We start from the raw sequence: 57,671 nt of genomic DNA on the forward strand, positions 1-57,671 counted from the left end.
AATCTTAAAGCCCAATTCTTTTTCCAAATCACGAACAGAAATAGACAGACTCGGCTGGCTCACATACATCTTTTCAGCAGCTTCACGGAAAGTACCACTATTGGCAATGGCAACAACATAGCGTAATTGTTGAATGTTCATCTTCTACCCCCAACTTCTTTATCTTTTCATTATACCATATTTCAGAAGTTTTCCATCGAAGAAAAATAATGTCACTCATAAAATTCATCTACACTAAGAACGAAAAAATCATGGGTATCAAAACAAAAAAACAGGCTCTCCGAAATCTCGGAAAGCCTTATTTAATGCTACTTCTAGCTTCCTCGCCTTTACAGTTCAAGGCTCGGGATAAAAAGGTTCACTGGACCTTTTTATTTAGCGATTGGGTAAACAGAAACTTGTTTTTTATCGCGTCCTTTACGTTCAAAGCGTACTACGCCTTCAACTTTAGCGAACAAAGTATCGTCTCCACCACGACCAACGTTTACACCTGGGTAGATGTGTGTACCACGTTGACGGTAAAGGATTGATCCACCTGTTACAGTTTGTCCATCAGCTGCTTTAGCTCCAAGACGTTTTGCTTGTGAATCACGTCCGTTTGATGTAGAACCTCCACCTTTTTTGTGGGCGAAAAGTTGCAAGTTGTTAAGAGTCATTTTTAACATAATGTTTTCCTCCGTGTTAGTTTTCTGTGATAACTCTGGTTTGGACGAACTCTGAAGAGTTCTCCGATAAGTTTGCCATACCTAAGAAAAATGATTCAAAGAATAACTGGGTCATTTCTCTCTGGTGTGAAGGAAGATCTTTTGGAATTTCAACCATCAGATAGCCACCTTCATCTTCGTTTAATTCTAGGATTGGTTCATAGCCTGCAAATTTCTCAATAGAATTGATAAAGTTAATGGCAAGCGTAGAAACCGATGCACACACGACATCTAAGCCGTATTCGCCACTCTCGGCGTGTCCAGTAATTTCCGCACTCCTCAGCTCGCCATCTTCGGCTCTCTCAAAGACTGCTTGTATCATGTGTTCTCCTTAAAATTAAGCGTTGATTGCGTTGATGACAACTTTAGTATATGGTTGACGGTGACCTTGTTTACGGTGGCTACCTTTTTTAGGTTTGTACTTGTAAGTAACAACTTTCTTTTGCTTTCCTTGTTTTTCAACAGTTCCAACTACAGTAGCTCCAGCAACAAGTGGAGTTCCGACAACAGTGTTTTCACCACCAACAAGAACAACTTCGTTAAAAGTAACTTCTTGACCAGCTTCAACGTTCAATTTTTCAACGTAAACTGCTTGACCAACTTCAACTTTAACTTGTTTTCCGCCAGTTTTGATAATTGCGTATGTGCTCATTATGCACCTCCTATGATTTTTATGGGTTTCCCCGAATTTTTTGTGAAGACTCGCCTAGCATCGTGGGACGAACCACTTAAAAGAAGAGCTCTAAGTATAAGAAAGAATAAACTAGGAATTGAGCCGAAGGCATAACTTATGTTAGGCAAGGCGACAATGACGAAGTTTAAATTTGTTATACGACGAGCGACGATGTTCGTGCGGTTGCACAGGAATGTGCATAGTCAACTCTTCAAGTATAGCATATCTCCTATTTTCTTACAAGTAATAACACCTAAAATGAAGCTTTTTCTTTTACTTTTTTCCGCCACGAGGCAGAAAGCATACTGAGGTAAAAAATGCTCATCATAATAGGAACACCGAGAATAGTCTTTTCATTATAGAAAATCGTCAAATAGGCTGAAAAGACAACGCCAAGTACAAAACTACTAAGCAGGCTTACAAAGATAATCCCTTCACGTAAAAAAGGAGTGTGCTTGGTTCGGAAATAATCTCCAAAAGCTAGCATTGTTCGTTTGATATTCCCTGTCATAAAGGCATTATTGTAAGCAATACCCGAAACCTCACCAAAAGCAGTTGTCACCAGTCCCATACAGAAGGCTAAGGGCGGTACTAGATAGATATTCTCTACAGTTTGTGGTACAAATCCAATAATGATTGATAGGATTGCTAAAGGAATCAAGGACAGAATCGGTTTTTTCACAATTCTCAATTTTTCCTTATAAATCGTTAATAAAAAGACCCCCATCATAAAAGCTAGCAAGGTCATTACTTTGGCACTGGCATCTGACACATTGTGTTGAATGAGTCCCACTGATAGAAAGACGACATTCCCAGTTTGTCCAGCCACAAGAGTGTTCCCTCGCACAATAAACGTATAGGCATCTACATATCCTGCACAAAAAGTCAAAAAAAGCGCTAGTCTCTTAGACTGACGTGATATTTTTCTTATAGGTAATAGCCTCATTTTTCCTCCCATTTCATTTACTCATCTCATTATTGTACCACTTTCTTTGGGAAAGTCCTAGTAGCTTATTTTAAAATTTTTACCCTCTGTTGGATAGTCTCGTCTATCTATGTTATAATGAAAGAAGGATTTAAAATCGGAAAAGGAGTATCTATGCTTAAATTAGGTATCATTGGTACTGGCGCTATCAGCCACCACTTCATAGAGGCAGCCCATGCTAGCGGAAAATACCAGCTGGTCGCAGTCTATTCTAGAAAACTAGAAACTGCCGCAACCTTTGCTTCCCGCTATCAGAATATCCAACTCTTTGATCAAGTAGAGGACTTCTTCAAGGGCTCCTTTGATGTGGTCTATATTGCTAGCCCAAACTCCTTGCATTTTGCTCAGGCAAAAGCTGCACTGTATGCAAGTAAACATGTCATTCTTGAAAAGCCAGCTGTCACTCAGCCACAAGAATGGCTAGATTTGAAACATACAGCTGAGAAAAATCACTGTTTCATATTGGAAGCAGCTCGCAATTACCATGAAAAAGCTTTCACTATCATCAAAAACTTTTTAGCAGATAAGCAAGTGTTAGGAGCAGATCTCAACTATGCCAAGTATTCTTCCAAAATGCCTGACTTGTTGGCTGGGGAGACACCAAATGTCTTTTCAGACCGTTTTGCTGGTGGAGCTCTTATGGATTTGGGGATTTATCCTCTCTACGCTGCCGTTCGTCTCTTTGGAAAAGCTAAGGATGCAACCTATCAGGCTCAACAGCTTGACAATAACATTGACCTAAATGGTGACGGAATCCTCTTCTACCCCGACTATCAAGTTCATATCAAGGCTGGGAAAAACATTACTTCCAATCTTCCTTGCGAGATTTATACGACAGATGGAACCTTGACCCTCAACACTATCGAACATGTCAGCTCGGCTATTTTTACCGACCATCAAGGCAATCAAATCCAACTCCCTATCCAACAGGCTCCTCATACAATGACTGAGGAAGTCGCTGCATTTGCACACATGATCCAGCAACCAGATCTGAATCTCTACCAAACTTGGCTGGAAGATGCAAGTTCTGTTCATGAGCTACTATATACCATGCGCCAGACTGCTGGCATTAGATTTGAGGCAGAAAAATGAAAAGCAAACTACCTACTGAATGGCAAGAACTAAGTGACCAACTCAGTTTCCAGGAATTCACCCCCATTCAAACCCAACTATTTGAACCACTTCTTGCAGGAGAAAACCTCCTAGGAGTGAGCCCAACAGGAACTGGTAAGACCCTAGCTTACCTCCTACCAAGTCTTCTCAGACTACAAAAGAAAAAAGCGCAGCAACTCTTGATTCTAGCACCAAATACAGAGCTTGCTGGACAGATTTTTGATGTATGTAAAACGTGGGCTGAAGCTATCGGCTTGACAGCTCAACTCTTCTTATCAGGTTCGAGTCAGAAACGCCAGATTGAACGCCTAAAAAAAGGACCAGAAATTCTGATTGGAACTCCTGGCCGTATCTTTGAACTAATTAAATTGAAAAAAATCAAGATGATGAATGTGGAAACCATCATCCTGGATGAATTCGACCAATTGCTAGATGATTCTCAGATACACTTTGTCGAGAAAATTACTCACTACGCACCTCGTGACCACCAACTTGTCTATATGAGTGCTACGACCAAGTTTGACCAAGAAAAGATTGTGTCGAATACACGCACTATTAATCTCTCTGATCAAAAACTGGACAACATCCAACACTTCTACATGCAGGTAGATCAACGTCACCGAGTGGATATGCTACGAAAACTGGCTCATGTAGAGGATTTCCGAGGTCTTGTCTTCTTTAACAGCCTGTCAGACCTTGGAAGTGCAGAAGAAAAATTACAGTATCGGGATATCTTGGCTGTTTCCCTCGCTAGTGATGTTAATGTCAAATTTAGAAAAGTCATCTTAGAAAAGTTTAAAGACAAGCAACTAACCCTGCTTCTTGCAACTGACCTTCTGGCTCGTGGAATTGATATCGATAGCCTAGAATGCGTCGTAAACTTTGATGTTCCTAGAGATATTGAAACCTACACTCACCGTGCTGGCCGTACAGGTCGCATGGGTAAAGAAGGCTATGTTATCACTCTCGTCACTCATCCAGAAGAAATCAAAAAACTCAAAAAGTTTGCAAGCGTACGTGAAATTGTCTTGAAAAACCAAGAACTCTATATCAAATAATCCCCATTGCTCTACGCACATCAGGTGTATAGAGCTTTTTTATAAGCAATTCAATTTTATACTCTTCGAAAATCTCTTCAAACCGCGTCAGCTTCGCCTTGCGGTATGTATGGTTACTGACTTCGTCAGTCTTATCTACAACCTCAAAAACATGTTTTGAGCTGACTTCGTCAGTTCTATCTGCAACCTCAAAACACTGTTTTGAGCAGCCTGCAGCCAGCTTCCTAGTTTGCTCTTTGATTTTCATTGAGTATTAGTTCAATATCCGAAAAAAAGAACCTTGCAATGCAAGATTCTTTTAGTGTCTGACTTAAATAATTGTTCTTCTGGGAACTAAATCGAATTAAGCTTCGATTTCTGTAACCATACCTGAACCAACAGTACGTCCACCCTCACGGATAGAGAATGTAGTACCTTGTTCTACGGCGATTGGGTGGATCAACTCAACGTCGATTGTCACGTTATCACCAGGCATTACCATTTCAGTACCTGCTGGAAGTTCGATTGAACCTGTAACGTCAGTAGTACGGAAGTAGAATTGTGGACGGTAGTTGTTGAAGAATGGAGTGTGACGTCCACCTTCTTCTTTAGTAAGGATGTAAACTTCACCTTTGAATTTAGTGTGTGGGTTGATTGAACCTGGTTTAGCGATAACTTGTCCACGTTCGATTTCATCACGTTGAACACCACGAAGAAGGACACCTACGTTATCTCCGGCAAGACCTTCGTCAAGTTGTTTACGGAACATTTCAACACCAGTAACAACTGCTTTTTGAGTTTCTTCTTTGATACCAACGATTTCGATTTCGTCGTTGACTTTAACGATACCACGGTCGATACGTCCTGAAGCAACTGTACCACGTCCAGTGATTGAGAATACGTCTTCGACTGGAAGAAGCAATGGTTTGTCAGTGTCACGTTCTGGTTCTGGGATGTACTCATCAACTGTGTTCATCAATTCCATAACGATGTCTTCGTATTTAGTGTCACCTTCAAGGGCTTTAAGAGCTGAACCTTGGATAACTGGAAGATCGTCACCTGGGAAGTCGTATTCTGACAATAGGTCACGGATTTCCATTTCAACCAATTCAAGCAATTCTTCGTCGTCAACCAAGTCAACTTTGTTCATGAAGACAATAAGGTGTTTAACACCAACCTGACGTGAAAGAAGGATGTGCTCACGAGTTTGTGGCATTGGTCCGTCAGTTGAAGCTACTACAAGGATAGCACCGTCCATTTGAGCGGCACCAGTGATCATGTTTTTAACGTAGTCCGCGTGTCCTGGAGCGTCGATGTGAGCGTAGTGACGTTTTTCAGTTTCGTACTCAACGTGCGCAGTGTTGATAGTGATACCGCGTTCGCGTTCTTCTGGAGCAGCATCGATAGACGCATAGTCTTTAGGTTGGTTAACTGATGAAGGCAAGCGACGTGCCAAAACAGTTGTGATAGCTGCAGTTAGGGTAGTTTTACCGTGGTCAACGTGTCCGATAGTACCAATGTTAACGTGTGGTTTACTACGATCGTATTTTTCTTTTGCCATTTGAGTAAAAGCCTCCAATAAAATATATTTTATAGATAGACAGTAGGCAATACAGTCTAACTTTCCTTACTATTTTATCAAATTTCAGCTAAATTGCAAGTGTTTTACAAAGTTTTTGTGAATTATTCTTAATCGGCTAATCTAAATGGTATTTTTACTCCCATCACTTCTTTAATGAAAAAGAAAAATCAGGAATTTCCTGACTTTTACTTAGCTAATTCTCTTTCTCGTTCTTTCATTGTTTTATGATTTTCATACAAACGTGATAAGAACTTAGAAATTTCTTTTAAGATAGAATAGGTTGGTACTGCGACAATCATACCAATGACACCATAGATATTACTTGATAACAAAAGTAATACTAAAATCGTAATTGGATGAACCTTCATCACACCACCAACGATTCGAGGGTAGAGGATATTTCCATCCACTTGTTGAATGATTAGCATGTAGACAACTGCAATTAGCATTCTATGAGGATCAGTAAAGACATTGGCAATAATCATCGGAATCAAGCCAATACTTGGTCCCACATAAGGAATGAGATTGGCCAATCCTGAAAAAATGGCAAAGACCAAAGCGTATTTCAAACCAATCACGCTATATCCGATAAAGGCCAAACAACCGATAATAATGGCATCAATTGCGACTCCACTAATATAGCGAGCAATTGTCGCATTCAAATTCTTTAAAAGACCTGCAATATGCAACTTATCTCTCTTTAAAACAGTGCGCTCAAGCATCGGCAAAAATTTGTTACCATCTAACAAAAAATAAACCAAAAACACAGGGGTCATAATAATAATCAAAACGGTACTAAAGAGAGCTGATAGAACACTTCCGACACTATTGGTAACGCTATTTAGGATATTTTGTAAAATATCTACATAGGATAGATTTAATTGTTGAATAGTCGCTTGAATATCCAAATTTTGAAAGGCTGGATAAGTAGATAAATCCATAATCAAATCTTGTAAACGACTGTAGATAGTCTGGCTAGTCGCAATCAAGCTGGTCAACTGATTAACCAAAATCGGTAAGAGATAGACTACCCCAATGACAAGCCCCCAAACCAAAGCACACAAGGTTAGTAGAATACCAATGATACGATTAATTTTGAAATACTTTTGTAAAAAATTTACAATAGGATTGGTCAAATAATATAAAAAACCACCTAGAAGAAATGGAATCATGATGGTGTTTGCGACGCTTACAAAAGGCGTGATAATCGCCCCCATCTCTCTCCATAAATAAAAAATGATTGTTAATAATAAAATCTCACTGGTCCAAAAAAATAATTTATTCTTACGAAACATGAGCTACCTCCATTCATCTATTTTACCATACTTTCAAAAAAGCTTCTTTCTTCTATCATGAAACTGGGAATATTTTTTTCTTTATGTTAGAATAAACTTACTATGAAAAAAATCATTTTAACTCTCTTAAGTCTATCCGTAATTGGGTCAGCATCTACTGTTGCTGCCCAAGATTTTAATATTGCTGCTAAACATACGATTGCTGTTGAGGCCAATACTGGTAAAATTCTATATGAAAAAGATGCAACGCAACCTGTCGAAATTGCTTCTATTACAAAACTACTTACAGTTTACCTGGTCTATGAAGCACTCGAAAATGGAAGTATCACACTATCCACCCCAGTAGATATTTCTGATTATCCTTATCAATTGACGACAAATTCTGAAGCCAGTAATGTTCCTATGGAGGCCCGTAATTATACTGTCGAAGAGTTACTTGAAGCAACTCTGGTATCTAGTGCCAACAGCGCCGCTATTGCCCTAGCTGAGAAAATTGCTGGCTCTGAAAAAAACTTCGTTGATATGATGCGAGCAAAACTCTTGGAATGGGGAATCAAAGATGCCACTGTTGTCAATACAACTGGTCTGAACAACGAAACTCTCGGAGATAACATTTACCCTGGGTCTAATAAAGATGATGAAAATAAGCTCAGTGCTTATGATGTCGCTATCGTTGCTCGTAACCTCATCAAAAAATACCCACAAGTCTTGGAAATAACGAAAAAACCTTCTTCTACTTTTGCTGGAATGACAATCACTTCGACCAACTACATGTTAGAAGGTATGCCTGCTTACCGTGGTGGTTTTGATGGACTGAAAACAGGAACAACAGATAAGGCTGGAGAGTCTTTTGTTGGTACTACTGTCGAAAAAGGCATGAGGGTTATCACTGTTATTTTGAATGCAGATCATCAAGATAATAATCCTTACTCTCGTTTTACAGCTACATCTTCCCTAATGGATTATATTTCTTCTACATTTACACTTCGCAAAATCGTTCAGCAAGGCGATGCCTATCAAGATAGCAAAGTCCCTGTACAAGATGGAAAAGAAGATACGGTCACTGCAGTGGCCCCAGAGGATATCTATCTAATTGAACGTGTTGGGGGTCAATCTTCCCAATCTATTCAATTCACACCTGATTCTAAAGCAATCCTCGCACCACTTGAAGCTGGAACAGTGGTTGGCCATTTGACTTACGAAGACAAGGATTTGATTGGTCAAGGTTACATTACCACAGAACGTCCTAGTTTCGAAATGGTAGCAGAAAAGAAAGTTGAAAAAGCCTTCTTCTTAAAAGTTTGGTGGAATCAGTTTATCCGATTTATCAACGAGAAATTATAAAACATACTGAGCAAAAGATTGCTCCAAAATAGAAACAGACCAAAAAGTCTTTAAAGTCAAAAACGCATAGTATCAGGTATTAAAAAAACTTGATATTATGCGTTTTATTGTGGTAATATTTACTTCGTTTTCTCCTAAAATTGAATTTTATCCCATTCTTTTTTGAGATATTTTATTCATTACTTTAGGAAGATAATTACTAATCTCCGTTGGCAAGACCACATAATGTTCTTGAGCTAGTTCTTGAGCAATAGCTGAATGAAGATGGGTCGCTACTGTCACACGTTCGTAGAGACTGGTCTGTCGGAATTGGCCTGCAAATCCTGCAATCATTCCAGCAAGAGTATCTCCCATTCCCCCAGTCGCCTGATAGGGACCGCCAACCTGTAACTGGTAATAATCAGATTGGCCAGCTTGCCAAATACGAGTAGCTGGACCTTTCTCTACCAAAATTGTTCCTTGAGGGAAGGAAGTTAGGGCACTAGCTGTTATAGCTTCGTTTTGCTTTTCAATCGTAATTCCAGACAGTTTTTCCCACTCCTTTTGGTGGGGAGTTAGGATAAGCTGGTTAGATGGAAATGACAAACTTGTTCTAGCAAGAATGGTCAGGGCACCACCATCTACAATCAAAATCTGATTTTGGCTTAAATTAACAAAGACTTGTTTTACTAGATTTTCTCCAAAAGCATCGTCTCGTAAACCAGGTCCCAGCAAGACAACTTCTGCCTTCTCCAATTGCTCTTTTAACAACTGCTGGTCTTGAAGAGCAAAGGCCATAGCCTCAGGCAAATGGCTGTGCAAAGCTGGGATATTTTCCCTATCTGTTCCAACAGTCACCAAACCAGCTCCACTTTTAACAGCTGCTAAAGTAGCCATGATGATGGCACCACCATAAGGATAAGTCCCACCCAGCAACAGCAGACGACCGTAGTCTCCTTTATGACTGGTACGAGAACGTTCAATAATGACTTTTTCTAGTAAGGTTTGATCAATCACTTTCATCTTTTTTCCTCAACTATCCTTTACCTGATCGTTTTAAAACAATCCGATATACTTTTTTAACCCACTCCTCCAAACCTTCTCCATCATGGTCAAGATAATACACCTTATCCAGTAATTGACTTGGAATAATATTTTCAAATTGGCTCTTATTATGAGTTGGAATAATGCAAATATACAACTCACTAAATAAATTCAACATGTCCTTAATTTTTGCAACATGGTAGCCATCAAAAATATAACCAGTAACTTTAATCAAATCTGTATAGATAAAATGAAAACTCACTCCAGGAATAAACTTGTCTTGTAATTCTTTCTCTGAAGGAGCTCGACCTAATAAACGCTCCATCGCTAATCGATAACCAGAACTTGTATTTGACCACCCTAACATGACATAGTCAAAATAATCTATCGGATCCGATGCAGCATTTCTACTATCCAAAACCAACTCCTCAGCATCTCGCCCAAAGGCTTTCACAGCAGATAAGAGCTGACCTGTTTTAAAGATAGAAATCGCTGCATCTATAGTCGTAGTATGACTACAGTAGTCTGAAGTCACTAACCTCTTATGTAGATCATAAGTCGAGGCTACTCTTTTATCTGTAGGGGTAAATGGTGGCAGAAAGGGATGCTGAAAGATGTAATCTAAAATCTCTTTTTTTAAACAAGAATCAGCACACTCAATACTTGTTTGACGTTTATGAAGTTTTTCGTAAGCTATAAATTTAGCAATTTTTTCTAATTCCCATTCTTGAATATTTGGATAATCAATTAGTGCTAAGTAGTATATTCCATCCCATTGTAAACTATATTCCCCATTATAAATTTTTAAAATCATCTAATCACCTCACTCCATTATACAACAAAAAGGAGGCGCAGACCTCCTTTTGTAATCTTATATCTAAAATTTAATATTCATTTCTGTCATTTTAGATATAGCTATAGAGAATACACTCTCTTCAGCGAATTTTCTCTTATTTTCTATCCAATGTCCGAAGTGCTGCTTGATAAGTTTGCTCCATCAGCATGGTAATGGTCATAGGACCGACACCTCCAGGTACTGGCGTGATGTAGCTGGCAAGTGGTGCAACTGCCTCATAATCAACATCCCCACAGAGCTTGCCATTTTCATCGCGGTTCATCCCAACGTCAATGACTACCGCACCTGGTTTCACAAAGTCAGCAGTCACAAACTTGGCACGACCGATTGCAACAACCAGAATATCTGCTTTTGCAGCCACCTTGGCAAGATTATGAGTCCGTGAGTGGGTCAAGGTCACTGTAGCATTCTTTGCCAAAAGAAGCTGGGCCATGGGTTTTCCAACGATATTGGAACGACCGATGACGACCGCATTTTTACCTTCCAAGTCAATCCCATATTCATGAAACATTTCCATAATTCCTGCAGGTGTCGAAGGAATCATGACTGGATGACCAGACCAAAGGCGTCCCATATTTAGAGGATGGAAACCATCCACATCCTTTTCTGGGTCAATGGCTAATAAAACCGCCTCTTCATCGATATGTTTTGGTAATGGCAACTGAACCAAAATCCCATGCCAAGCTGGATCCTGATTATATTTAGCAATCAGGTCTAACAATTCCTCTTGAGTAATAGTCTCTGGAACTCGCACTACTTCGCTACGGAAACCAGCCGCAAGAGCTGACCTCTCCTTGTTGCGAACGTAGACTTGGCTGGCTGGATTGTCCCCAACCAAAATCACTACCAAACCAGGCACTAGACCTGTTTCTTCCTTTAATTTTGCAGTCTTTTCAGCCAACTGCCTCTGCAATTTGGCCGCTAAAGCTTTCCCATCAATAATCTGTGTCATATCACTTCTCTTTTCTTTCAAATATCTTCCATTATACCAAAAACTGTTGGTCCCCTCTAACACTTCTTTCCTAGGCAACCTTATAGTTTCAAACTATAAGAAAAAGCTCGAGTCGAGCTTTTCATTAATCTATATTTTATATGTAAAGTTGGCTACAAATAGCTAAACAAAGCTAACTTATAAAACCTTACTCAAGAAGTCTTTAGTCCGTTGTTCTTGGGTTTGTTCAAAAATCTGTTCAGGTGTTCCATCTTCAACAACCACACCGTCTGCCATAAAGATGACACGATCTGCCACCTCACGGGCAAATCCCATCTCATGTGTTACGATAACCATAGTCATTCCTGACTTGGCTAAGTCTTGCATAACAGCCAACACCTCACCTACCATTTCAGGGTCCAGGGCTGAGGTTGGCTCGTCAAAAAGCAAAGCATCTGGTTCCATGGCCAACCCACGCGCGATGGCAATCCGTTGTTGCTGGCCACCTGATAAACTCTGTGGATAAGCATCTGCCTTATCTGGCAAACCAACTTTTTCCAAAAGCTCTTGGGCCCTCTTCTCAGCAACAGCCTTGCTCTCACCTTTGGTCTTGATAGGTGACAAGGTGATATTTTCCATCACAGTCATATTAGGAAAGAGATTGAATTGTTGGAAAACCATGCCCATCTTCTCACGCATGGCAAACAGGTCATTCTTCTTGTCCGTAATATCGACTCCCTCAAAGATAACCTTCCCTTTAGTTGCTTCTTCCAACAAATTCATAGAGCGAAGCAAGGTAGATTTCCCGCTTCCCGAAGGACCGATGATAACGACAACTTCTCCTCTTTTAATCTCGAGGTTGATGCCCTTCAATACTTCATTCTTTCCAAAGGATTTATGTAAATTTTCAATTTTTATCAAGGTTTCTGTCATTATTTCTTATCTCCTTGTCCCATACGTTTTTCAAAAGCTTTCAAGGCTACTGTCAAAATAGAGGTCATAATCAAGTAATAAAAGGCTGCAAATAAAAGTGGTGTTAAAGGTAGATAGGTTGTTGTAGAAACTGTTGTAGCCCCGTTCCACAACTCCATAACACCGATAGCTGATAAGAGGGAACTATCCTTGATAATAGTGATAAATTCGTTCCCCAATGCTGGCAAAATATTTTTGATTGCTTGTGGCAAAATCACATAGCGCATCGCATTTTTAGGACGAATCCCTAGCGAATAAGCCGCTTCTAACTGACCCTTAGGAACCGCATTAATCCCAGCACGAACAGTCTCAGAAACATAAGCACCACTGTTCATAGAGATAATCAAAATTCCTGGAATCAGACGAGAAAAATCAACACCTAAAATTCCAACCTGAATAGTCGGAGCATTGATATGCATTAGAGCAAAGGCAATCATAATCTGAACCATCATCGGTGTCCCACGGAAAATCCAAACGTACAAGTTGGCCAGCCAAACAAGCGGTTTAAACTTTGAACGTTGCCCAAAAGCCAAGACAACACCCAAAATAGTTCCCAAAAAGACAACACAGATAGAAATGAGAACCGTCACAACAGCCCCATAGTTAAAATAAGGTAAATACTTAGGTAAAAAAGAAAAATTCATAGTCACACTGCTTTCTAAAATAGAATACTGTATGATTATAACATGTATTGAATTAAAATTCAAACCTTTTATCCGATTTATTCAAAAAAACTTTAAGCTAGTAGAATTAGCGAGAAATCTTAGTTTTTTCTAGTCAAGTTGGCCTCCTTTATGGTAAAATAGTAACGATAAGAAATGAAGGAGAATCAAAATGGAATCACATTTGGTTAGAATCATCAACCGCCTTGAAGCAATGGCAAAAGACGGCGGAAATTTAAAACGTAATTTTGAACGCGAAGGAGTTGTTGTTGCAGAAGTTGCATACAGCCACGACGAAGAAAACGGATCAATCTTTACCCTTCGTGATGTAGAAGCTCGCGAAACTTATACGTTTGATAGCATTGACTTGATTGCAATGGAGATTTACGAACTCCTTTACTAATACAAAACAAGCTGGGATTGCCCCTGCATGTCTAAGCAAAATCCTTTTTGTCTCACAAATAGGATTTTTTTAGTCCAAATTCACAAAGATCTTCATTGTAACAACTTCTCAAAGCTTCAATCTTTTTACTTGCTTTACACCCCAATCCTGTTATAATGAGAGTATAGAAATTTGACTATTTTTGACCATTAAACAGGTCAGGCTAAAAAAAGAAATGAGGTAGATGTATGCTTTGTCAAAACTGTAAAATCAACGACTCAACAATTCATCTTTACACCAATCTCAATGGAAAACAAAAACAAATTGACCTCTGTCAAAACTGCTATAAGATTATCAAGACAGATCCTAACAATAGCCTCTTTAAAGGTATGACAGATCTGAACAATCGTGACTTTGATCCCTTTGGTGATTTCTTCAATGACCTAAACAATTTCAGACCTTCTAACAATACTCCTCCTACTCCCCCAACCCAATCAGGTGGAGGTTACGGTGGAAACGGCGGTTATGGTTCCCAAAATCGTGGATCTGCTCAAACTCCGCCTCCAAGCCAAGAAAAAGGCCTGCTGGAAGAATTTGGTATCAACGTAACTGAGATTGCCCGTCGTGGCGATATCGACCCCGTTATTGGGCGCGATGATGAGATTATTCGTGTCATCGAGATTCTCAATCGCAGAACCAAGAATAATCCTGTTCTTATCGGTGAACCAGGTGTCGGAAAAACGGCCGTTGTCGAAGGTCTAGCTCAGAAAATCGTTGATGGCGATGTTCCACATAAACTCCAAGGTAAACAAGTCATCCGTCTGGATGTGGTTAGCTTGGTTCAAGGAACGGGTATCCGTGGACAATTTGAAGAACGCATGCAAAAACTCATGGAAGAAATTCGCAAACGTGAGGACATCATCCTCTTTATCGATGAAATCCATGAAATTGTCGGTGCTGGTTCTGCGGGCGATGGCAATATGGATGCAGGAAATATCCTCAAGCCAGACCTTGCTCGTGGGGAACTGCAACTGGTCGGTGCCACTACCCTCAATGAATACCGTATCATTGAAAAGGATGCAGCCCTAGAGCGTCGTATGCAACCTGTTAAGGTCGATGAACCAACAGTGGAAGAAACAATCACTATCCTCAAAGGAATTCAAAAGAAATACGAAGACTACCACCACGTTCAGTATACTGATGCTGCGATTGAAGCAGCTGCAACTCTTTCCAATCGTTATATCCAAGATCGCTTCTTGCCTGACAAGGCCATTGATCTCCTAGATGAAGCTGGTTCCAAGATGAATTTGACCTTGAATTTTGTAGACCCTAAAGTAATTGATCAACGCTTGATTGAGGCTGAAAATCTCAAGTCTCAAGCTACACGAGAAGAAGATTTTGAAAAGGCCGCCTACTTCCGTGACCAGATTGCCAAGTATAAGGAAATGCAAAAGAAAAAAGTCACAGACCGGGATACTCCTATCATCAGCGAGAAAACTATTGAGCACATTATCGAGCAGAAAACCAACATCCCTGTTGGTGATTTGAAAGAGAAAGAACAATCTCAACTCATCCATCTAGCCGATGATCTCAAGTCTCATGTTATTGGGCAAGACGATGCTGTCGATAAGATTGCTAAGGCTATTCGCCGTAATCGTGTTGGACTTGGTACTCCTAACCGCCCCATTGGAAGCTTCCTCTTCGTTGGGCCAACCGGTGTCGGTAAGACAGAACTTTCCAAACAACTGGCCATCGAACTCTTTGGTTCTGCTGACAGCATGATTCGCTTTGACATGAGTGAATATATGGAAAAACACAGCGTTGCTAAGTTGGTCGGCGCCCCTCCAGGTTATGTTGGTTACGATGAGGCTGGGCAATTAACTGAAAAAGTTCGCCGCAATCCATATTCTCTTATTCTCTTGGATGAAGTAGAGAAAGCTCATCCAGATGTCATGCATATGTTCCTCCAGGTATTAGACGATGGTCGTTTGACAGATGGACAAGGACGCACCGTTAGTTTCAAAGATGCCATCATTATCATGACTTCAAATGCAGGGACAGGTAAGGCTGAAGCCAGCGTTGGTTTTGGTGCTGCTAGAGAAGGACGTACCAATTCTGTTCTCGGTGAACTCGGTAACTTCTTTAGCCCAGAGTTTATGAACCGTTTTGATGGTATTATCGAATTTAAGGCTCTCAGCAAGGATAACCTCCTTCAGATTGTCGAGCTTATGCTAGCAGACGTTAACAAGCGCCTCTCTAGCAACAACATTCATTTAGATGTAACTGACAAGGTCAAGGAAAAATTAGTTGACCTCGGCTATGATCCAAAAATGGGAGCACGCCCACTTCGTCGTACTATTCAAGACTATATTGAGGACGCAATCACTGACTACTACCTTGAAAATCCAAGCGAAAAAGACCTCAAGGCAGTTATGACTAGCAAGGGAAACATTCAGATTAAATCTGCCAAAAAAGCTGAAGTTAAAACTTCTGAAAAAGATAAATAAATCCTATAGAAAAGGAGTAGAAAATGAAATTTTTCTGCTTCTTTTTTACTAAAATAACTGTAATTTCTTGACAGCTTGCCCTTTGTCCATTATGATAATAATAACGATACTAGATAATGAGGAAAATGCAATGTCAAACCCAACTTTCGGAGAAAAGAAAGCAAATACAGACTATGTTGCACGCTATGGCGTATATGTAGTTATCCCTGATGCTGAACAAAAACAAATTGTTCTTGTTCAAGCACCCAATGGCGCTTGGTTCCTACCAGGTGGCGAAATTGAAGCAGGTGAAAATCATCAGGAAGCCCTAAAGCGTGAATTGATTGAAGAGCTTGGCTTTACAGCTGAAATTGGTGTCTATTACGGACAAGCTGACGAATATTTCTACTCTCGTCATCGTGACACCTACTACTACAATCCTGCTTATCTCTATGAAGCGACTTCTTTCAAGGAAGTTCAAAAACCACTAGAAGACTTTAATCATATTGCCTGGTTCCCTATTGATGAGGCTATTGAAAATCTCAAACGTGGTAGTCATAAATGGGCTATTGAATCTTGGAAAAAACAGCATAAGATTGACTAAATCAAGCTACTTTATTCAAAAAGTGCTATAATAGTATTAGAAAATCGGAGGAAATGTTATGAAGCTTATCAATACGACAAACTCACACTCGCAACTTGTAAAAAGCCAGCTAGAGAGTACAGATGCAACCCTTGTTGAGGTCTATTCTGCTGGAAATACAGATGTTATTTTTACCCAAGCTCCGCTTCACTATGAAATCCTCATCTCAAACAAACACCGTGCTATTCGAGAGACTGAAATCGAAGCCATCCAAGAGTTTTTCTTGAAACGTAAAATTGATAAGGACTCTATTGATGAGGGCAATATCAAAACACTCTACTCAGAAAAATTAATTGGGATTTCGATTCCAATCAAATAAAATTTTGGAGAGATTAGAAAGCTATTGAACCTTATAGACCAAACATAGGTTCTGACTTGCTTTTTAAATCGTCTCCAATTTTTTATCTTGAGATCTTATCATACAAGATTTTATAGACAAATAGTAAAAAAGATTTGATTCTGCTTCTCACACAATCAAATCTTTTTTATTATCTTAGAAACGAATTGTCTCACGTGTCTTTTCATATGAAGTAACGAAACGGTTGGTTACACCAGGCTCTGCCACTTCCAATGCTTGAGAAATCTTGTCAAACGAAGCTCGATAATCAAATTCTTTTTCAAAAATATCTAAAGCTTCGTTAAATGCTTCTTGAATACGTTCATCAAATGAGCGGTAGCGGTTAGAATATTGCAATAGTTGTTCTGTCAAGGTTGCATACTGTACAATATTATAAGTTTCCGTCTCAAGCTCTTCCATATCCTTCGTTGCAATTTCAAGAATACGGTTAACTGATTCTATATTGACTAAGTTTTGCTCTAATTCAGCCATTAGATCTTCCGTATTATTACTTGCTGTAAAGAATAACTTCAAGAAAGTTTGTGGAATACCAGGTAGGTTCCGTTTTTCCATATATCTCTTGATTGTATGGAGACGATTAACATATACATTTGCCTTTTGACGTGCATTGATATCATCTTTCTCAATTCGTGCAAGACGCTCACTAACTGAAATCTGTTCATCTTCAATCTCTTTAAGATTTTCCTGTAAAGATTCAAGATTTTCTTCAAGAATTGAATATGCTTGAGTTGGTTCATCTTGATTTGAAGTTGCCTCAACAATAGCAGTCTCAAAATTTTCTAATTCACCCTGTAAACGACGAACATGACTTGCATCTGACTCAGAAAGTAAATAGTTTTTACTCAAACGCTCAATGTCTTCTATCAATAAAGCATTATTTTCCTTCATGTGTTGCAGATAAGTAGGAAGTGTTGCTACTAAACTTTCTACTACTTTCTGTGCCGCAATTTCTCTTGTAAAGATATCATAAAGTGCATTAATCTCTTCTTGGATTTGAGTATTTTCGTACTCTGCATTATCCAATTCTAGTTTCGCAATATTCTCATGATTTTTCTTGAGAGCTTCATAAAGCAGTTGGAAACGCGCTTCAATATCCGTTTCAGCAAAATGATAATTAGCATCTAAAAGCTTACGGTAGCCATCTTCTAAATCTTCCAGTTGATCAGGTAGGTCTTTAGATAATGTTGCTACAATTGCTGGTATACGATCAACAATATGCGTTAAAGCCAAGATATGATTTTCAGCATTATCCAAAATCACAGCAGCTTCTACTGGGTCACCTGACGAATTTAAAGTTACAAACTGAGAAAACTCTGATTGGATATTTTCCAATTGTTTTTCAATTTCAGATAAACCTTGGCCATATTCTTCAGAATGATCGGCAACTCGGTGTTGCAACTCTTCAAACAAGTCCAAGGTATGAAGAACACGTCCACTATTTTTAGACTCTTGTTTCTCCAAATCTGCCAAGGCATTGCGAATTGCTGCAATATCTTCTTCAATCAAGGTAATTTGGCTCTCGATTTGATCAATTTGATGACTTGCTTTGAAAAAACGGAATGAGTTATTGTAGCCTTCTGCCTCGAAAAGATTATTTTCGATATCGGCAAAAGAATTAAGGGATAAATCAACCCATTTTTGATTCCATTCACGGAAAGTCACCTGACTTTGTCCAATCAAGTGCATATTTTTTACAGCTTCAACTTCATCATTAACTGGAAGATTGTACAGTTCTTCTTTTTTCTCTTCTAAAATTGCTAGTTTACTTTCATTGCGTTTCCTTACATAGATTGCGATAGCATAAGCAATGACCAATAAAACTGCAACTGCAATTATCAAATAAATTACTAGTCTAGCAGACATATTAAACTCCTTTTTTACTTGAAACAATCGTAATGATTATATCATATTTTTTAGACCAAGGGAACTACTTCTCCCGATTTTTTAGACATCAAGTGTACTATAGACAGCATTTTCTTCGATAAACTCACGACGAGGCTCTACTCGATCCCCCATCAACATATCAAAGATTTTATCTGCCTCAGCTGCGTCATCCACAGAAACTCTGGCCATCAAGCGATGTTCGGGATCCATGGTTGTTTCCCATAATTGGTGATCATCCATTTCACCCAGACCTTTATAACGCTGAATGGTTGGTTTGGCACGTCCTTCACTATGGCGAGCCAAGGCTTCTTGGAGTTTAATTTCTTGATCTGCTCCTGGCTGAATATATTCTTTAATCTCGCTTCCAACCTTGACACCATAGATTGGTGGTTGGGCGATATAAACATAACCAGCTTCTAGGATTGGTTTCATATAACGATAAATCAAGGTCAAAAGAAGGGTACGAATGTGGGCTCCATCGACATCGGCATCGGTCATCAAAACGAGTTTTTGGTAACGGGCTTTCGAAACATCAAATTCTGCTCCAAATCCTGTTCCCATTGCTGTGAAAAGACTACGAATTTCTTCGTTAGCAAGAATCTTATCCATACTTGCCTTTTCAACGTTCAAAATCTTACCGCGGATTGGAAGAATTGCCTGAAATTCACGGTTACGACCCGATTTGGCTGATCCACCAGCTGAGTCTCCTTCGACGATGAAGAGTTCTGTTTCAGCAGGATTGTTAGAAGAACAGTCTGCTAATTTCCCTGGAAGGTTGGAAATTTCCAAACCAGATTTTTTACGAGTGACTTCACGCGCACGCTTGGCAGCCACACGAGCCTTGGCAGCTAAAATCCCTTTTTCCACGATACGTTTGGCAATCTGTGGATTTTCCATGAGGAAATCGGAAAAGGCATCACTGAAGAGGCGATTGGTAATCTTGACCACTTCGCTATTCCCCAGTTTGGTCTTAGTTTGTCCTTCAAACTGTGGATTTGGGTGTTTAACTGAGATAACTGCAGTTAAGCCTTCGCGAACATCTTCCCCTGTTAGGTTGTCTTCATTGTCTTTCAGTAACTTATTTTTACGAGCATAATCGTTGATAACACGTGTCAAGGCTGTACGGAAACCTTGTTCATGCGTTCCACCTTCATGTGTATGAATATTATTGGCGAAACTCATGACATTTTCATGGTAACCAGTTGTGTACTGCATGGCTACCTCAACTGTGATATCATCCATCTCACCGTCTGTATAGATTGGTGTATCAAAGATTACATCCTTGTTCTCGTTGATATATTCAACATAACTAGCAATCCCACCTTCATAATGGTAATGCTTGGTTTGTTCCAAACCTTCGCGCTTATCTGTGATGGAGATTTGAAGACCGCGATTTAGAAAGGCCAACTCTTGAATGCGTTTATTTAATTTATCGAAATCAAAGGTTGTTGTTTCCGTAAAGATTTCTGGGTCCGGTGTGAAGTGAACCGTTGTTCCAGTTCTATCTGTATCCCCAACCACCTCAAGGTCTGCGACAACATGACCACGACGGTATTCTTGGTAATGAATTTTACCATTTTTGTGGACATGAACGTCTAATTGAGTTGAAAGAGCGTTAACAACTGAGGACCCCACTCCGTGAAGACCACCTGAGACCTTATATCCGCCACCGCCAAACTTTCCTCCAGCGTGAAGAACAGTAAAGACAGTCTCAACGGCAGGTCGACCTGTTTTTTCCTGAATATCGACTGGGATACCACGCCCATCATCGACAACAGTAATCGAATCATCTGGCTCAATAAAGACTTGAATATGGCTGGCAAATCCTGCCAAGGCCTCATCAATTGAGTTATCAACAATTTCCCAGACTAGATGGTGAAGACCTTCTTTTGAGGTCGATCCGATATACATCCCTGGACGCATACGAACAGCCTCTAAGCCCTCTAAAACTTGAATTTGACTGGCATCATAATCTTGTGCCTGCAGATTTTTGATTTCTTCTGTCATCTTTTTCCTTTTTCTTACATGTCTAATACTTGTCTTAAATTCACGATACTGGTAAACAAGTGGGTATCCAATCCTGCTGCTTGACCTGCTTCGATATCAATCGACCGATCACCAATAACAAGACCAGAGCTAATCTGATACTTTTCTCTTAAATAAATCATGGACTCAGGATTTGGCTTTCTCTTAAAACCCGAGCTAGAAGTCACCACTTCTGTAAAATAGGCTGCTATAGAGGTTTTTTCTAAAATGTCCAAGACCTGATCATTTCTGTGAGAAACCAAGAAATGACGGCCACCTTGATTTGAGATATCTTTCAATAAATCAGCAACTCCATCAAACAAAATCGGATGTTCAAGCTCTCTGGCTTCATTTTCCTTGTACTTTTCTAAAAAATTCTCTAAGTTGGGAGCGAATGTCTCAATCGCAAAATCAGTAGAAACCTTTAAAGCCTGATAGACACTGTCATGGTCTTGTGTGATGCCATACAATGCCAATGTTTCAACAAATGCAGCTGTTGAAGTTTCGTAATTATCCAGTAAAGTTCCACCTAAATCCCAGATATAATCGTGATATTTCATACCCTTCATTATAGCATTTTTTTATGAAAAAAGCGATGATTTCCCTGAGTTTTCCACATAAAAAAACGAGAGGTTAACTCCCGTTTTATTGATTTTTACCAAAGACATCTCGATAGAGCATTCCTGTTCGTAAAGTCTCTGCGTCTCCTCCTAGTTGGTCCACCAACTCGTAGGCAAAGGCAAGGGCTGTAGAGGGACCTCGACTGGTTGTCAAATGACCATCTACCACTACTGTTTCCTTTACATATTGACCATCAAGGATTTGCTCTTGAACACCATCATAACAAGTAAATTTCTTGTTTTTCAATACTCCTGCTTGATTGAGGGCAATTGGCGCTGCACAAATGGCCGCCAGTTTCTTCCCTTCTTGTTCGAAATTTTGCATTTCTTGAATTAAGGCCTGATTGTCACGCAAATGTGCAGAACCAGGCATCCCTCCAGGAAGGACAATCATGTCATAGTCTGATAAATCACCCTCAAAGACACGATCTGCTCTTACTTGGATTGCGTGCGAACCTGTCACTTGCTCTTCAAATCCTACCATATCACAAGTAATATTAGCACGACGCAAAACATCCACAACTGTCAAAGCTTCAATTTCTTCAAAGCCCTGAGCCAACATAACTGCTACTTTAACCATGATTTTCTCCTTATTTGATTCGTTTTAATACAACCTTTTTCCGCTTGAATCGGACTTTTCCACTCTTTTCTTCAGCTAGATTAGTCTGGTAACTCATCGATAAAAGCAAGCCAACACCGATCAAATTACTGATAATAGCCGATCCTCCTTGCGAAATAAAAGGCAAGGGAATCCCAGTCAAAGGAAGCAAGCCCGTCACAGCGCCGATATTTTCAAAAATGTGGAAGAGCAACATCATAATCAAACCTGTAGAAATATAGGTGTAGAACTGGTTATTTGATTTAAGAGTAATCTTCAACATACGGTAAATCAGCATGAGATAAAGGGCAATAACAAGGACAGAACCAATAAAGCCAAAATCTTCTGCGATAACCGTGAAAATCATATCCGACTCTCGAACTGGAATAAGCAGATTCGAAGCATTAAACCCTTGACCAAATAAGCCACCACTCCCAATGGCAATCTGCCCTTGAGCCTGTTGGTAAGTGGTTGTTTGAGCAAAGTCGAATGGATTGAGCCAAGCCAAGATACGATTGATTTGGTAGGTCGGCATCCCCAATTGATGGAGAAAAGCCCGGCCACCCTTACTGATAAAAATGGCTAAGAATCCAGCAACTCCTGTTACAGCAGTCACAAATACTGGAATAATAATTTTCCAAGAAACTCCTGATAGTAAGACGATTCCTGAGAAAATGGCTACAAAAACCAAAGCCGTCCCCAAGTCACTTTGAAGTGCCAAAAGAACTAGGACTGGAATGGTAAAGACAATCATCCAAAAAATTAATAAAAAGTCCAAAGGTACTGTACGTTGCCATTCCTTATGTTTCTTTGTAAATTGGACAATGACACGAGCCAACATGAGGATATAGGATATCTTCATAAATTCTGACGGTTGGAATAGGGTAATTCCATTTATTGATACCCAGTTTTTGGCACCCGTTGATGCAACTAGGCTTGGATTATAAAAGACAATTGGCAAGACCATGAGTCCCAATCCTAAAATATACAGAAAGGGGGTCACTTTCCAAAGAAATTCTGTATTAAAGAGCATGACGATAAAACCAATCACAAGTCCCAAGGCAATCCAGGCGACCTGCTGCCCTAAAATGGGCAAAATATTATTTGGATAATCATGACTAACAGCTATATAAATAGCCACCACGCCGATAACCAGTAGAAAAAATACTGGCAATAGCAAACTATAATCGACTCTAGAGTCGAGAGAACGTTTCATATACACTAACCTTATACTTTCATACAATACTATTTATCAAAGTTCATTTAAAAATTTATCAACAGCCTCATCAACTTCGGATTGAGAGACAGTTTTAACAGTCGCTTCTTTGGCTAAAGAAGTCACTATTTGCTTGCCGTATCGTTTTCCGACAATTCTCCTATCCAAAACAAGGGTTAAGGAACGTTGGTGTTCACGTCTCATACTTCTTCCCAAAGCCTGTTTTAAACGAATAATAGCCATTGGCAATTGATAATCATAAAAGGCATTTTTCCCTTCTTGAATTAGTTCCTGATTAATCTTTTTCGTCAAGGGCTCTTGGGGATTTTGGAAAGGAAGTCTTGGTACTACTTGAATCACAAAAGGATGGCTTGAAAAATCGACCCCTTCCCAGAAACTTGCGGCACCAAGCAGGATTTGTTGTTCACCTTTTTCAAAGCGTTTCTTCAGTTGATGAACATCCCCATTTTTATACTGGGCCAGATGGCTAACTGGAAGTAAATCCGATACTGCTAGAAGCATGTCTTTGGCAGTAAAGAGAGCCAAAATCGGTTGTTGGAAAGCTTGAATTTCCACTAGCAAATCAGCTACCTCCTTGGCATAGACTTCTAAGGAGGTTTCTGTTACCAAGGGGAAATCTTTGACCAAGACCACTTCTTGATCCTGTTTTTTACCAGCTTCAATCTTAACAAATTTGGCTTCGGGATAACCTAACAGGTCTGCCAAAGAAACTCTTTGACTAATCTCAAGAGTGGCCGACACTCCCAAGACTTGACATGAATCAGGTACTAAGGAAGATAGAAGAATACGGCCTGATTTTGTAGAAGAAATCTGAATTTTCTTTTGACTCGTTTCAGTTGCTTCAAGCCAGTAATCTCGGTCAGCTGTAAAATAGCGGACCAGTTCCCCAAAGCCTTCTGCCTCTAATTCTGAAAAATACTGGCAGAGATTGGCCAGAGAATCCAAGATATTTTTACTAGATTTGCCAGACTGAAATTGTTCCATCAAGTAAAGGCACTCAAAGCGAATACTTTCTAGTATTCGTTGCTGGACCTTATTTTGCTCCTCCAGTAAAGCCTTATCAAGCAAATTGATAATAGACTGGATATCGTAGGTCTCCTGAAGCAGATTTTCTAGGGCTAACAAAATCTTTTGAACTTCATCAATAATCAATAAACGGTCACTGACAAATTCAGGATTATCTTCAAGTCTGGTTACAAGATAGGCATGATTGGTCACTAAAAGCTTGCAGGTTTGTGCCCTTTCTTGACTACGTTTCCAAAAATCTTCCGTCACAAATAAGCTTTGAAATGATAAATTCCCATCATGACGAAGATCTGTTAGAAAATGTTGGTAACGGTAGAGTTGACCAATCTCATCCAAATCCCCGGTTTCTGTCTCTGTCAGCCAAACCAAGAGTTGCATTTTAAAGCGTATAAATAAGCGATTTTCATCATTTTCCTGTAAGGAACGATAAAAGGCATCCAACTTCAGGTAATTTTGTGGTCCCTTTAAGCTATGAATATCTATATGGAACACTTCCTTGAGACATTTACCTTCTTCTTCCATGATTTGATTTTGAAGAATCTTCGTCGGAACGCTAAGAACAATTTGACGCTCTTGTACTTGGGACAAAGCGGGTAAGAGGTAGCCATAAGTTTTCCCAATCCCTGTCGGCGCTTGAATTAATGATACAGGCTCCTCCTTCAATAGCAAGCCAACCTCTTTAGCAAAACGTTCTTGCTTCTCCCTCGCTTCAAGGTTCAACAGAGAAATATTCTTAGAAAAATCTTGAGATAATTTTCTTGGCTTATTGGGAGCTGTAGGTTTCTTGAAATATATCCCTTGAACTTCAACTAAGTCAGAAGAAGTCAGAATAGATTGGTTTCGATAAATTTCTTCAATAACCAGATAGGACTCATATAAGAGAGCGTCAGCCATCTCCAGCAAGCGTTCCAAAAGACCTTTAGGAAGCTGAGCCATCTTTTCTCGTAGAAAAAGGAGTAATTCCGCAGTCGCTTGGGCATCTGAAAGGGCTGTGTGGGCGTGTTTTAGAGGAATTCCTAATTCTCGACACAAAATCGGCAAACTATATTTTTCCAGTTCTGGGAAAAAGACTTGGGCCAATTCGACCGTGTCAACACGAGGATTTCTTAGTTCATAGCCTTCAAAAAATAAATTTTCCGCCAAGAGATTGGCATCAAACTGAACATTGTGGGCTACAAAAATCCCATCCTCCACCAAGTCAAAGATTTTTCTTGCAACTTGCGAAAAATCAGGTGCTTGCGCTAGACGTTGGTCAGTCAGTCCTGTCAGTTCTTTGATATGAGCATCCAAAGGTTCATGTGGATTGACATCCGTCGTATAGTGATCGACGATTTTTCCATCCTCAATCACAACAATTCCCACTTGGATAATTTTAGCCTTACTACCTGTGCTAGTTGCCTCTAAATCCACCACAACATAGCGATTACCAATCGTTTTCATTATAAAAAATTATACCAAAAAAAGGGCCATTTGGCACCTGCAAACATAGGATAATTTTCAAACTCAAGAAGGTTACCTTTCTTAAAAATCCCAGCAAACAGAGCATCCTAGCCTGCTAATTTTTTGAAAATATTGGAGAATAAGAAAAATTGAGAGAAGAAATATTTGCATCTTACTTCTCTCAACTATCCATTTACTTTATTTAACCATATCAGGATCGTAATCATAAAATCCTGTATCAAGGAAACGGTTTTTAGGGTGTAACTTGCGAACTTCTTCATCCAGCAAGAAGGCTTGGTCATGGCTAAAGTTGCCCTCTTGAATCAAGCTACGCGCTTGGATAAAGAGTTTGGCAATCTCAACAAAGTTCTGACCAGGTGTATAGAGACCTTCTAATTTCCAGTGAGTAAAACCATGCTCTACCAATTCTGTCAATTTGGTCATCAAATCAAGGTCATTGTTAGCAAAGATGTGAGTCCCATGATTGTCTTCAAAAATGGAATAGTGGCTTTCTGGATCACTTGGCTCTGCCAAGAAGAGGTCACGTTTACGCGTTTTTTCATCATCGATATGCGTAAAGTTATAGTAGTTTTGCAAGAGTGGACGTTTAGAATGGTGAATAACACTAGCACCGTAAACCAACACTTCAGCAGGAATTTCCAAAATCTCAGGCATCTTGAAGAGCTCAGCAGATGGAATTTCACGTGCCAAAACAGCCTCAGATGCACCAGCCTTTTGTCCCCAGAAGTTAATCTGACGACTGCTAGTTACCATAGTCGAAGCATCGTAGATGGTCTTAAAGGAATAACCATCGCGGTTGACTACGTAAAAGACACCTGCATCCCCAATCGTAATGTAGTCTGTCTTGATTTCTTCCAAGAAATCAAGGAATGGCTTGATACGATCCATCATGTCTTGGTGCATGAGGGCATTGACTGCAACAATCAATTCCTTACCAGCATCATGAACCAGATTAGCGATTTCACGCAATTGGTCATAACTAAAGGTTGTTGGCAGACGAAGGCCAAAATCTTTCTCACCGACATAGATACGGTCTACGCCAGCTTCGAGTAGTTGTTCAACTTGTTCAATACTTTCAGCAGTTGCTGTAATGATAATCTTTTCCATAAGGAAAATTATACCACATTTCTCCAAAATCAGCCAAGACTTATCAGAGTTTTACAAATAGGAATTATTTCAGGCTAATTTCTCAAAGTGACTTCCACTTGACTTACCAAAGTGGAAATTAGTCTAATACTCTTCAAACCACGTCAGCTTTATCTGCAACCCCAAAGCGGTGCTTTGAGCAACCTGAGGCTAGCTTCCTAGTTTGCTCTTTGTTTTTCATTGAGTATAAAACGGACTTTTATAAGAATAACTAGATGAAAGGCAGACCCAGAAGCATAAGAGAGCTCGCCAGTAACAATTTACTTTGTACACTATCCATAAATAGCAAACATCTCAAGCTCCATTAATCTTCAAAACATCATAGATAAAATCTAGTCCAAAATTTAAGCAATTGATGCTATAGGATTTATATGTTGTTATAATTTTCTAGTCGTTTTATTTTTATGATAAGAAAAATGGCATAGAAAAACGAGTATATCCAACCACGGAAATACTCATTTTTTGATAGTTAGAAGTGATTTTTTGCTCAGCTTTATTTCTTTTTATAAAATTTATCAAGCAAGCGACCAACTATCTCATCTTTTTTCTATTTCTGTCAATATGCGTGACAGGTAGTAATGATAGCCAAAAATAGCAAGAGCAAGCAAGAGGATAAGAACTCCTACTCCCAAGCTGATGGCAAGGACAGGGGCTAGAGACCGAACCAAGAACAAACTTGCTATGACTAAAATCATTAAGATAACACTATAAATTAAGAGTAAAACTATTGCTACTATACGATTTGAACGGTTCACCAGGTCCGTAATGTTACTCCAATTGGTTGACAAATTTTTCACGTCCTTAAGGTAATGGTGGCAAGAAAGGATGACACTGGCAAGGATCCAGACTACAAAAAGGTAAATCATCGAAAGGATGGGCAAGCCTAAATATAGAGAAAGACCAAGTAAAGTCAGAACTGGTAAAAAGGACTGGACAGCAAATATAATCCAAAATTTCACTTTCACATAGCGAGCAAAGTCAAAGGGTAAACTCTTCAGAAAATCAACATTTTCCCTCTCCAAGGATAAGGCAATTGAATGCAGGCTGGTGATATTGTTATTGACAACAGCTAGAAAGAGACCTATAAAAAACAAGGGTAACCAGTATGGAGGATGAATGTCTGGAACTATCTGAGAATCTCGAATTTTGGAAATCAGACCGATCATCATGAGATAAGGAAGAAAAGCACTTGTAAAAAGCACTGTAATCACGCCAGTTCCCTGTCCCAAGAGGGTGAGGTGGTAGCGTAAAACCATACGGAAAAAGCCCTTTTTATTAGTAGTTGAAATTCTCTCCTTATTGCGACGTTCTTTCTTGACCTTCTCCTCACTGTTAAGCAGAATCACGTCATAAAAATGAGGAAGAACCTTCTTTTTGGTCAGGTAAAGCAAGAAAACAGTTAAAGCTATCCAAGCTAACAGACCCAGTATGGCTTCTGTCGAAAAAGGCTCCACTGCTATTTTGTAAAAGATATGAAGAGGATAAAGGAGAAATGGAATGTCTCTAACTTTGTCAACAATACTTCCAAAAGTCGACTGTAGAAAGAGGACAAATATTAAAGGTATGAGAACCCCTATCCCAATCATCACATTCGAAAAAATAGACTGATACTTTCTGAAGACCCTAGTCTGAGCCAAGAAATGTACTGCCACTACCATCACTAAAGTAACAGAGACAAATAATAAGACCAAGGACAGCAACATCAAAGGCAAGCCCAGCCAAAGAGAAGGAGCTAGCCTAATATAGAGGACTAGAAAATAAGCTAGGATTGGTACAATTCCAGCTAGAGCTGGCAAGAGAACAGACAGTCCTTTAGCAATTATAATCTCTGATTCTTTAAAGGCATAGGGCCTATACGATGCCAAGTCCTTACTCTCATAAAAGACATTGTAAAATGCAGTGAAAGAAGTTGAAAAAGCAAGCACCAGTAAAATAGCAACCATGCTACTAAAAAAACTTGGCATTTCCTCAAAAGGAAAACGAAAGGCTATATTTATAAACATGAAAAGCATCAAGAGACTTGAAAAAATGTAAGAACTTAGGACTCTAGCGGAAACATTTACTTTTTTCCCAGGATTCTTAGCCTGCTTCTTTCGTAGGTTAGCCAGATTAGCTTCTTGAGATGAATAGAGGATATTGATATCAACTAATTTTTTAATGACCTTGAGACGCATCTGAAACCTCCTCTTTTCTACCAGCAAGGCTAAGGTAGATACTTTCCAAAGACTGGTCTGGGTGGTCTTTTCTCAAGTCCTCTACACTACCACAATAAATCAAATGTCCCTTTTTCAAAATGGCAATCCGATCACAGACTTGCTCAGCTACCTCTAGGACATGAGTTGAAAACAAGACCGTCTTGCCTTTTTGTGCATGTTCCTTCATCATTTGCTTCAAATCAAAGGCAGCCTGGGGATCCAAACCAGTCAAGGGTTCGTCCAAGACCCAAATATCAGGATCAGACAAGAGTGCCCCAATGACAAAGACTTTCTGACGCATTCCGTGAGAAAGGGTTTCAATAACCTGATAGCGATTTTCAGCAAAATCAAAAACACTCAATAGCCTAGCTAGACTAGCCTCCAAGTCAGAGCTAGTCAGATCATAGGATGAGGCGATCAATTCCCAAAATTCATTGGCCGTTAAGCGTAAAAATAAGTCAGGCGAGTCTGCTACGTAGCCAATCTTTCGTTTGATCGTCAAGCGATTTTCCGATAACTCCTGACCGTCTACCAAAATACGACCACTGCTGGGCGAAATAATACTGACTAAGGATTTTATGGTGGTCGATTTTCCAGCCCCATTATGGCCAATCAAGCCCATAATCTCCCCATTTTCAATCTGCAAATTGAGATTGCTCAAAGCCTCTTTATCACCATACAACTTACTAATATTTTGAAATTCAATCATGGGATGACTCCTATCTTTATCTATATTACATACTATTATACTAGCACTTTGATACAAAAAAATCAATACTTTATTTTAAGCAGTTAAAATAGTTTCCTTCTATCTTATGCAAACGTTGGCGCTAACCAATACTTTATGATAGAATAAAGAACAAGATTGACAAGTAAGAGGAAACATCATGCAAAATCAAACACTCATGCAATACTTTGAATGGTATCTGCCCCACGACGGTCAGCACTGGACGCGTCTGGCTGAAGATGCTCCACACCTAGCTCATCTGGGGATTAGCCACGTCTGGATGCCACCAGCTTTTAAGGCAACCAATGAAAAAGATGTCGGCTATGGGGTCTATGACTTATTTGACCTAGGAGAGTTTAACCAAAAAGGGACTGTCCGCACTAAGTATGGTTTTAAAGAAGACTATCTTCAAGCCATTCAAGCCCTAAAAGCACAGGGAATTCAACCTATGGCCGATGTGGTTCTCAATCACAAGGCTGCAGCCGATCACATGGAAGCCTTTCAGGTTATCGAAGTGGACCCTGTAGACCGTACGGTCGAACTTGGGGAACCTTTCACCATCAATGGCTGGACTAGTTTTACCTTCGATGGTCGCCAAGATACCTACAATGACTTCCACTGGCACTGGTACCACTTCACAGGTACTGACTATGATGCAAAACGCCGTAAGTCTGGGATTTATCTGATTCAAGGAGACAACAAGGGTTGGGCAAATGAGGAATTAGTCGATAATGAAAACGGTAACTATGACTACCTCATGTATGCCGACCTAGACTTTAAACATCCTGAAGTTATCCAAAATATCTATGACTGGGCAGACTGGTTCATGGAGACGACTGGTATTGCTGGTTTCCGTTTGGATGCCGTTAAGCACATTGACTCTTTCTTCATGAGCAATTTTATTCGCGATATGAAGGAAAAATACGGTGAGGATTTCTATGTTTTTGGTGAATTTTGGAATCCAGACAAGGAAGCCAATCTGGACTATCTTGAAAAAACGGAAGAACGCTTTGACCTTGTCGATGTTCGTCTCCACCAGAATCTCTTTGATGCTAGCCGAGCAGGTTCAAACTATGACCTTCGTGGCATTTTCACAGATAGCCTGGTTGAACTCAAGCCTGACAAGGCTGTGACTTTTGTCGACAACCACGATACACAACGAGGTCAGGCTCTTGAGTCTACCGTTGAAGAATGGTTCAAACCAGCAGCCTATGCCCTCATTCTGTTACGCCAAAATGGCCTTCCATGTGTCTTTTACGGCGACTACTATGGGATTTCAGGGCAATATGCTCAACAAGATTTCAAAGAAGTCCTTGACCGCCTCCTAATCATCCGAAAAGATTTGGCCTATGGAGATCAAACTGACTACTTTGATGATGCTAACTGTATCGGTTGGGTACGTTCAGGTGCTGAAAATCAATCCCCAATCGCAGTCCTTATCTCAAATGACCAAGAAAACAGCAAGTCTATGTTTGTCGGCCAAGAATGGGCTAACCAAACCTTCGTAGATTTACTTGGAAACCACCAAGGTCAAATTACAATTGATGAGGAAGGTTATGGACAATTCCCAGTCTCAGCTGCTTCGGTAAGTGTCTGGGCAGCCAATACTATCTAATAGCTCATAATAACCAAGCCAGATCCAAGCGGATTTGGCTTTTTTGTATTCACAAAAAGACCTACCCAAATGGATAGATCTTTGTTTGTTTACAATTTACCTGCTACTGCATCCAACAATTCTTGGATTTTAGCTTGGTTGCTTCCTCCTGCCATGGCCATGTCTGGTTTACCACCACCACGTCCATCGACGATAGGTGCCAATTCTTTGACAAGGTTTCCTGCATGAAGGTCTTTTGTCTTGCTTGCTACAAGAACATTGACTTTGTCACCGATAGCAGCAACTAGGACAAGAAGATCAGAGTAGTCTTTTTGTTTCCAGTTGTCCGCAAAGGTACGAAGGGCACCAGCATCTGATACAGAAACTTGGCTAGCAATGTAACGGTGACCGTTGACTTCCTTCACATCCTTGAAGATATCGCCTGCGGCTGCAGCTGCGGCTTTTTCCTTCAACTCAGCATTTTCTTTTTGAAGTTGACGAAGTTGTTCTTGAAGTCCTTCTACCTTGTGAGGTACTTCTTTAAGTTGAGGTGCTTTAAGAGTTGCTGCGACAGCTTTAAGAGCATCTTCTTGTTCGCGGTAGGCTTCAAAGGCTTCCTTACCAGTCACTGCTAAGATACGGCGAGTTCCTGAACCAATCCCTTCTTCTTTGACAATCTTGAAGAGGCCAATTTCAGAAGTGTTACCAACGTGGGTACCACCACAAAGCTCGATAGAGTAGTCCCCGATAGTAACAACACGGACTTCCTTACCGTATTTCTCACCAAAGAGGGCCATAGCTCCCATTTCTTTAGCAGTGTCAATATCCGTTGCAACTGTCTTAACTTCAAGAGCTTCCCAGATTTTCTCATTAACTTGCTGCTCAATGGCACGCAATTCTTCAGCAGTCACAGCTTGGAAATGGGTAAAGTCAAATCGAAGGAATTCAACTTCATTCAGAGATCCTGCTTGTGTTGCGTGGTTTCCAAGGATTTTGTGAAGAGCAGCGTGAAGCAAGTGAGTCGCAGTGTGATTTTTCATAACACGGTGACGGCGATTTGTATCAATTGCCAAGGTATATTCTTGGTTCAAAGCAAGTGGTGCATGGACTTCAACTGTATGAAGAGCTTGTCCGTTTGGTGCTTTTTGAACATTTGTCACAGTAGCCACAACCTTACCTGACTCATCCAAGATTTGTCCGTGGTCAGCGACCTGTCCACCCATTTCAGCATAGAATGGCGTTTCCGCAAAGATAAGAGAGGCAGTTCCTTCTGACACAGCTTCTACTTCTGCATTATCAGCCACGATAGCCACCAATTTAGAAGACAATTGGCTAGCATTGTAGTTGAAGACACTTTCTACAGTGATGTTTTGAAGGGTTTCATTTTGCATCCCCATTGAGCCACCCTTAACAGCTGACGCACGCGCACGTTCTTGCTGTTCTTTCATGGCTGCTTCAAATCCTTCACGGTCCACAGTCATACCAGCTTCTTCAGCGATTTCTTCAGTCAATTCAACTGGGAATCCATAAGTGTCATAAAGTTTGAATACATCTGAACCAGCGATAACAGATTGACCTTTTTCTTTCAAGTCTGCTACAATGCCTTGGGCAAAGTGTTGACCTGAGTGAAGGGTACGAGCAAATGATTCTTCCTCGCTCTTAACAATTTTTTCGATAAAGTCACGTTTTTCAAGCACTTCTGGGTAGTAGCTTTCCATGATTTTTCCAACAGTTGGAACGAGTTTATAAAGGAAAGGCTCGTTGATTCCCAATTTTTGACCGTGCATAGAGGCACGACGGAGAAGACGACGAAGGACATAACCACGACCTTCATTTCCTGGAAGGGCACCATCACCGATGGCAAATGAAAGTGAACGGATGTGGTCAGCAATAACCTTAAAGCTCATGTTGTCGCCATCTTGGTCATAAACCTTACCAGACAATTTCTCAACTTCACGGATAATCGGCATGAAGAGGTCCGTTTCAAAGTTTGTCTTAGCCCCTTGGATAACCGCTACCAAACGCTCCAAACCTGCCCCCGTATCAATGTTCTTGTGTGGCAATTCCTTGTATTCGCTACGAGGAACAGCAGGATCTGCATTAAATTGTGACAAAACGATGTTCCAGATTTCGATGTAACGGTCGTTTTCAATATCTTCTGCAAGAAGGCGAAGACCGATATTTTCTGGGTCAAAAGCCTCTCCACGGTCAAAGAAAATCTCTGTGTCCGGTCCAGAAGGTCCCGCACCAATTTCCCAGAAGTTGTCCTCGATTGGAATCAAGTGACTTGGGTCCACTCCCACTTCAATCCAACGGTTGTATGAATCTTTATCGTCTGGATAGTAGGTCATGTAAAGTTTTTCAGCTGGGAAATCAAACCATTCTGGGCTTGTCAAAAGCTCATAAGCCCAAGTGATAGCTTCGTCACGGAAGTAATCCCCGATAGAGAAGTTCCCCAACATTTCAAACATGGTATGGTGACGAGCAGTCTTCCCTACGTTCTCGATATCGTTAGTACGGATAGCCTTTTGGGCATTGGTAATACGTGGATTTTCAGGGATAATAGTCCCGTCAAAGTATTTCTTAAGGGTTGCTACCCCAGAGTTGATCCACAAAAGAGTTGGGTCATTTACAGGAACCAAGCTCACTGATGGTTCTACTGAGTGACCTTTGGTCGCCCAGAAATCAAGCCACATTTGGCGTACTTGTGCACTAGATAATTGTTTCATGTTGTCTCCTTATTTACTTGTTTAATGTGATTGGCTTTCCAGCATCTCCACATAGTCAATCGCGACACAGAGAGAAATGACTAGATCTGCATAAGCGTCCTCCAGAACCGTTACAGTATAGGTAGAGGTCAAATGGAAGAGTTCCTTCTTAATTTCTGCAATCAGCTGATCGCGATCATCCAGCAATTTAAAATTCAAATCCCAGATATTGCCCTCGATATGAAGCCCCAGATTATCAAACTCATACTTATCTCGCCAGAAGGTCAACTTCTTACGAATGACAAAACTCGAGCCATCCCTAAGCTGAATCTCAAAACGAGGTAGCAAGGTCAAGATTTCTTTACTGATCTGACTGACCTGTTCACCATTAGCATCATAGATGGTAAAAGTTTTGGGAATCTTAAAAAATGATCCCTCCACCTGATAGGCTATTTCTCCCCTGTCATCCTTGATAGCGAAGCGTTCGCCTCCAAGACGAAACTTTTGTTTTACAAGAAATGTTTTCATCAACACCTCCAAAAATCAAAAGACAAGCTCATATCACGAAGGGCGAAAAACCGCGGTACCACCTTCATTCAATGAACTTGTCATTCTCTTGTTCTTATGCAATTGTATGATTGAGTAGCATGACTTTCTAGCTTAGATGGCTCGCAGCACCGCCATTTCTCTGGACTAAGACAAGTGAAAATCAATTCTCAACTTTCTTATTATAACGTTTTTTTAAGCTTGCGTCAACTGAAAATCATCTCCGTTGAATCAGAGCAATTCCCTACATCTCAGATTACTTTTTCAGAATATACTTTTTCTTACTGCCATTTTTCTTTTTATCCCAACTTTTATCCCAAGTTTTCGAATTGCTAAAGATAGCTACACAAATATTTGCAAATATAAAGGTTCCTATCACTCAATATATGGACTCAGTTGTTAGGTATTGTCGATCCAAGCCATCTTTTAAATGGAATAGTATAACAGTTTGATTAACAATCATAAAGGTTGGCCAAAAACTTTTTTTGAAAAAAGTAGACATTTTCATAGATGATACCGCTTTCTATTAGGATAAGCTTAGTATACTACTAGGCAAGCAAATAAGCAACTATCATAGAAAAACATACAGTTACAAAAATTGCCTTTTACATAAAAAACGAACCAGCTTGACTGATTCGTTTCGTGACTGCTAACTGCTACTTCCGATACATTTTAAACTGTAGGAAGAGGTCGCTATATTTTCCTGTCCATTTATGGTCAAATTTCTCATAAACTTCTAGGTGTTTCATGGTTTCAGCATCTGGATAGAAGGCTTTGTCTTCTTTTTTCTCCTCTGGGAGTAGTTCCTTAGCTGGTAGGTTTGGTGTTGAATAGCCGACATACTCTGCATTTTTGAGAGCATTTTCAGGTTTCAACATAAAGTTGATAAAGGCATAGGCAGCATCTTGGTTTTTGACTGTTTTGGGAATGACCATATTGTCAAACCAAAGGTTGCTGGCCTCCGTCGGTACCACATAGCGTAGATTTTCGTTTTTTTCTAGCATTTGACTAGCTTCACCAGAGAAGGTCACGCCGATAGCAGCATTATTCTGAATCATGTAGCCCTTCATCTCGTCGGCAACGATGGCCTTGATATTTGGAGTCAGTTTGTAGAGTTTATCTACTGTCTCTTCTAACTGCTGGGTATCCTTGGAGTTGAGGCTGTAGCCCAGCGAGTTAAGTCCGAGTCCCAGTACCTCACGCGCCCCATCAAAGAGCATGATAGAGTTCTTATACTCTGGCTTCCAGAGATCATCCCAATGCTCAGGCGCTTCCTCGACCATGGTTTCATTATAGACAATTCCCAGTGTTCCCCAGAAGTAAGGGATGGAGAATTTATTGCCTGGGTCAAAGGACTGGTTAAGGAACTCTGGTCCGATATTTTCAAGACCTTCAAGTTTTGAATAATCAAGTGGAACTAAGAGGTCTTCGTCCTTCATCTTGTTAATCATGTATTCACTAGGAATGGCAATATCGTAGGTCGTTCCACCCTGCTTGATCTTGGTATACATGGCTTCGTTGGAGTCAAAGGTCTCGTACTGGACTTGGATGCCTGTTTCTTCTGTGAATTGCTCCAATAGTTCTGGATCAATATAGTCTCCCCAGTTGTAGATAACCAATTTTTGACTATCTCGGCTATTGATTTGACTATCTAAATGCGTCGCAATTCCCCACAAGACGAGGATAATGGCTACAATTCCTGCTAAAAATGAATAGAGTTTTTTCATGCTTGCTCCTCCTTCTCACGTGAGATAAAGTAATATCCAACAACTAGGATAATACTAAAGAGAAAGACGAGGGCAGACAGGGCATTGATCTCTAGCGAAATCCCCTTGCGAGCACGAGAGTAAATCTCGACTGATAGGGTTGAAAAGCCATTTCCCGTTACGAAGAAGGTCACAGCAAAGTCATCTAGCGAATAGGTGAAGGCCATGAAATAACCTGCAATGATAGACGGAGTCAGGTAAGGAAGCATGATTTCCTTGAACATCTGAAATTGACTGGCACCAAGGTCATAGGCAGCATGAATCATGTCACCGTTCATTTCCTTGAGTCGAGGCAAGACCATCAAGACCACGATAGGAATCGAGAAGGCCACGTGACTAGATAGAACAGTCAAAAAGCCAAGTGAAAACTTGAGTTGGGTAAAGAGAATCAAGAAGCTGGCACCAATCATAACGTCGGGTGCAACCATGAGGATATTATTGAGTGAAAGAAAGGCTTCTTGGTATTTCTTACGAGACTGGTAAATGTAAATAGCTCCAAAAGTCCCGATAATGGTCGCTATCAAGGCTGACAGAAAGGCCAAGAAAAAGGTCTGGGTCACAATCAACATAAGGCGACCATCGCCAAACATGGTTTTAAAATGGCTCAAGCTAAAGCCTGTAAAACTGTTCATGTCATTGCCTGCATTAAAGGCGTAGCCAATCAAGTAAAAAATCGGCAGGTAGAGGACAAGAAAGACCAGTCCCAGATAAAGGTTGGCAAATTTTTTCATCGTTCTCTCCTTTCCTTGGTCACCCACATAGTGATGAACATGGTCAAGATGAGAATTACACCGATGGTTGAACCCATACCGTAGTTGTCATTGGTCAGGAAGTTCTGCTCAATGGCTGTACCAAGAGTGATAACGCGGTTCCCACCAATCAAACGGGTCAGCATGAAGAGACTCAAGCTGGGGATAAAGACCGACTGAACCCCACTTCTCACTCCGTTCATAGACAGAGGGAAGATGACATGACGGAAGGTTTCCCATTTTGTCGCACCGAGATCGTAACTGGCATTGATGAGATTGTTATCCATATCGTCCAAGACATTGAAAATCGGCAAGATCATAAAGGGAAGCTCGATGTAGCTTGCGACAAAGATAAAGGAGAAATCGGTAAAGAGCAACTGTTGTGAACCGATTCCGATAAATTCCAAGAATTGGTTAATAGAGCCATTTTGACCAAAAATCCCGATAAAGGCATAAGCTTTAAGGAGCAAATTAATCCAGGTTGGCAAGATAATCAGCATGAGCCAGAGTTGACGGTGTTTGAGACGGGTCAAAAAGAGGGCTGTTGGATAGCTGATAAGGAGGGTTACAAAGGTCACAATTCCTGCATAGAGTACAGAGTTGAAACTCATTTTTAGATAGGTCAAGTTTTGTGACGCAAAGTAGGACTTATAATTTTCTAAACTGAACTGACCTTCGATATTGAAAAAGGATTGACCGAAAATCAAGACCAAGGGTGCTAAAACAAAGAGGGCAATCCAAAGCATGTAAGGCACTACAAAGAGTTTAGAGCTTGTTTTCTTCATCTCTTTCCTCCTCGATTGCATTGATCAGACCTGCTTCTTGCTCTTCGATTTCTACGTACTCCTCGATACGAGCATCGAACTCTTCTTCTGTTTCGTTGAGACGCATGATATGGATGTCTTCTGGCTCAAAGTCCAGACCGATTTCCTCACCCACGATGGCCTTACGGGTTGAATGGATCATCCATTCATTCCCAAGTTCGTCATAAGCGATAATTTCATAGTGAACTCCACGGAAGAGCTGGGTATCCACCTTAACTTGGAGCTTGCCTTCTTCAGGAAGGGTAATCCGCAAGTCCTCTGGACGAATAACAACCTCAACAGGTTCATTTGGCTTCATCCCCCCATCGACCGCTTCGAAGCGTTTGCCGTTAAACTCAACCAAGTAGTCCTCAATCATGGTACCTGGTAAGATGTTTGACTCCCCGATAAAGGTGGCAACAAAGTGGTTAATCGGCTCGTCGTAGATGTCCACAGGAGTTCCTGACTGGACAATCTCTCCATCATTCATAACGAAAATCCAGTCACTCATGGCAAGGGCTTCTTCCTGATCGTGAGTGACAAAGACAAAGGTAATCCCCAATCGTTGTTGCAGTTCCCGCAGTTCGTACTGCATGTCTGTTCGCAATTTCAAGTCCAGCGCTGATAAAGGCTCGTCCAACAAAACCACACGAGGTTGGTTGATGATGGCACGGGCAATAGCCACACGCTGACGTTGTCCTCCAGAGAGTTTACGGATGGAACGTCTTTCATAACCTTCCAACTGAACCATCTTGAGAACTTCCGCTACGCGCTTCTCGATTTCTTTCTTGTCAATTTTACGCAAGCGGAGTGGAAAGGCAACATTTTCAAACACATTCATATGTGGGAACAAGGCATAGGATTGGAAGACCGTATGAACATCTCGCTTGTTGGTTGGAATGTCATTGATACGGACACCATCTAGCATGATATCTCCTGTCGTAGCATCCAGTAGACCTGCAATGATGTTTAGGATAGTTGATTTCCCTGAACCAGATGCGCCTAGAAGGGTGTAGAATTTTCCTTCTTCCAACTCAAAGTTGATGTTTTTGAGAACCTTGGTGTTGCTGTCTTCAAAAACTTTAGAGACGTTTTTGAATTCGATAATTGGTTTTTTCAATTGGCATAAATTCCTTCTTTTTCATAGATTAACAGATCAGGGCTCTGTCAGGCCGCCACTACCTCTTGCAGGGAGTAAAACCACCTGCATACATCTTCGCTACCGATAGGCTTTCACCCCCTTTCCATGACATAGCAGCAGCTTTTCAAATACAGCTTCCTACTTGCTTTCACCTAAAATACGGACTTCTCTCTCAAGAGTAACACCTGAGTGTTCCTTGACTTTTTCGATAACAGACTCAATCAAGTCTTCGTAGTCTTTAGCCGTTCCGTCAGCAACATTGATCATAAATCCTGCGTGCTTTTCAGACACTTTAACACCACCGATACGATAGCCTTTCAAGCCAGCTTCTGAAATTAACTGACCTGCAAAATGCCCGACTGGACGCTTAAAGACCGAGCCACAAGATGGGTATTCCAAAGGTTGCTTGAGTTCACGCAGGTGCGTCAAGCGATCCATTTCTTGCTTGATGACCTGATGGGTTCCTGGGGCTAGAGCAAATTTAGCTGACAAGACAACTGCACCAGACTCCTGAATGGCTGAATGGCGGTAACCAAAAGCCAAATCTTTGGCAGATAGGGTCTCGATTTCTCCATCCTTGGTCAAGACCTTGCAAGACTGCAAGATGTGGGCGATCTCGCCACCATAGGCACCCGCATTCATAAAGACAGCACCGCCAACGCTCCCTGGAATGCCACAAGCAAATTCAAAACCAGTCAAACTATGACGGAGGGCAATGCGAGTTGTTTCAATCAAGTTAGCCCCTGCTTCAGCTTCGATGGTATAGCCATCAACGGAAACGTTATTGAGCTTGTCACACAAAATGACAAATCCACGAATTCCACCATCACGAACGATGATGTTGCTGGCATTTCCAAGGACCATCCAAGGGATATTTTCTTGATTGGCAAATTTGACAACGCGAGCCAACTCAAAATGATTTCGTGGAAAGACCAGATAATCAGCCTCTCCACCTACTTTTGTATAACTATAGCTATGCAAGGGTTCTTTAAAACGGATATCAATCCCTTCTAAGATTTCAAGCATTTTTTCTTTTACTAACATGACACTCTTCCTTTTACAAAATTCATTCCATTATACCATTTTTAATACCATTTGACGACCCTAAAAAAATCTTGGGCTTATTTTAAACAAAAAAGAGGTTTCCCCCTTTTTCTTATGATTTTTTACAAAAGATTGCCTTTGTTCCATAGGCAACCAGAACGAGCTCTAGTGCTAGGACAACTTCCACCAAGACTGGATTTGTCAACCAGCCAACTTGGACTAGAGATGGTGCTAGGTCAAAGAAGGCGTGTAGGCCATAGGCTGCTAGGAGATAAATCCATTTCTTCTGGCGAACAGCTTGGTAAACCCAAACAGTCAAGAGTAATTGGAAACCTAGGGCCAAGATTCTCTCAAAACCAAGCAAATAAATCTGCCAGACTGATAGAGACTGAATAGTTTTCAACATATTTTCAGACAGCAATTGCATGACCTGTGGATCCTGAGTTTGAACCGCCGAAAGCACGATGTAGAGATTGAGTAAACTAGCAAGGCCTAGGAAAATTAATTCCAAGCCACCATGCCCCAGTCCATAAGCCAAAGCGTCTGACTTTTCCAAACTTCTCTTTTTCTCCAACCATTTGAAGAAAACAAGACGAGCAGTTTCCTCAAAAAATGCTGCCATGGCTAGGCCATAGATGATATAGACAAGCGGATGATCTTGCAAGAGGGCAATACTACCGTCTTTTTGAGGATGCAAAACCAAGATATGCACCAGTTTTTCCAAAATCTGTGAAGAGACAAAGAAGGCTACAGCCCCCAATCCCAAAACAGCTAAATTAATCTGGTATTTCTTTTTGGCATACCAAATGCTTCCTATCAAGAAAGCCAGCAACAGCAACATGGTAATGATAATATGAATGGTCATTTTCTTCTCCTATTCTGCCTTTTCAATATCTTTTTTCATCTCGTCAACATTGAACTTAGCAAACAAGTATTGACGGTCTTGTACTGGGAAACGTTGGTCCAACTGGTCAACAGCTCCCACCTCAATAATGCCTTCCTTGATAACAAAGTCCATGACATGTCCACCGAAGGTCAAGTCATCTGAAATGAAGTGTAGATGATAGCCTGCTACACTGACCCCATGGAAAATCTCAGGCGTCCAGAAACCAACGATGGTTCCCGCCACATTGTCGCGACTATATTCAGGTTGATGGGTTGCGACCTCAGCAAACTTGGTATCTGGTGTTGACTTAGGAATCATGCGCACATGCATATGCGAAAATTCCCCCCGAATCTTGATAGAGCGGAAAAGATTTTCCCCATCATAATAAGACTCAATCCGTTCTTCCAATTCCTTGTCTGTCATCTCAAACCGCTGGCGGAAAATAACTTCTGCCTGATGTGGTACTACTGCAGCGTAAGGAATAAGGGCATCTGGTGACACTTCTACAATTTCCGGTTGCTCTCCTGAGCCTTTGGCCTGATAAGCCTTGCCATCTAAGACAATCAATTCCCCATCAATAGAATCCAAGGTTCCCAAACCAAGCTCACCATGCTCTAGCAATTCTCCCACTGTCATGGTACCACCATAAAGGCCAGCCATCAAGGCTCCAAGGGTATTGTATTGAAATAATTTCACTGGTTCCTGCACGTTCTTATCCATTCACTTTCTTGTCTGTTATTCTATAAATGTTACTCCTAAGTATACCACATTTGCCCCTAGATGTGAACGAGAGAAACACTCTAGACATTGCCAAGAAGGAAAAAAAGGGTACAATGTAACAAAATCAAGGGAGGTCTGGAATGAAGAAACAAAGCAAGTACCAAGAGGTCGTTTCCTATCTGAAAAATGGTATCGAGTCTGGATGATTTTCGACGGGTAGCCTGAGATTTTGACAGAAACAAAACTTGAACTAGCACAACAACCCCTAAGGAACACACTTCCCTAGGGGTCGCTTTTTATTTAACTAAATCATTATTTATTTTTTGTTCCTAGTAAACATAAATATTGTATTAATAATTGCAAAAATAAATGCAAACAAAAGGATTTTCCAAAGGATAAATTTTTGTAACACTAAATACGCATATACAAATCCAATCAAAAAGCTAATAATCCCATCCTTTATTAAAAAGTTTTTATCACGCATTATTCCATACCTCACTGAACTACCCAAATAGCCAATTGAGCAGCAATGATATAAATATTTGTTTTAAGTCCATTAGCTTTAACAAATCTTAGTACCACTTTAGCTAATTCTGACCAAGCCTTTTTCTACGCATACCTAACAGTTAGCGAAACATTGGTCATAGCAAAAAATTCTTCTCGTATTTTTCTCGCTATACATCCTCCCATCTCATCCCAAGGGACTCTGTCATAGAGATTATTAATATTAGTTTCTAATTCATTTTCCGCATGAGCAATATCTTTTTGAGAAAAGTTTTTATAAACATATTCAATAAATTTTTTTCATTAACTCCATTTCTAAACATTTGTTCAAGAACATTGGCTACATCATCGATTTGTTTTTGTTCTTAGGTCCTAATTTCAGAAACTTCCGTAGTAGTTACATCATCAGCAAATACTCTAACAGAAGCTATAGAAGGAGACATAATAGAAAATAGTGATAATACAACAGGAGCTGAAGTTACAATTTTTTAAAATTTCATAAAAAACACTCCTTTCAAGTCACAAATGTATATTACTGATAAAATAACTTGACTTTATGATTTAAACTCCTTTCTAACAAGTTATTAGTATACTTTTATTTTTCAATTCTGTTATACCACAACAAGAAAGCGATTTCAAGTTTTTCCTAAAAATATGTGCAAGTAATAAGGGGAAATTAGCATGAAAACTTTTTAAAACAAATCAACCCCAGATAAAAAATACACATTTTGTTTTAAAGAGAAAAAGGTTCCGAAAAACTGTCACATCTGCATTTGGTTGCTCTTTGATTTCAAAAAAGTATTAAAGATGGAAGTATACCACATTTGCCCCTAGATGTGAACGAGAGAAACACCCTAGACATTGCCAAGAAAGAAAAAAAAAGGTACAATGTAACAAAATCAAGGGAGGTCTGGAATGAAGAAACAAAGTAAGTACCAAGAGGTTGCTTCCTATCTAAAAAATGGTATCGAGTCTGGACGTTTTCCAACGGGAAGCCGCCTGCCTTCTATCCGTCAACTGAGCCTTGACTTTCACTGTAGCAAGGATACTGTCCAACGAGCCCTGCTGGAATTACGGCACGAACAATACCTCTATGCCAAGCCCCAGAGTGGTTACTACGTCCTAGAACAAGGGCAACACCAGGATCTAGAAATCGAAGTCACTGATGAACATGCCAGTGCCTATGACGATTTCCGACTCTGTGTCAATGAAACCTTGATTGGACGGGAAAACTACCTCTTCAACTACTATGACAACCAAGAAGGATTAGAAGACTTAAGACAGTCCATTCACAAACTCCTCTTTGACCAAGCTCTCTACTGCCAGGCTGAACAACTAGTACTGACTTCTGGGACCCAACAAGCCCTTTTTATCCTTTCTCAAATTTCCTTCCCTAGCCAAGCTAAGGAAATCTTGGTGGAACAGCCGACCTACCATCGGATGAATCGTCTCTTGATTGCTCAGGGATTAGACTATCAAACGATAGAACGAGGCATTGATGGGATTGACTTGGAGGAGCTGGAAGGCCACTTCAAAACAGGAAAAATTAAGTTTTTCTACACCATTCCTCGTTTTCACTATCCTTTGGGGCATTCCTATTCTGAGCAGGATAAACGGGCTATTCTTGACTTAGCAGCTAAGTATGGTGTTTATATTGTAGAGGACGACTATCTGGGGGATTTGGACTCCAAGAAGGGCCAGACCTTCCACTATCTAGATACAGAGGAGCGCGTCATTTATATCAAGTCCTTCTCAACCAGCCTCTTTCCAGCCCTGCGGATAACAGCACTCATCCTTCCAAATGCTATCAAAGAAGCCTTTGTGGCCTACAAAAATATCCTAGACTACGACAGCAACCTCATCATGCAAAAGGCCCTGTCACTCTATATTGACAGTCAATTATTTGAGAAAAATCGGCTAACTCGCTTATCCAATCAGGAAGACTACCAAAAACAAATCGAGGAAAGACTAGCTAACACTCCTTGTCCCCTTCCTCATTATCCCCTACACGATGGTGTATTGCTAGACCTACGACAGTATCCTAAAATTGCCAGTCTCAAACACAGTCAACTGGGCTTGGACTTCTTTGAAAAGGCCTATTTGAGCGCCTGCCCTTATCAATTTGCCAAGGTGTCCCTAGAAAATCTGGAAAATGTTTTAGACTATTTAAAAGCAGAATTGGAATAACTTCCAACTCTGCTTTTTCTTATTCTTCAACTTCTGTTAGACTTGCTGCTTTTTCAAGATAGCTTTGGTAGGTTCCTTCATCCTTGAGCTTTTGGATGACCTTGTCCACCACTTCTTTCAAATCAGCACTATTTTTTCTAAGGGCAACTGCGTTGGCTTCGCCGTCCTTCATCTTCAAGCTGACAGTTGCGACAGCTAGGTCGGCATTTTTAGCAGCATAGCTAAGGGCAACAGGCTCGTCCATGTGAACAGCATCTACTTTTCCAGCCTGCAATTCATTGACTGCTTCACCCATATTGGTTAGGGAAGTCAATTGAGCTTTTGGCAATTGTTCCTTGACCATTGATTCTGGAACAGTTCCTTTTTGGGCTGCAATATTAGCACTCTCAAGGCTAGTTAAATCCTTGTATTTTTCTACATCAGCCTTACGAACCAAGAAACTAATCTTGTTTTCATAGTAAGGGATTGAAAAATCAAAGACTTCTTTTCTCTCATCAGTAGCGCTAATTCCTGCAACTGCTAGATCAGCCTTACCAGTCTGAAGACTAGTCAAGACATTATCAAAACTCATGCTTGAAATTTCCAACTTAACCCCAAGTTCATCAGCGATAGCTTGAGCCATATCAATATCCGCACCGACTACTTGGTTTTTTCCATCAACCAATGATTGAAATTCAAAAGGTGCATAGTCAGGACTGGTCGCTACTACCAATTTCCCCTTTTGCTTAATGGTCTCAACAGCTGACTGAGACTCATTAGAACCCGACTGACAAGCTACTAAGAAGAAACTTGCAAGAAAACTACATAAAACAAATATCCATTTTTTTGATTTCATAAATAAACAACCTCTCTGTTAATTTTGTATAATTATAACGCTATCCAAGTTACTTGTCAAGTGTTTTTTGAATTTTTATCTTAAAAATATTTTTTTCATTCAAGAAAAGGAGCTATCAGTTGATTTCAAGCTCCTTTTTATACAGAATGAACCTGTTTTATAGTTCGACAATCTTACCTGTTTCAAAGTAAACAACCCATTCACAGATATTTTTAGCATAGTCTCCAATACGTTCTAAGAAGGCAATCACTTGGAAATAATCACGACCTGTAACAATGGCATCAGGATTTTTCTTGATTTCTTCTGTAGCCAAGTCACGAATGCTATCAAAGTAATGGTTGATTTTTTCGTCCATAGCTGCTACTTCATAGGCCTGGTCTACTGAACCATTCAGATAGAGTTCCAGGGCTGCTTCAACGAAGTTCTTGACATCGCGACCCATTCTCTTGATTTCTTCCTCAACAGCTGGGATACGTTGCTCACCCTTCATACGAATTGCCGCCTTGGCAATAGAAACAGCATGGTCACCCATACGTTCCAAGTCAGATACAGCCTTCAAGACGGTCAAAACAGTACGCAAGTCTTGAGAAACCGGTTGTTGGAGGGCAATCATTTCAAATGATTTTTTCTCCAACTTCACTTCGTATTCGTTTACTTCTGCATCATCTTCGATGACTTCCTTGGCCAAATCACGGTCATGCGTAACAAAGGCACGCACTGTCCGATTGATTTGGGATAGCACTTCTTGTCCCATAGCATAGAACTGGTTGTGCAATTTCTCTAAATCTTCTTCAAATTGAGAACGTAACATCATTTATCTCCTTATCCAAATTTTCCTGAAATATAATCTTCTGTTTCCTTGTGTTGAGGGTTGAGGAACATCTTCTTGGTATCGTTAAACTCAATCAAATCTCCATCAAGGAAAAATCCTGTCTTGTCAGAGATACGAGAGGCTTGTTGCATAGAACGTGTAACCAAGAGCATGGTGTATTTATTTTTTAGTCCATACAAGGTTTCCTCAATCTTACCAGCAGAGATAGGGTCCAAGGCAGAAGTCGGTTCATCCAAGAGAATGATTTTGGGACTGGTTGCCAAGACACGGGCAACACAGACACGTTGCTGTTGTCCACCTGAAAGCCCGATAGCTGAATCATGAAGGCGGTCCTTGACCTCATCCCAGATAGAAGCACGTTGCAAGGCTTTTTCCACTGCTTCATCCAGAACCTGCTTGTCCTTCACTCCATTGATACGAAGTCCGTAAACAACATTTTCGTAGATAGACATAGGGAAAGGGTTCGGTTGTTGAAAGACCATACCGATTTCCTTACGCAATTCAACTGTATCTGTACGCGGACTGTAGATATTGTGGCCGTTGTAAACCACTGAACCAGTTGTAGTAACCTCTGGATTGAGATCCCCCATGCGGTTGATAGCCTTGAGAAGAGTTGACTTTCCTGATCCAGATGGACCAATCAAGGCTGTAATTTCCTTAGGTTGGAAAGATAGGGAAACACTATTCAAGGCCTTCTTTTGATTGTAGTAAACGGACAGGTCTGACACCTGTAAAATCGCTTCTGTCATACTGTTTCCTTTCTATCCAAAGTGTCCTGTGACGTAGTCATTAGTTGACTGTAGTTTGGCATTTTGGAAAATATTAGATGTCTTATCATACTCGATCAAGTCACCCAAGTAGAAAAATCCTGTGTAATCACTAGCACGCGCAGCCTGCTGCATACTGTGGGTCACGATGATGATGGTAAAGTCCTTCTTCAATTCCAACATCGTTTCTTCCAACTGGGCTGTCGCAATCGGATCCAAGGCTGACGCTGGTTCATCCATCAAGAGGATATCTGGTTTAACAGAGATAGCACGAGCGATACAAAGACGTTGCTGCTGACCGCCTGATAGGGTCAAGGCTGACTTGTGCAAATCGTCTTTGACCTGATCCCAAAGGGCAGCTTGACGGAGAGAGGTTTCCACAATTTCATCCAAGACTTGCTTGTCCTTAACCCCTGCACGTTCATGGGCAAAAGTAATATTGCGGTAGATAGACTTGGCAAAGGGATTTGGTCGTTGGAAAACCATTCCGATATGCTTACGCATTTCATAAACATTGATTTCTGGACGGTTGACATCAATTCCTTGATAGAGGATTTGACCTGTGACCTTGGCAATATCAATAGTATCATTCATACGATTGAGACTGCGGAGGTAGGTTGATTTTCCTGATCCAGATGGGCCAATTAAGGCTGTGATTTTATTTTTTTCAAATTGCATATCGATGCCCTTGATAGATTCATTTTTACCGTAGTAAACATGTAAATCCTTAGTAGAGAGGGCCACTTTCTCTTCAGGAAAGGTGATGATATGCTTTTCATCCCAATTATATTTTGACATGGCTTCTCCTTTAGGCAGCGGTTAATTTCTTATGTAGGTAGCTTCCGAGTTTACGGGCTCCAAAGTTAAAGATGAGGATAAAGATGAGGAGCACTGCGGCAGAACCTGCTGATACGATGGTTCCATCAGGAATAGTACCTTCACTGTTGACTTTCCAGATGTGGACAGCCAAGGTTTCTGCTTGACGGAAGATAGAGATTGGGCTGGTCACACTGAGAATATTCCAGTTAGACCAGTCTAGGGCTGGAGCAGATTGTCCTGCTGTATAGATAAGTGCAGCCGCCTCACCAAAGATACGACCAGAGGCCAAGACGACCCCAGTCACAATACCTGGAAGGGCTTCTGGAATGACCACATGGACCACAGTCTCCCAACGAGAAATCCCTAGAGCCAAGCCAGCCTCACGTTGCGTATGGTGAACGTGTTTCAAACTGTCCTCAACATTACGAGTCATCTGAGGCAGGTTAAAGACTGTCAAGGCCAAGGCACCTGAAATGATTGAAAATCCATACTCAAACTGAACTACAAAGATCAAGTAACCAAAGAGACCGACAACCACAGATGGCAGTGAAGACAAGATTTCGATACAGGTTCTGACAAAATTGGTTACAGGACCTTTTTTGGCATATTCGGCTAGGAAAATCCCAGCCCCCATAGATAAGGGCACAGAGATAATCAAGGTAATGACCAAGAGGAAGAAGGAATTATAGAGCTGAATTCCAATCCCACCACCTGCTTGGTAAGAAGATGATTTGCCAGTCAAGAAAGACCAAGAGATATGAGGCAAACCGCGAACCAAGATATAAAGAATCAAGGATGCCAAGATGGCAACGATAATTCCTGCAATCGAGTAGAGGACAGCTGTTGCAATTTTATCTAATTTCTTAGCGTGCATAGTTTTTCTTTCCTCTTTCTTTCGTAATCAATTTAATCACACTGTTGAAGGCCAAACTCATCAAGAGCAAGACTAAGGCCAGTGACCAGAGAACGTTATTATCAACTGTTCCCATAACGGTATTTCCTATACCCATGGTCAAAACAGAGGTCAAGGTCGCAGCAGGTGTTGTTAGTGAAGTTGGGACAACGGCTGAGTTTCCGACCACCATCTGAATGGCCAAGGCTTCACCAAATGCACGCGCCATCCCAAAAACCACTGCTGTGAAAATCCCTGAACGTGCCGCCTTCAAGGTTACACGCCAGATGGTTTGCCAGCGAGTGGCTCCCATAGCTAAACTAGCTTCGCGGTAGTGACGAGGCACCGCACGCAAGCTATCCGTTGTCATAAAGGTTACCGTCGGTAAAATCATGACAAAGAGAACGAAAATCCCTGACAAAATTCCAAAACCAGTTCCACCAAAGACACTACGTACAAAGGGAACTACGACCTGCAAACCGATAAATCCATACACGACTGAAGGAATACCGACAAGCAATTCAATAGCTGGTTGCAAGATTCTAGCACCTTTTGGTGAGACCTCCGTCATAAAGACTGCCGCACCAATGGCAAAAGGAGTTGCGATAAGGGCTGATAGGATTGTGACAATAAAGGAACCCAAAATCATAGGAAGAGCACCAAATTGTTTACCTGAAGGATTCCAAGTTTGTCCAAAAAGGAAATCAAAGATATTAACCCCATTAACAAAGAAGGTCGACAAACCTTTTTGGGCTACGAAAATCAAAATCATAGCCACAATGATGACAATCAAAGACAGGCAGGCAAAGGTCAAGCCCTTTCCTAATTTCTCTAGACGAGAGTTCTTTGAGGGAGAAAGTAATTTTTTAGCTAATTCTTCTTGATTCATTAGTGACTCCCTTCTAGTGCTGTCACCGTTCCGACAGCATCTTTTTCAACCTTCATTTCCTTGACAGAAATATAGCCCATTCCCTTAACGATTCCGCTTTGCGCTTCATCTGAGAGGACAAAGTTGAGGAATTCTGCAACCAATTCATTTGGTTGGCCTAGGGTGTACATATGTTCATAAGACCACAAAGGCCAGTTATTGCTTGTAACATTTTCTGCAATCGGCTCATAGCCATTCAACTTCATACGTTTAACTGAGTCATCCACATAGGCAAAGGCTAGGTAAGAAATAGCTCCAGGTGTCTGGGAAACAATGTTTTTGACCATCCCATTTGAATCCTGTTCTTGACTCTGCACGGCAGATTGACCATCCATGATAACACTATCAAAGGTTGCACGTGAACCCGAACTTGCCGCACGGTTGATAATAGAAATGGCTAGGTCTTTCCCACCGACTTCTTTCCAGTTGGTCACTTGACCTGTGAAGATGCTACGGAGTTGTTCAGTTGTCAGATTTTCAACATCAACTTCCTTATTTACAATCACTGCCAAGCCCGCTACGGCTACCTTGTGGTCTACTAGAGCGGATGCGTTGATACCGTCTTTTTCCTCGGCAAATACGTCTGAATTTCCTACATCAACGGCTCCAGACTGAACCTGAGACAGACCTGTACCAGATCCTCCACCTTGGACGTTGACTGTTTTTCCAACGTGCAGAGAGCCAAATTCATCTGCTGCTGCTTCGACCAAGGGCTGAAGAGCCGTTGAGCCAACAGCTGTCATGGATTCTCCACGATCAATCCAGCTAGCACATCCCGCCAAAGAACCTGCTAGCAAAAGAGCCGCAAGGGATAGAGCGAGTTTTTTCCTTTTTTTCACTGTTTTTCTCCTTGAAAATAATGGTGAATGCTGTGAATTTTTTCAACTATTTGTTTATGTTTTTCTTTTGAAAATTGGGAGCCAACTGAAGTTCTTATACTCAATGAAAATCAAAGAGCAAACTAGAAAACTAGCCGCAGGCTGTACTTGAGTACGGCAAGGCGACGTTGACGCGGTTTGAATTTGATTTTCGAAGAGTATTAGCTTGGTTTAACTAGAAATTTGCTTAGTTACCTTGCCCACCAATTTTGACTTAAAATGAAAGACAATTTGAAAAAAATCCATACTTCCACTATAACATAGACAAGCTACTTTGACTAGCATTTTCACTTGAATCTGAGGCCTTTTGGAAAATAATTTTTCAAAACATTTCCAGTCACCTTAGCAAAGCCCAAGCCATTTCCTTGAACCAAAACTTGGTACCAACCATTTGGCAGACTTTCTGCCAGCTGAACGGTTTCTCCAGCGACATACTTTACAAACGCTTCTTGGTCAATTTCAACCGACTGCTTGACCTGACTCGGTTTCAAGGCTAGACCAAGAGCAAAACTGGGTTCAAAACGTTTCTTCTTAAAAGTACCCAAATGTAGACCATTGCGCGCAATCTTGAGTTTTCCTAAATCTGGCAAGAGTTCGGGCAAGAGATAGAGTTGGTCTCCAAAAGTCTGCAAAATTCCCCTTAGATTGACCTTCAAATGGTTTTGGGCAAATTCCTGCCACAAGACAACTTGTTCACGACTGAGATTGCTCTTACTTGCCTTACATTTTGGGGCTGGATTTTCACCTTTAAATTGCAAATGCGCGACAAACTGACCCTCTCCCTTAAAATGATGAGGGTACATACGAGCCGTTTCTGGCAAGTCAATCCCAGCTACCATTCCATTGATATGTTCAACTGGCAGCAAGTCGAAATCATACTCATCCAGCAACCAATTGACAATCTCTTCGTTTTCCTCAGGTGCCCAGGTACAGGTTGAATAAACCAAGCGACCACCTTCAGCTAGCATGGTTACTGCATCTTCCAGAATTTCTCTTTGCAAGCTAGCGCATTGACTCGGGTAATCTAAGCTCCAATAGTCCATAGCATCTGGTTGCTTACGGAACATCCCTTCACCAGAGCAAGGAGCATCAAGGACAATCAAGTCAAAATAGCCCTTAAAAACCTTGACCAAGCGGTCAGCAGATTCATTGGTCACCACGACATTTGTCGCTCCAAATCGCTCCATATTTTCTACTAAAATCTTAGCCCGTTTGCTTGAAATTTCATTGGAAACAAGCAGCCCCTCCCCAGCTAGATAGGCTGCTAGTTGAGTTGATTTGCCACCCGGTGCAGCGGCCAAATCCAAGACCTTCATACCAGGACTGGGCTGGGCTACCTGAGCCACCATTTGAGCAGCAGGCTCTTGCGAATATACTAAACCTGTAGCATGCTCAGGCGATTTTCCTGAAACCTTCCCATAATGTCCCCAAGGAGTTTGAGGAATGGCATCAGGAAAGGAAAGTTGCTCTTCTTTTAAAGGATTGACCCGAAAGGCCGAAACCGCTTCCTCCTCAAAAGAGGCAAGAAAATCTCTTGCCTCATCTCCTAGTATCTCTTCATATTTTTCAACAAATCCTTCTGGAAATTGCATTTAAGTTCTTTTCCTTTCGTAAATATAGGACTGAATTTCCTCCTGCATCTCAAGAGGTAGCATCATGACCGGCTGTCTGGTTTGAAAATCAGGAGCTTCACCAGAAAGGGTCACAATCCGATAGCCCAGACTTTCCCCTAAAATACTAGCTGCGGCATAATCCCATGGTTGCAGATAAGTGACATAGGTCAACAAACGCCCTGACAAAATCTTGGCAAAACTAATGGCCGCACTCCCATAGACACGAACACCGAGGACCGCTCGACTCAAATCAGCCAAGCCCCATTCATTGGTTTCCAGCATACCACTATTCCCTGCAATGAGAAAATCTCCAAGTGGTTTTGATTTAAAGGAAGCTAGGGGCTTATCATTTAGACAAACTGGAAACTTACCACCACCGTGATAACAATCCCCCTTGACCACATCATAAATCAGACCAAACTGTCCCTGACCATTTTCAAAATAAGCCATCATAACAGCAAAATCTTCCTGCTGGGCGACAAAGTTATTGGTACCATCAATAGGATCAATGACCCAAACCTTGCCCTCTTGAACCGAGGCTCGCAAACAGCCTTCTTCAGCGCAAATCTTATCCTCAGGATAACGGGATAAAATCTCACCAACCAAGAGTTCCTGAACTTCCTTGTCCAGTCTGGTCACTAAATCTGTTGGAGAGGACTTGGTTTCAACACACAAATCTTCCTGCATATGGTCAAGGATGTACTGGCCCGCCTTCTTAACAAGCTCTTTGGCAAATTCGAATTTACTTTCCAAGAGAAATCTTTCCTTCCCCTTTTTCCTTGGCAGCCTGAACTGCTCGGTAAAGCGAATAGCCACTCACCGTTTCAAATTCTCGTCCCAAACTTTTCTCTTCGCTCTTGCTTGGCACGACCGCTTTGAATCCCTTATAGGAGTCCAGTAACTTTTTAGCCTCTACCTTGCCTTCATAGGCGGCTTCAACATCATTAAAAAAAGAAAGCACTGAAGCAAGTTCTTCAGTGCTCCACGACAAATCTAGTGGGTAACTATACTGTTTGTTCATTAACTAATACCAGCTCTCATTCTTGCTTCTTTTAGCTCTTGCTTACGGTAACTACGAGGGAGAAAAGCACGAATCTCATCTTCATTAAAACCGATCTGCATACGTTTAGCATCGATAATAATTGGACGACGCAAAAGACTAGGATACTGCTCAATCAAATGAAGTAATTCCGATACCGAAATACTTTCTACATCAATATCTAATTTTTGAAAAATTTTTGAACGAGTTGAAATGATGTCATCAGTACCATTTTCGGTCAAGGAAAGGATGTGTTGCAATTCTTTTCTTGTTAAGGGACTGGTCATAATATTATGCTCCTCAAAGGGCACCTTATGTTTTTCTAGCCAGGCCTTTGCCTTACGACATGAAGTACAGCTCGGTGATAGAAATAGTGTAATCATGCTTTTCTCTTCTTATCTATACTTTGCTACTTCTATTATACAAAAAAATAAAGCGCTTGACTAGAGATTTTTAGAAAAAAAGCCTATTTTTTCAAGAAAAATAGACTGTTTGCGAACGATTGATACATTTTGGATTTGGTTAATTCATTCTTAACGATGATTTTAAATTATATACATTTATATATACAAATTAAAAACATCTTTCTTTTTACGTCCTACGACTTTTCAGATAAAGATATCCAAAGAAGCTTTCATAGAGGGTAAAAAAGAGGAGGAAGGCATGAAGGAAGAAGGTCTCTGGCAAAACCAGAATCACTGGATCCTTGGCTGGATCAAAAAGCCAGGTATCATCTCCCACAAAGAGAATTTGATGGAACAGAGTAAAGAATTGGTCAAATCCAATCAAAACTCCCCCAAGTCCAATCATCACAGGTAAGACTACTAGAGCCAAAAGCCCTTTACTAAATAGAGACAAAAAGCCCTTTTTCACAATCCCTTTGACAAAGACGTAAAAACTTGGCAGTGTCACTAAGGAGACTAGCTGAACAAAGTGAAAGAGGTTCTTGACCACTGCGAAATGGTGCAGACCAGCTGCTGACGAACGAAAATCTGGCATCTCTAGGACCTGACTAAATGGATTGGTCAGATAATTCATCAAGATATGAAAGTTGTACTGAATGGTTTCTGGATTTAGATAGACCCTATCCGTTAAACTTAACCATTGAATTTCCAGCGGATAAAAAATCCAAGCCAAATAAATGGTCAGAAGGATAGAAAGAGAGAGGAGAAAGAGCATAGAGCTCCAAAAGGTCAGTTTAGTTTTCATCAAAGTTCCACTCCGCAAGGCTAGAAACCACATGAGTCGGTGCGATTGGCAGGTCTGCCACTTCTTCTGCCTTGGTAAAACCTGTCGTCACCAAGAGCGTTGGAATGCCATTGTCAATCCCTGCTCGGATATCAGTTAGGTAGTTGTCCCCGACCATGATTAACTCTTCACGTTCTAAGCCTAAGTGCTCAACCGCCTTGTCCATAATGATAGCATTTGGTTTTCCTATATAAACAGGCTTCACTCGTGTTGCTACTTCAAGAAGTGTAATTAGTGAACCAGCACCTGGCAAAAGACCGCGCTCTGTAGGGATGTTGAGGTCAGGATTGGTTCCGATAAAATGAGCTCCCTTTTGGATAGCCAGAGTTGCTGTGGCAAATTTTTCATAATCAACTTGCCAGTCCAGACCTACTACCACATAGGCAGGATTATCCTTGTCTTCCACATAACCAGCCTCCTTGATGGCTTCCTTGAGTCCTGCTTCTCCGATAACATATACCGTCTTTTCAAGCCCCAAGTCGTTCATATAGTCGATAGTCGCCAAAGTCGCTGTGTAGACAGTCGATAGAGGCGTATCGATATTAAAATTCTGAGCCAACATCTCCTGAACACTCTCTGGAGTGCGGGTTGTATTATTGGTCACAAAGAGATAGGGGATGTCTCGCTTTTGCAATTCATGAACAAAAGCCTCTCCTGCTGGAATTCTGTCTTTCCCCTTATAAATGGTTCCGTCTAAATCAATTAAATAGCCTTTATATTTCATACTTTTCCTCTAAATCTTTTTTATTTCTTGCCAAGTGATGATAGCTTGAGCATTGGTAGCCCCGTCGCTTGTAATCTCATGCTTGCTTTCCAGTCCAGTCCGTTCAACAGCCGATGTGATCACCCCACCTGGTCGAACTTCCTTGACATACTTGAGGTTGATTTTCTTGGGAATATATTGGGTCAAAAAGTCCGCTCCCATGACCTCAAAAATCCAGTCCAAGTATTTACTGTTATTGACATGGCCATTCATATCCAAGTCGTAAAAACGGACATGGTAATCCTTGCTGATCGGCTCTTCCAAAGGCTCATACTTTGGTCCACGGATAAGCTTTTTATCAAAATCAGACTGGTAAGGAGCCACAATCTCAGGTTCAACAGTATGGACTTTTCGACTGTCTCGGTCCATCAAAACAAAGGTCGCCATCATGTGAATGAGTTCCTGTCCTGCTTCATCATAAATGGTAAAGCGACGGTAGCAAAAGAGTCGATTGTAGCTCAGAGCTTCCGTTTCGATGGTAATTTCTTCCGCAAAACGAGGCAAACGAACCACTTCAATATCGTATTCTGTGATAATCCAGACCAGATTATGCTCTTCTAAAATGGCCTTATCACTAACTCCCAGTTCAATCGACTGCATCCCTGAAACTTGTAGGGATAGTAAAATCACATCTGGAAGCTTGATATGACCGTTCATATCAGCCATATCAAAAGGAATTTTCATTTTCATTTGATAAGTTAAGCCCATCATCCTACTCCAAAATAAATCGTTCTGCTACGGTGTCTCCTAAAAAGAGACCTCTTTTTGTCATGCGAACTCGGTCACCCTCTATTTGCATGAGACCTTGTTGTACCAAGTCTCTGACAATTTCTCCATAAAGTCCATCGAAAGACCGTCCAAATTTTTCCTCAAATCGCACCATGGAGACTCCTGATTTCTTGCGGAGGCCCAAGAACATTTCTTCTTCCATTTGCTCTTTTTGACTCAGGTGTTCTTCTGTGATCCGAGCATTACCTTCCTCAACCGCACTGAGATAATGGCGAATCGGACCATGATTTTTATAGCGTACTCCATTTACATAACCAGACGCCCCAGCACCAATGCCATAGTATTCAGCATTGTCCCAGTACATGAGATTGTGGCGACTTTCAAAACCAGGCTTTGAGAAATTGGAAATCTCATAATGCTCAAAACCAGCTCGCTCTAGCTCTGCGATGATGTACTCAAACATCTCAGCTTCCAGTTCTTCCTTAGGCAGAGGTAATTTCCCTCGTCGCATACGGTTCATAAAGACCGTATGGTTTTCTAAAATCAAGCTATACAGACTCATATGAGGAATATCCAGCCCAATGGCCTTAGCCACATTGTTCTTAACTTGCTCCATAGTCTGACCTGGCAGAGCATAAATCAAATCGATAGAGATATTGTCAAAACCAGCCAGTTTCAGACGGTCGATATTTTCATAAATATCTTTCTCCAAATGACTGCGCCCAATCTTTTTCAGCATCTTGTCATCAAAGGTCTGCACGCCTAGCGAAACACGATTGACAGCCGAGTTCTTCAACACAGCTATCTTATCCGCATCCAAGTCACCTGGATTGGCTTCAATGGTCAACTCCTCCAAGACAGACAAGTCCAAGTTTTTAGTCAAGCCCTTCAATAACACTTCCAGTTGAGAAGCTGACAAAGCTGTCGGTGTGCCACCACCGATATAGAGGGTTCTCAACTTTTGAATATCATAAGAACGAAACTCTTCCAGCAAATGCTCCAAATAGCTGTCGACTGGCTGATTCTTAATAAAAACCTTTGAAAAATCACAATAATAACAAATTTGAGTACAAAACGGGATATGCACATAGGCTGACGTTGGTTTTTTCTGCATAGTAATTATTATACCACAAAAAGCGAACAATACTTAGAATTCCGTTTAACAAAATCCTAGCATTGTTCGCTTTCTTTATCTAAACATTCTTTGTATTTTATGGATAACACAACTATCAGAATCAATCTAGTTCGTTGTTAAAACACAAAAGAATGAATGTTCATCTGACTAAATTTTTAGTCTTCTTTTTTCTTGCGAGCTACAAGTCCAAATCCACTCAATAGTCCAAGAAGTCCTAGAGATGCAAGAGTCGCATTTGATTCTGTTCCTGTATTTGGCAATACATTTTGAGAATCATTTGACTTAGCTCCATTATCAACAGTAGTCTTAGTATCTACCTGATCTGCATTTGGAGTAACTGAATTTGGAGTTGGAGTAGCTGGTGTTGGTGCAGGTGTATCTTGACCAGAACCTCCATTAGTGTCAGGTGTGATTGGAGTTACTGGATCTGTGTAGGCTGGAATCTCTACAGTTGGTGGCGTAATGACATTGCCTTCTCCATCCGTACTACTTGTGCCTACTGGATTTGTATACTCTGGAACTTTCTCGTCTGGTTTCACTGGAGTGAAGTCTTGGTTCACTAAGTCTGTTCCTGGAATGT

General features: G+C 40.8%; 56 protein-coding genes and 2 pseudogenes (2 of these 58 cut by a window edge). 10 read left to right on the plus strand and 48 right to left on the minus strand.

Annotation, left to right across the window (positions count from 1 at the left end):
* A protein-coding gene (locus tag N8M09_RS02950) for a LysR family transcriptional regulator (RefSeq protein ID WP_050271080.1) crosses the window boundary here: on the minus strand, positions 1-141 show its 5' end (the start). 768 nt of this gene lie to the left of the window's left edge; the window shows 141 of its 909 coding nt (coding positions 1-141); it begins with the start codon at positions 139-141; its stop codon lies off the left edge, out of view.
* Here N8M09_RS02950 and N8M09_RS02955 point away from each other — a divergent pair.
* Positions 134-205 (plus strand): annotated as a pseudogene (locus N8M09_RS02955) (AraC family transcriptional regulator); the annotation flags it as partial. The gene N8M09_RS02950 and the pseudogene N8M09_RS02955 overlap by 8 nt on opposite strands.
* Before the next feature lie 166 nt (positions 206-371).
* Here N8M09_RS02955 and rpmA read toward each other — a convergent pair.
* The 4 genes from rpmA to N8M09_RS02975 form a co-directional block, all read right to left on the minus strand.
* Positions 372-665: a 50S ribosomal protein L27 gene (gene rpmA, locus N8M09_RS02960; protein WP_000916509.1), complete on the minus strand. Its 294-nt coding sequence runs from the start codon at positions 663-665 to the stop codon at positions 372-374.
* Positions 666-681: 16 nt separating this feature from the next.
* Positions 682-1,026: a ribosomal-processing cysteine protease Prp gene (locus tag N8M09_RS02965; protein WP_000613699.1), complete on the minus strand. Its 345-nt coding sequence runs from the start codon at positions 1,024-1,026 to the stop codon at positions 682-684.
* Between the two features lie 15 nt (positions 1,027-1,041).
* Positions 1,042-1,356: a 50S ribosomal protein L21 gene (gene rplU / locus N8M09_RS02970; protein WP_000109141.1), complete on the minus strand. Its 315-nt coding sequence runs from the start codon at positions 1,354-1,356 to the stop codon at positions 1,042-1,044.
* Between the two features lie 274 nt (positions 1,357-1,630).
* The gene (locus N8M09_RS02975) at positions 1,631-2,323 is read right to left on the minus strand and encodes a YoaK family protein (protein WP_261063688.1); all 693 of its coding nucleotides are present in this window, start codon (positions 2,321-2,323) and stop codon (positions 1,631-1,633) included.
* 153 nt (positions 2,324-2,476) lie between these two features.
* Here N8M09_RS02975 and N8M09_RS02980 point away from each other — a divergent pair, with 153 nt between their 5' ends.
* Positions 2,477-3,454, plus strand: a complete 978-nt coding sequence (locus tag N8M09_RS02980) for a Gfo/Idh/MocA family protein (protein ID WP_261063689.1) — start codon at positions 2,477-2,479, stop codon at positions 3,452-3,454.
* Positions 3,451-4,533 (plus strand): DEAD/DEAH box helicase, encoded by a 1,083-nt coding sequence (locus N8M09_RS02985; protein ID WP_261063691.1) that lies wholly within the window; start codon positions 3,451-3,453, stop codon positions 4,531-4,533. Before N8M09_RS02980 ends, N8M09_RS02985 begins: the two co-directional genes overlap by 4 nt.
* Here the strand turns inward: N8M09_RS02985 and N8M09_RS02990 are convergent.
* From N8M09_RS02990 to N8M09_RS03000, 3 genes are all read right to left on the minus strand, one after another.
* Positions 4,526-4,780, minus strand: coding sequence for a hypothetical protein (locus N8M09_RS02990; RefSeq protein ID WP_261063693.1), 255 nt, complete (start codon positions 4,778-4,780; stop codon positions 4,526-4,528). The genes N8M09_RS02985 and N8M09_RS02990 overlap by 8 nt on opposite strands.
* Before the next feature lie 96 nt (positions 4,781-4,876).
* Entirely contained in the window at positions 4,877-6,073 is a 1,197-nt protein-coding gene (tuf, locus tag N8M09_RS02995) for an elongation factor Tu (protein WP_001040726.1), read from the minus strand.
* Positions 6,074-6,279: 206 nt separating this feature from the next.
* Positions 6,280-7,389 carry an AI-2E family transporter gene (locus tag N8M09_RS03000; RefSeq protein ID WP_000488877.1) on the minus strand — a complete coding sequence of 370 codons (1,110 nt, stop codon included), beginning with the start codon at positions 7,387-7,389 and terminating at the stop codon, positions 6,280-6,282.
* A 102-nt stretch (positions 7,390-7,491) separates the two neighbouring features.
* Between N8M09_RS03000 and pbp3 the strand changes: the two genes are divergently transcribed.
* Entirely contained in the window at positions 7,492-8,733 is a 1,242-nt protein-coding gene (gene pbp3, locus N8M09_RS03005; protein WP_261063695.1) for a D-alanyl-D-alanine carboxypeptidase PBP3, read from the plus strand.
* Between the two features lie 147 nt (positions 8,734-8,880).
* Here pbp3 and N8M09_RS03010 read toward each other — a convergent pair whose 3' ends face one another.
* The 5 genes from N8M09_RS03010 to N8M09_RS03030 all read right to left on the minus strand — a co-directional run bounded on the left by N8M09_RS03010 (position 8,881) and on the right by N8M09_RS03030 (position 13,159).
* Entirely contained in the window at positions 8,881-9,735 is an 855-nt protein-coding gene (locus tag N8M09_RS03010; RefSeq protein ID WP_261063696.1) for an NAD(P)H-hydrate dehydratase, read from the minus strand.
* Between the two features lie 13 nt (positions 9,736-9,748).
* Positions 9,749-10,570, minus strand: coding sequence for a phosphate ABC transporter ATPase (locus N8M09_RS03015; protein ID WP_261063697.1), 822 nt, complete (start codon positions 10,568-10,570; stop codon positions 9,749-9,751).
* Between the two features lie 136 nt (positions 10,571-10,706).
* Positions 10,707-11,564, minus strand: coding sequence for a bifunctional methylenetetrahydrofolate dehydrogenase/methenyltetrahydrofolate cyclohydrolase (locus N8M09_RS03020; protein ID WP_261063699.1), 858 nt, complete (start codon positions 11,562-11,564; stop codon positions 10,707-10,709).
* Positions 11,565-11,741: 177 nt separating this feature from the next.
* A complete protein-coding gene (locus N8M09_RS03025) occupies positions 11,742-12,476 on the minus strand; it encodes an amino acid ABC transporter ATP-binding protein (protein ID WP_261063701.1) in 735 nt (244 codons plus the stop codon).
* Positions 12,476-13,159 carry an amino acid ABC transporter permease gene (locus N8M09_RS03030; RefSeq protein ID WP_001011641.1) on the minus strand — a complete coding sequence of 228 codons (684 nt, stop codon included), beginning with the start codon at positions 13,157-13,159 and terminating at the stop codon, positions 12,476-12,478. Before N8M09_RS03030 ends, N8M09_RS03025 begins: the two co-directional genes overlap by 1 nt.
* 190 nt (positions 13,160-13,349) lie before the next feature.
* Between N8M09_RS03030 and N8M09_RS03035 the strand changes: the two genes are divergently transcribed.
* The 4 genes from N8M09_RS03035 to N8M09_RS03050 all read left to right on the plus strand — a co-directional run bounded on the left by N8M09_RS03035 (position 13,350) and on the right by N8M09_RS03050 (position 17,007).
* Positions 13,350-13,580, plus strand: coding sequence for a DUF1797 family protein (locus N8M09_RS03035; protein ID WP_000443570.1), 231 nt, complete (start codon positions 13,350-13,352; stop codon positions 13,578-13,580).
* A gap of 227 nt (positions 13,581-13,807) precedes the next feature.
* Entirely contained in the window at positions 13,808-16,066 is a 2,259-nt protein-coding gene (locus tag N8M09_RS03040) for an ATP-dependent Clp protease ATP-binding subunit (protein ID WP_261063703.1), read from the plus strand.
* Between the two features lie 130 nt (positions 16,067-16,196).
* Positions 16,197-16,649, plus strand: a complete 453-nt coding sequence (locus N8M09_RS03045; protein WP_261063705.1) for an NUDIX hydrolase — start codon at positions 16,197-16,199, stop codon at positions 16,647-16,649.
* Between the two features lie 58 nt (positions 16,650-16,707).
* Entirely contained in the window at positions 16,708-17,007 is a 300-nt protein-coding gene (locus tag N8M09_RS03050; protein ID WP_000767199.1) for a DUF1827 family protein, read from the plus strand.
* 174 nt (positions 17,008-17,181) lie between these two features.
* Here N8M09_RS03050 and ezrA read toward each other — a convergent pair whose 3' ends face one another.
* From ezrA to N8M09_RS03095, 9 genes are all read right to left on the minus strand, one after another.
* Positions 17,182-18,909 (minus strand): septation ring formation regulator EzrA, encoded by a 1,728-nt coding sequence (ezrA, locus tag N8M09_RS03055; RefSeq protein WP_261063707.1) that lies wholly within the window; start codon positions 18,907-18,909, stop codon positions 17,182-17,184.
* Between the two features lie 81 nt (positions 18,910-18,990).
* A complete protein-coding gene (gene gyrB / locus N8M09_RS03060; protein WP_023942865.1) occupies positions 18,991-20,937 on the minus strand; it encodes a DNA topoisomerase (ATP-hydrolyzing) subunit B in 1,947 nt (648 codons plus the stop codon).
* Positions 20,938-20,951: 14 nt separating this feature from the next.
* Positions 20,952-21,515 (minus strand): HAD family hydrolase, encoded by a 564-nt coding sequence (locus tag N8M09_RS03065; RefSeq protein ID WP_261063708.1) that lies wholly within the window; start codon positions 21,513-21,515, stop codon positions 20,952-20,954.
* Between the two features lie 85 nt (positions 21,516-21,600).
* Positions 21,601-22,155 (minus strand): DJ-1 family glyoxalase III, encoded by a 555-nt coding sequence (locus tag N8M09_RS03070; protein ID WP_261063709.1) that lies wholly within the window; start codon positions 22,153-22,155, stop codon positions 21,601-21,603.
* A 10-nt stretch (positions 22,156-22,165) separates the two neighbouring features.
* The gene (locus N8M09_RS03075; RefSeq protein WP_261042691.1) at positions 22,166-23,389 is read right to left on the minus strand and encodes an FtsW/RodA/SpoVE family cell cycle protein; all 1,224 of its coding nucleotides are present in this window, start codon (positions 23,387-23,389) and stop codon (positions 22,166-22,168) included.
* A 36-nt stretch (positions 23,390-23,425) separates the two neighbouring features.
* Positions 23,426-25,876 carry a bifunctional DnaQ family exonuclease/ATP-dependent helicase gene (locus N8M09_RS03080; protein WP_261063711.1) on the minus strand — a complete coding sequence of 817 codons (2,451 nt, stop codon included), beginning with the start codon at positions 25,874-25,876 and terminating at the stop codon, positions 23,426-23,428.
* A 198-nt stretch (positions 25,877-26,074) separates the two neighbouring features.
* Positions 26,075-27,004, minus strand: a complete 930-nt coding sequence (locus tag N8M09_RS03085) for a peptidase U32 family protein (protein WP_084927453.1) — start codon at positions 27,002-27,004, stop codon at positions 26,075-26,077.
* A gap of 575 nt (positions 27,005-27,579) precedes the next feature.
* Positions 27,580-29,217: a hypothetical protein gene (locus N8M09_RS03090; RefSeq protein ID WP_261063712.1), complete on the minus strand. Its 1,638-nt coding sequence runs from the start codon at positions 29,215-29,217 to the stop codon at positions 27,580-27,582.
* Positions 29,198-29,947: an ABC transporter ATP-binding protein gene (locus N8M09_RS03095; RefSeq protein WP_261063725.1), complete on the minus strand. Its 750-nt coding sequence runs from the start codon at positions 29,945-29,947 to the stop codon at positions 29,198-29,200. Before N8M09_RS03095 ends, N8M09_RS03090 begins: the two co-directional genes overlap by 20 nt.
* Before the next feature lie 178 nt (positions 29,948-30,125).
* Here N8M09_RS03095 and N8M09_RS03100 point away from each other — a divergent pair, with 178 nt between their 5' ends.
* Positions 30,126-31,580 (plus strand): alpha-amylase, encoded by a 1,455-nt coding sequence (locus N8M09_RS03100; RefSeq protein WP_261063727.1) that lies wholly within the window; start codon positions 30,126-30,128, stop codon positions 31,578-31,580.
* An 89-nt stretch (positions 31,581-31,669) separates the two neighbouring features.
* Here N8M09_RS03100 and alaS read toward each other — a convergent pair whose 3' ends face one another.
* The 10 genes and pseudogenes from alaS to budA all read right to left on the minus strand — a co-directional run bounded on the left by alaS (position 31,670) and on the right by budA (position 41,922).
* Positions 31,670-34,288, minus strand: coding sequence for an alanine--tRNA ligase (gene alaS, locus N8M09_RS03105; RefSeq protein WP_261063729.1), 2,619 nt, complete (start codon positions 34,286-34,288; stop codon positions 31,670-31,672).
* A 21-nt stretch (positions 34,289-34,309) separates the two neighbouring features.
* Positions 34,310-34,795: an LURP-one-related/scramblase family protein gene (locus tag N8M09_RS03110; RefSeq protein ID WP_261063732.1), complete on the minus strand. Its 486-nt coding sequence runs from the start codon at positions 34,793-34,795 to the stop codon at positions 34,310-34,312.
* A 274-nt stretch (positions 34,796-35,069) separates the two neighbouring features.
* Positions 35,070-35,321, minus strand: a pseudogene (locus tag N8M09_RS03115) (hypothetical protein).
* A 148-nt stretch (positions 35,322-35,469) separates the two neighbouring features.
* Positions 35,470-36,540 carry an ABC transporter substrate-binding protein gene (locus N8M09_RS03120; RefSeq protein ID WP_261063735.1) on the minus strand — a complete coding sequence of 357 codons (1,071 nt, stop codon included), beginning with the start codon at positions 36,538-36,540 and terminating at the stop codon, positions 35,470-35,472.
* Entirely contained in the window at positions 36,537-37,310 is a 774-nt protein-coding gene (locus N8M09_RS03125; protein ID WP_000712740.1) for an ABC transporter permease, read from the minus strand. The genes N8M09_RS03120 and N8M09_RS03125 overlap by 4 nt, the downstream gene beginning before the upstream one ends.
* Positions 37,307-38,113, minus strand: a complete 807-nt coding sequence (locus N8M09_RS03130) for an ABC transporter permease (RefSeq protein WP_000753801.1) — start codon at positions 38,111-38,113, stop codon at positions 37,307-37,309. Before N8M09_RS03130 ends, N8M09_RS03125 begins: the two co-directional genes overlap by 4 nt.
* Complete coding sequence (locus N8M09_RS03135; RefSeq protein ID WP_049523527.1) at positions 38,094-39,251, minus strand: ABC transporter ATP-binding protein; 1,158 nt, start codon at positions 39,249-39,251, stop codon at positions 38,094-38,096. Before N8M09_RS03135 ends, N8M09_RS03130 begins: the two co-directional genes overlap by 20 nt.
* Positions 39,252-39,410: 159 nt before the next feature.
* Positions 39,411-40,316 carry a UDP-N-acetylmuramate dehydrogenase gene (gene murB / locus N8M09_RS03140; RefSeq protein ID WP_261063737.1) on the minus strand — a complete coding sequence of 302 codons (906 nt, stop codon included), beginning with the start codon at positions 40,314-40,316 and terminating at the stop codon, positions 39,411-39,413.
* Between the two features lie 112 nt (positions 40,317-40,428).
* Entirely contained in the window at positions 40,429-41,181 is a 753-nt protein-coding gene (locus N8M09_RS03145) for a YhfC family intramembrane metalloprotease (RefSeq protein WP_261063739.1), read from the minus strand.
* A gap of 9 nt (positions 41,182-41,190) precedes the next feature.
* The gene (gene budA / locus N8M09_RS03150; protein WP_261063740.1) at positions 41,191-41,922 is read right to left on the minus strand and encodes an acetolactate decarboxylase; all 732 of its coding nucleotides are present in this window, start codon (positions 41,920-41,922) and stop codon (positions 41,191-41,193) included.
* Between the two features lie 1,419 nt (positions 41,923-43,341).
* Between budA and N8M09_RS03155 the strand changes: the two genes are divergently transcribed.
* Complete coding sequence (locus tag N8M09_RS03155; protein ID WP_261063742.1) at positions 43,342-44,613, plus strand: aminotransferase-like domain-containing protein; 1,272 nt, start codon at positions 43,342-43,344, stop codon at positions 44,611-44,613.
* A 19-nt stretch (positions 44,614-44,632) separates the two neighbouring features.
* Here the strand turns inward: N8M09_RS03155 and N8M09_RS03160 are convergent, their stop codons facing one another.
* The 16 genes from N8M09_RS03160 to N8M09_RS03235 all read right to left on the minus strand — a co-directional run.
* Entirely contained in the window at positions 44,633-45,448 is an 816-nt protein-coding gene (locus N8M09_RS03160) for an ABC transporter substrate-binding protein (protein WP_261063744.1), read from the minus strand.
* 157 nt (positions 45,449-45,605) lie between these two features.
* Positions 45,606-46,259, minus strand: coding sequence for a phosphate signaling complex protein PhoU (gene phoU, locus N8M09_RS03165; RefSeq protein WP_000946458.1), 654 nt, complete (start codon positions 46,257-46,259; stop codon positions 45,606-45,608).
* 11 nt (positions 46,260-46,270) lie between these two features.
* Positions 46,271-47,029, minus strand: coding sequence for a phosphate ABC transporter ATP-binding protein PstB (gene pstB / locus N8M09_RS03170; protein ID WP_000133485.1), 759 nt, complete (start codon positions 47,027-47,029; stop codon positions 46,271-46,273).
* Between the two features lie 12 nt (positions 47,030-47,041).
* A complete protein-coding gene (gene pstB / locus N8M09_RS03175; protein WP_000049848.1) occupies positions 47,042-47,845 on the minus strand; it encodes a phosphate ABC transporter ATP-binding protein PstB in 804 nt (267 codons plus the stop codon).
* Positions 47,846-47,855: 10 nt separating this feature from the next.
* The gene (gene pstA, locus N8M09_RS03180; RefSeq protein ID WP_000543046.1) at positions 47,856-48,740 is read right to left on the minus strand and encodes a phosphate ABC transporter permease PstA; all 885 of its coding nucleotides are present in this window, start codon (positions 48,738-48,740) and stop codon (positions 47,856-47,858) included.
* Positions 48,730-49,647 (minus strand): phosphate ABC transporter permease subunit PstC, encoded by a 918-nt coding sequence (gene pstC, locus N8M09_RS03185; RefSeq protein ID WP_001070903.1) that lies wholly within the window; start codon positions 49,645-49,647, stop codon positions 48,730-48,732. The genes pstA and pstC overlap by 11 nt, the downstream gene beginning before the upstream one ends.
* Complete coding sequence (locus N8M09_RS03190) at positions 49,647-50,525, minus strand: phosphate ABC transporter substrate-binding protein PstS family protein (RefSeq protein WP_000746323.1); 879 nt, start codon at positions 50,523-50,525, stop codon at positions 49,647-49,649. Before N8M09_RS03190 ends, pstC begins: the two co-directional genes overlap by 1 nt.
* Positions 50,526-50,851: 326 nt before the next feature.
* On the minus strand, positions 50,852-52,156 hold the full coding sequence (locus tag N8M09_RS03195; RefSeq protein ID WP_261063746.1) for an RsmF rRNA methyltransferase first C-terminal domain-containing protein: 1,305 nt from the start codon (positions 52,154-52,156) through the stop codon (positions 50,852-50,854).
* The gene (locus N8M09_RS03200; RefSeq protein ID WP_261063748.1) at positions 52,157-52,930 is read right to left on the minus strand and encodes an inositol monophosphatase family protein; all 774 of its coding nucleotides are present in this window, start codon (positions 52,928-52,930) and stop codon (positions 52,157-52,159) included.
* Positions 52,920-53,198: a UPF0223 family protein gene (locus tag N8M09_RS03205; protein WP_261063750.1), complete on the minus strand. Its 279-nt coding sequence runs from the start codon at positions 53,196-53,198 to the stop codon at positions 52,920-52,922. The genes N8M09_RS03200 and N8M09_RS03205 overlap by 11 nt, the downstream gene beginning before the upstream one ends.
* Positions 53,198-53,599, minus strand: a complete 402-nt coding sequence (locus N8M09_RS03210; protein ID WP_000631254.1) for a Spx/MgsR family RNA polymerase-binding regulatory protein — start codon at positions 53,597-53,599, stop codon at positions 53,198-53,200. Before N8M09_RS03210 ends, N8M09_RS03205 begins: the two co-directional genes overlap by 1 nt.
* Positions 53,600-53,807: 208 nt before the next feature.
* A complete protein-coding gene (locus N8M09_RS03215) occupies positions 53,808-54,425 on the minus strand; it encodes a TIGR01906 family membrane protein (RefSeq protein WP_261063752.1) in 618 nt (205 codons plus the stop codon).
* Positions 54,415-55,188: a TIGR01457 family HAD-type hydrolase gene (locus N8M09_RS03220; protein WP_261063754.1), complete on the minus strand. Its 774-nt coding sequence runs from the start codon at positions 55,186-55,188 to the stop codon at positions 54,415-54,417. The genes N8M09_RS03215 and N8M09_RS03220 overlap by 11 nt, the downstream gene beginning before the upstream one ends.
* A 9-nt stretch (positions 55,189-55,197) precedes the next feature.
* The gene (locus N8M09_RS03225) at positions 55,198-55,935 is read right to left on the minus strand and encodes an acyl-[acyl-carrier-protein] thioesterase (RefSeq protein ID WP_261063756.1); all 738 of its coding nucleotides are present in this window, start codon (positions 55,933-55,935) and stop codon (positions 55,198-55,200) included.
* A 4-nt stretch (positions 55,936-55,939) separates the two neighbouring features.
* Positions 55,940-57,070 (minus strand): radical SAM family heme chaperone HemW, encoded by a 1,131-nt coding sequence (gene hemW, locus N8M09_RS03230; RefSeq protein ID WP_261063758.1) that lies wholly within the window; start codon positions 57,068-57,070, stop codon positions 55,940-55,942.
* Between the two features lie 176 nt (positions 57,071-57,246).
* Positions 57,247-57,671: part of an LPXTG cell wall anchor domain-containing protein coding region (locus N8M09_RS03235; protein WP_261063760.1), annotated on the minus strand (this coding region is incomplete at its 5' end). The annotated region continues 11 nt past the right edge of the window; the window shows 425 of its 436 annotated nt.

This window comes from Streptococcus mitis, assembly GCF_946190375.1.
Lineage (GTDB): Bacteria > Bacillota > Bacilli > Lactobacillales > Streptococcaceae > Streptococcus > Streptococcus mitis_CJ.

Bases quoted from the DNA above. Each gene is read 5' to 3' on its own strand.
- rpmA (WP_000916509.1), bottom strand. From the start codon at position 665: ATGTTAAAAATGACTCTTAACAACTTGCAACTTTTCGCCCACAAAAAA.
- N8M09_RS02965 (WP_000613699.1), bottom strand. From the start codon at position 1,026: ATGATACAAGCAGTCTTTGAGAGAGCCGAAGATGGCGAGCTGAGGAGT.
- rplU (WP_000109141.1), bottom strand. From the start codon at position 1,356: ATGAGCACATACGCAATTATCAAAACTGGCGGAAAACAAGTTAAAGTT.
- N8M09_RS02975 (WP_261063688.1), bottom strand. From the start codon at position 2,323: ATGAGGCTATTACCTATAAGAAAAATATCACGTCAGTCTAAGAGACTA.
- N8M09_RS02980 (WP_261063689.1), top strand. From the start codon at position 2,477: ATGCTTAAATTAGGTATCATTGGTACTGGCGCTATCAGCCACCACTTC.
- N8M09_RS02985 (WP_261063691.1), top strand. From the start codon at position 3,451: ATGAAAAGCAAACTACCTACTGAATGGCAAGAACTAAGTGACCAACTC.
- N8M09_RS02990 (WP_261063693.1), bottom strand. From the start codon at position 4,780: ATGAAAATCAAAGAGCAAACTAGGAAGCTGGCTGCAGGCTGCTCAAAA.
- tuf (WP_001040726.1), bottom strand. From the start codon at position 6,073: ATGGCAAAAGAAAAATACGATCGTAGTAAACCACACGTTAACATTGGT.
- N8M09_RS03000 (WP_000488877.1), bottom strand. From the start codon at position 7,389: ATGTTTCGTAAGAATAAATTATTTTTTTGGACCAGTGAGATTTTATTA.
- pbp3 (WP_261063695.1), top strand. From the start codon at position 7,492: ATGAAAAAAATCATTTTAACTCTCTTAAGTCTATCCGTAATTGGGTCA.
- N8M09_RS03010 (WP_261063696.1), bottom strand. From the start codon at position 9,735: ATGAAAGTGATTGATCAAACCTTACTAGAAAAAGTCATTATTGAACGT.
- N8M09_RS03015 (WP_261063697.1), bottom strand. From the start codon at position 10,570: ATGATTTTAAAAATTTATAATGGGGAATATAGTTTACAATGGGATGGA.
- N8M09_RS03020 (WP_261063699.1), bottom strand. From the start codon at position 11,564: ATGACACAGATTATTGATGGGAAAGCTTTAGCGGCCAAATTGCAGAGG.
- N8M09_RS03025 (WP_261063701.1), bottom strand. From the start codon at position 12,476: ATGACAGAAACCTTGATAAAAATTGAAAATTTACATAAATCCTTTGGA.
- N8M09_RS03030 (WP_001011641.1), bottom strand. From the start codon at position 13,159: ATGAATTTTTCTTTTTTACCTAAGTATTTACCTTATTTTAACTATGGG.
- N8M09_RS03035 (WP_000443570.1), top strand. From the start codon at position 13,350: ATGGAATCACATTTGGTTAGAATCATCAACCGCCTTGAAGCAATGGCA.
- N8M09_RS03040 (WP_261063703.1), top strand. From the start codon at position 13,808: ATGCTTTGTCAAAACTGTAAAATCAACGACTCAACAATTCATCTTTAC.
- N8M09_RS03045 (WP_261063705.1), top strand. From the start codon at position 16,197: ATGTCAAACCCAACTTTCGGAGAAAAGAAAGCAAATACAGACTATGTT.
- N8M09_RS03050 (WP_000767199.1), top strand. From the start codon at position 16,708: ATGAAGCTTATCAATACGACAAACTCACACTCGCAACTTGTAAAAAGC.
- ezrA (WP_261063707.1), bottom strand. From the start codon at position 18,909: ATGTCTGCTAGACTAGTAATTTATTTGATAATTGCAGTTGCAGTTTTA.
- gyrB (WP_023942865.1), bottom strand. From the start codon at position 20,937: ATGACAGAAGAAATCAAAAATCTGCAGGCACAAGATTATGATGCCAGT.
- N8M09_RS03065 (WP_261063708.1), bottom strand. From the start codon at position 21,515: ATGAAATATCACGATTATATCTGGGATTTAGGTGGAACTTTACTGGAT.
- N8M09_RS03070 (WP_261063709.1), bottom strand. From the start codon at position 22,155: ATGGTTAAAGTAGCAGTTATGTTGGCTCAGGGCTTTGAAGAAATTGAA.
- N8M09_RS03075 (WP_261042691.1), bottom strand. From the start codon at position 23,389: ATGAAACGTTCTCTCGACTCTAGAGTCGATTATAGTTTGCTATTGCCA.
- N8M09_RS03080 (WP_261063711.1), bottom strand. From the start codon at position 25,876: ATGAAAACGATTGGTAATCGCTATGTTGTGGTGGATTTAGAGGCAACT.
- N8M09_RS03085 (WP_084927453.1), bottom strand. From the start codon at position 27,004: ATGGAAAAGATTATCATTACAGCAACTGCTGAAAGTATTGAACAAGTT.
- N8M09_RS03090 (WP_261063712.1), bottom strand. From the start codon at position 29,217: ATGCGTCTCAAGGTCATTAAAAAATTAGTTGATATCAATATCCTCTAT.
- N8M09_RS03095 (WP_261063725.1), bottom strand. From the start codon at position 29,947: ATGATTGAATTTCAAAATATTAGTAAGTTGTATGGTGATAAAGAGGCT.
- N8M09_RS03100 (WP_261063727.1), top strand. From the start codon at position 30,126: ATGCAAAATCAAACACTCATGCAATACTTTGAATGGTATCTGCCCCAC.
- alaS (WP_261063729.1), bottom strand. From the start codon at position 34,288: ATGAAACAATTATCTAGTGCACAAGTACGCCAAATGTGGCTTGATTTC.
- N8M09_RS03110 (WP_261063732.1), bottom strand. From the start codon at position 34,795: ATGAAAACATTTCTTGTAAAACAAAAGTTTCGTCTTGGAGGCGAACGC.
- N8M09_RS03120 (WP_261063735.1), bottom strand. From the start codon at position 36,540: ATGAAAAAACTCTATTCATTTTTAGCAGGAATTGTAGCCATTATCCTC.
- N8M09_RS03125 (WP_000712740.1), bottom strand. From the start codon at position 37,310: ATGAAAAAATTTGCCAACCTTTATCTGGGACTGGTCTTTCTTGTCCTC.
- N8M09_RS03130 (WP_000753801.1), bottom strand. From the start codon at position 38,113: ATGAAGAAAACAAGCTCTAAACTCTTTGTAGTGCCTTACATGCTTTGG.
- murB (WP_261063737.1), bottom strand. From the start codon at position 40,316: ATGTTAGTAAAAGAAAAAATGCTTGAAATCTTAGAAGGGATTGATATC.
- N8M09_RS03145 (WP_261063739.1), bottom strand. From the start codon at position 41,181: ATGACCATTCATATTATCATTACCATGTTGCTGTTGCTGGCTTTCTTG.
- budA (WP_261063740.1), bottom strand. From the start codon at position 41,922: ATGGATAAGAACGTGCAGGAACCAGTGAAATTATTTCAATACAATACC.
- N8M09_RS03155 (WP_261063742.1), top strand. From the start codon at position 43,342: ATGAAGAAACAAAGTAAGTACCAAGAGGTTGCTTCCTATCTAAAAAAT.
- N8M09_RS03160 (WP_261063744.1), bottom strand. From the start codon at position 45,448: ATGAAATCAAAAAAATGGATATTTGTTTTATGTAGTTTTCTTGCAAGT.
- phoU (WP_000946458.1), bottom strand. From the start codon at position 46,259: ATGTTACGTTCTCAATTTGAAGAAGATTTAGAGAAATTGCACAACCAG.
- pstB (WP_000133485.1), bottom strand. From the start codon at position 47,029: ATGACAGAAGCGATTTTACAGGTGTCAGACCTGTCCGTTTACTACAAT.
- pstB (WP_000049848.1), bottom strand. From the start codon at position 47,845: ATGTCAAAATATAATTGGGATGAAAAGCATATCATCACCTTTCCTGAA.
- pstA (WP_000543046.1), bottom strand. From the start codon at position 48,740: ATGCACGCTAAGAAATTAGATAAAATTGCAACAGCTGTCCTCTACTCG.
- pstC (WP_001070903.1), bottom strand. From the start codon at position 49,647: ATGAATCAAGAAGAATTAGCTAAAAAATTACTTTCTCCCTCAAAGAAC.
- N8M09_RS03195 (WP_261063746.1), bottom strand. From the start codon at position 52,156: ATGCAATTTCCAGAAGGATTTGTTGAAAAATATGAAGAGATACTAGGA.
- N8M09_RS03205 (WP_261063750.1), bottom strand. From the start codon at position 53,198: ATGAACAAACAGTATAGTTACCCACTAGATTTGTCGTGGAGCACTGAA.
- N8M09_RS03210 (WP_000631254.1), bottom strand. From the start codon at position 53,599: ATGATTACACTATTTCTATCACCGAGCTGTACTTCATGTCGTAAGGCA.
- N8M09_RS03215 (WP_261063752.1), bottom strand. From the start codon at position 54,425: ATGAAAACTAAACTGACCTTTTGGAGCTCTATGCTCTTTCTCCTCTCT.
- N8M09_RS03220 (WP_261063754.1), bottom strand. From the start codon at position 55,188: ATGAAATATAAAGGCTATTTAATTGATTTAGACGGAACCATTTATAAG.
- N8M09_RS03225 (WP_261063756.1), bottom strand. From the start codon at position 55,935: ATGGGCTTAACTTATCAAATGAAAATGAAAATTCCTTTTGATATGGCT.
- hemW (WP_261063758.1), bottom strand. From the start codon at position 57,070: ATGCAGAAAAAACCAACGTCAGCCTATGTGCATATCCCGTTTTGTACT.